The sequence below is a fragment of the Bacillus sp. X1(2014) genome, from assembly GCF_007678255.1.
The window spans coordinates 1-57,671 of sequence record NZ_VEED01000002.1; the positions used below are offsets into that span (position 1 = coordinate 1).

A 57,671-nucleotide genomic window follows, 5' to 3' on the forward strand; every position below is an offset into this window, starting at 1 on the left:
ATCAGGTTGATAGGTCAGAGGTGGAAGCGTGGTAACATGTGGAGCTGACTGATACTAATCGTTCGAGGACTTAACCAAAACGAAAAGCGGAGGCGACTGTTCAACTTCGACAGACTTTGGAGAGCTGGCACTGCAAATCCTGGTTTTGGATTTGGAGGGACAGATCGAAAAGGCCGAGAAGTTAGGAGCCGCAGCTGGACAAGTAAAAAGGCAACCTCGTGTTTACAAACTTCTTCTGCATTATCTAGTTTTGAGGGAATGAATCCTCAATTAAATAGTCTGGCAGCAATGGCGAGAAGGTCACACCCGTTCCCATACCGAACACGGAAGTTAAGCTTCTCAGCGCCGATGGTAGTTGGGACACGCGTCCCTGTGAGAGTAGGACGTTGCCAGGCAAATCAAAGACAACCTTAATTGGTTGTTTTTTTATGCCCATTTTTCAAAGACTTATTGTATTTTTAGATTCGCTGATTGAAAGGACAAATTCGCCGATTGAACCTTAAAATCCGCTGATTGAACGAATAAATTCGCCGATTAACCCTTAAAATTCGCCGATAGAATAACATAATTCACTTACAGGTAGGTGATGTTGCACCAATAAACCATAAAAACTTTAATATTTTATCGATATGATTAAAATTAATCAATAAATGCAAAATAAGAGAGGTTAAATTTCTAAAATGGTGAAAAACGACAGTTACATAAACTGTTGTTTTTTCTTATCGATAAATTAATCCACCTGGAGGAATACAAAGAATGAATTCTAAGCATGAAGCCTTATTTGAACCGTTTACATTTTCAAATGGCGTATCTTTAAAGAACCGAATTGTGATGGCCCCAATGACTAACTTTTCATCCAACCCGGATGGTACTGTTACAGATGCAGAAGTAAATTATTATGCCCGTCGTTCTGGTGGTGTGGGTATGGTCATAACTGCCTGTACTTATGTGACAGCGAATGGAAAAGGATTTCAAGGTGAATTTGGCGGTGACCGAGATGAATTGATCCCGAGTTTACGGAAAATAGCTGCCGGAATAAATGATCAAGGAGCAAAAGCAATTTTACAAATTTTTCACGGCGGACGGCAAGTGCCGCCTGAGTTAGTTCCTAATGGTGACGTTGTCAGTGCAAGCAATATACCTGCAGAAGGTCCAGGTAAACCTGTCCCAAGGGAATTATCTAATGAAGAAGTGGAAGCAATTATTAATGATTTTGGTGAGGCGACTCGTCGTGCGATTGAAGCGGGATATGATGGTGTTGAAATCCATGGTGCAAATGGCTATTTAATTCAACAGTTTTTCTCCCCGCATTCCAACCGCCGCGAAGACAAATGGGGAGGCAGTCTCGAAAAACGACTCAATTTTCCGTTAGCAGTAGTTGATCAAGTGAAAAAGGTGGCAGCTGAACTGACAAAGGAACCATTTATTGTTGGGTATCGGTTTTCACCGGAAGAAGCGGAAACACCTGGGATTACGATGGCAGATACCTTGGTTTTAATTGATGCATTAGCGAAAAAAGATCTTGATTATTTACACGTTTCTCTTCAGGATTTTTGGTCGATGCCAAGACGCGGAGTGGATGACACACGTGCGCGGATCGAAATTATTCAAGAACGGGTAGGTTCCACCGTTCCTGTTATTGGCGTGGGATCAATCTATACAGCTGATGATGCATTAAAAGCAATTACATCAGGTGTTCCGCTAATCGCATTAGGACGTGAACTGATTATCGACCCAGACTGGGTCCAAAAGGTGGCCGAAGGAAGGGAATCGGAAATTGTCACAAAAATCGATAAAAATAAACAACAAGAATTGGTAATTCCAGATCCACTTTGGCAAGCCATCATCCATACCCCTGGATGGTTTCCGGGTGTTTAGTGAGTAACCATTTAAATTTTGCCTGAGTCTCATTCATTTCCCCTAGATCATAGAATTTCAACAAATGTGAAAACAGGTTTTTTCATAATTGATGTCGAATCACTGAATTAGGGAAACACAATTAAATAAAGGGGATATGAATATGTTTGAAGAAGGATACATCGATGTTACAGGGGGAAGAGTTTGGTATCAACTTTTTAATAAAAAGGCAAACGGGACTCCAGTAATTATTTTACACGGTGGACCGGGATCCTCATGTTATTCACTTCAAAGTTTAAAGGCACTGGAAGCGGACCGTCCCGTAATCTTTTACGATCAATTAGGATGTGGGAAATCCGATCGTCCTGCGGATACTTCATTATGGCGAATAGAAAGGTTTGTTGAGGAATTGGCCCAGGTTAGACAAGCCCTTAACTTTGAAGAAGTGCATCTCCTTGGCCATTCCTGGGGGACAACGCTCGCCGCAGCCTATTGTTTAACCGGACCTAGCGGGGTGAAAAGTGTTATTTTTTCAAGTCCATGCTTAAGTGCTCCGCTGTGGGAGCAAGATCAAAGACGCAATCTTGATAAACTGCCAAATGAAACTAAGGAAACAATTATCAGTTGCGAAGTAAATGGAACCACTGACTCTGAGGAATATAAAAAGGCAACAGAAGTTTTTAACAAAAATTTTGTTTGTCGTTTGGACCCGTATCCAGAATGGTTAAAACAGGGCTCTAAAAATAGAAATCCAGAAGTATACAATATCATGTGGGGACCTTCTGAATTTACCGTTCTCGGGAACCTGAAGGAATTTGACTGTACCGCACGCCTCAAGGAAATCACCTGTCCGACACTATATACATGCGGCCGGTTTGATGAGGCGACCCCGGAAACTACAAAGTACTACAGTACTTTAACACCTGGTTCATCGTTCCACGTATATGAGCATAGTGCTCATATGCCGTATGTGGAGGAGCCGGAAGAGTTTTTGAGAGTGTCAGGGGACTTCCTAAGAAAAAGTGATTCCCATAAATCAATATAAGCTTTATTAGATACAACATAGTGCGTTTCAGCTATCTGTTTGAGACGCACTATTCTTAGGATTTATAATTACCAATAAAAACCACAAGACAAATGTAAACGCTTCCATTAAAATAGAGAGTAAGAAGTAGGAAAGGGGACATAATCATGGAACTTTTATTTGAACAATGTAAACATAACCAAGCCGAAGAACCTTGCGATGAGTGTAACCCTAAAAAAGAAGAGGAAGAAAAAGTAGATATTTATGAATATGACTACTATTCAAGACTGTGGTTTTAAAATAAAGAGATCTTGCTTTTGAAGATGATTAAAACTTGGAGACCCAAAATATAAAGAAGAAACGCATTTGCCATAAGTAAAGGCAAATGCGTTTTTTGTTAATTTTTTAAAGAAGCTTCCTTAGTTGACCAGGTCCTCCGCCATGACACTTGTGCCAAAAATAACACTAACAACGCTGCTATCCCAATCCCCATATAAACCATAAATCCTGTTCCATACGTACCAGTAACTTCCTTAAGTGTTCCTAATATATTGGGGACAAAAAATCCACCAACGCCCCCGGCCGCTCCTACAATCCCAGTTATCATCCCGATTTCCTCTTGGAAGCGCTGCGGTACCAATTGAAAGACCGCTCCATTTCCCATTCCCAAGCAGAGCATTCCGATAAACAATAAGATGGTCACAACAGCTAGAGGTGGAAGCTGGCTCACACCAAACATACTGAGTGCAACCCCGATAAATAGAAAGGTAAGAAGGCGGACACCGCCGATTTTGTCAGCGATAAAACCGCCAACTGGACGGAAAAAGCTTCCTGCTGCCACACAAAGTGTAACAAAATCGCCTGCTCTTACTTTTGATAAATCATATTGATCTACGAAAAAGATGCTTAAGAAACTGGACAAACCGACAAATCCCCCGAATGTAACACTGTAAAGCAAACAAAAATACCATGTATCCTTTTGTTTAAATACTTTCAAATATTCAATCATCGGTTTTGGTGCTGGTTGAGAAGGAGCATCCTTTGCCAAAAAGATATACAAGATAAATACAGTCAATAAAGGAATAAGTGCTAATCCCAAGACATTATGCCAGCCCAGTTGTTCTGCAAGACGCGGTCCAAATAAGGTGGCAAACAACGTTCCACTGTTACCGGCACCTGCAATACCCATGGCCAGTCCTTGTAAATGCGGCGGGTACCATCTACTAGCCATTGGAATGGCTGCAGCAAAACTCGCACCTGCCACCCCAAGAAGAATCCCGATCATATACAGTTCAGTTAATGTTTGACCAAATAACCAACCCCATACTAGCGGTATAATGGTGACGAGCATTCCGCTGATGGCCGTTTTTCGTGGACCGATTCTATCTGTTAACACACCAAGGATGATCCGGAAAAATGATCCACTTAAGATTGGAAGTGCAACGATAAAACCCTTCTGCGATGGGGTTAGCCCAAAATCCTTTGTAATATAAACCCCTAGTGCCCCTAAAATAACCCAAATCATGAAACTAACATCAAAGTATAAAAATGAAGCTGCTAACGATGGTGCATGACCGCTTTTTTTTAAATCAGATACCTTCATACTATAGTTCCCCTTTCCTAGAAGACAATTTTTTTGCTAAATCGAACCAGAATTTATTACCATTCAAAACAGTTATCCTTTGAAAACATGACCCTAATTAGTAAAACCACAAATGAAAATAAACCAACACTGTTTTTCATCCCTTTTCCTCCTTCACATGTATTTCTCTTGCTTTGTTAAACAATAGCGCATAGAGAATTGGGATGTCTTCTTTTATGTGAGGTATCCTAACACGAAAACTTACTGTGTTAGAAAATGTTACACAACAAATTTCTTTTCACAAGATTTATGGAATAATAGGTGATATTTATGGTTGCAGTGACCGACATATTTTACTAGCGGAGGTATTTTGAATGAAAAAGCAAAAACTGGTATTGATAGGGAATGGAATGGCAGGTGTACGATGTATAGAAGAAATTTTACAAGAAGCACCAGAACTTTTTGAGATTACTATTTTCGGATCTGAACCGCACTATAACTATAATCGAATTCAATTATCGGCTGTTTTGCAGGGTGGTACTACGTTTGATGCTATTACAATCAATGATCAGAATTGGTATAACGAACAGAACATTGCGCTGTATACAGGTGAAACAGTCATAAAAATTGATTCCCAAAATCAACTCTTACTAACAGATAAAAGTCGAGAAATCTCCTATGACCGACTAATCATAGCAACAGGGTCCATGCCATTTCTGCTCCCTATCCCGGGAAATGATAAAGATGGAGTAATCACGTTTCGGACCATTGAAGATTGCCAGAAAATGATCGATACGGCCAAAAGTTATAAAAACGCAGTCGTTATTGGAGGAGGAGTTTTAGGATTAGAGGCTGCCAAAGGTCTGCTCAATCTTGGTATGGATGTAACGGTGGTTCATAATGGCCGCAATTTAATGGAAAGACAATTGGATGAAGCGGCAGCGAAACTATTGCAAACAGAGTTGGAAAAGCAAGGATTGCGTTTTCTTTTTGAAAAAGAAACAAAAGAGATTTGCGGAAGAAAACGCGTTGAAAGACTTTCCTTTAAGGACGGTACCGAAACTGCTGCTGATTTGGTTGTGATGGCGGTTGGGGTGAGGCCCAATATCCAGTTAGCCAAGGATAGTGGAATTGAGACAAACCGGGGGATTCTCGTCAATGATTATCTAGAATCGAATATTTCCAACATTTTTGCTGTCGGTGAATGCGTGGAACACCGAGGGATGGTCTATGGGTTAGTAAAGCCGCTTTATGACCAAGGGAAGGTGCTGGCTAAACGTATTTGTGGATTCGATTGTAAAGGGTACGAAGGAACTGTTCTTTCTACCCAATTAAAAATATCGGGAGTGGATGTGTTTTCGGTTGGTCAGTTTACCCATGAGGAAAGATTGAAGTCGATTGAAATTTATGATGAGTTAGATGGTGTTTATAAGAAGTTGGTTTTTGAAGAATCTAAATTAGTAGGTGCCGTATTATTTGGAGACACGAGCGATCGTTCAAGATTACTAGAAATAATCTTGAAAAAGAAAGATGTATCAGACATGGAGAAAGTTACTCTTTTTCAAGCATTAAATGGAGATGGCAATTCAGTCGCTGCCATGGCCCATCATGAAATAATTTGCAATTGTAACGGAGTGGCTAAAGGGGCAATTATAGAAGCGGTTCAAAAAAACGGATTAACAACTGTCGAACAAGTGAAGAAATGTACCAAGGCCTCAGGGGCTTGCGGGGGCTGTAAACCAATAGTAACTGATTTACTCCACTACATTAATAGTGATGAATTTAATGAGGTTATGGGACAAAAATCAATGTGCACCTGTACAGCACTAACGGAAGATGAGTTGGTTTACGAGATGCAATGGCAAGGCTTGACAACGGTACAAGAAGTGATGAATGTCCTTGGTTGGGGCAATAAGGAAGGATGTTCTGTCTGTCGGCCAGCCTTAGCCTACTATTTAGGCATGATTTACCCGGAATATGAGAGCCAGCAGGAGAATCTATTTATATCCGAACAAATGATTGCCATCATTCAGAAAGATGGTACGTATACCGTCATCCCTCAGATGTATGGAGGAAAAACATCATCACGACAATTGAGGGCAATTGCCGAGGTTGCTGAGAATTACGGCATTACAGATATGGCTGTCACTAGTGAACAAAGAATTCATTTGATGGGGGTGAAGAAAAAAGATTTGTCTGCTTTGTTGGCAGATTTGAACATGGAAGTATGTTCTACTTACGGAAATATGGTTCAAAATGTAAAAACGAGTATCGGCGAACATATTTGCCGGTGTGACAAACATTCATCGATGGAATTGGCTATCAACCTTGAAAAAAGATTGGAATTTCTCACAACTCCCTATCGTGTAAAAATGGGTGTATCTGCATGTATGCATAACGGCGCAGGTTCAACTACGAAAGATATTGGTGTAATTGGAACGGGGCTTGGCTGGGAAATTTACGTTGGTGGCAGCAGCGGTCGAAATGTCCGTGCAGGTCAATTATTATGCCTTCAAACAAAGAATGAAGATGTAATCGAAATAATTTGTGCGTTTATTCAATATTACCGTGAAACAGCCAATTTTCTCGAACGGTCATGGCAATGGATTGAAAGGGTGGGTTTAGTGCATGTGAGAGAAGTAATTTTTGATCTCGAACTTCGTCAGCAATTATTGCTTCGGTTAGAGAAGGATCGTATGTTCCGCAAAAAGGTCACCGTAAACCCAGTGCCAGGAGCGGAAAATAACAAGCAAGTGTAACAGAACCAAAAAATGAAAAGGGTGATCATCTTGACAGAAGCGTTATTAAAGTATTTTCGTACAAAGGAACAAGAAGTGAAATCAGAAAAAAGATACGACTCCCAATGTCCTTACTGTAGTATGCAATGTAAAATGCAATTGGTTGAACAATCGGTTGTGTCTAGAAAAAAATATATAACCCTCGGAAAAGACAATCCAACTTCAGAAGGGCGCTTATGTGTAAAGGGGATGAATGCCCATCAACATGCTTTTCATAAAGAGCGCTTAAAATATCCAATAGTAAAAGTCAATGGAGAATTTGTCCGAGTGACGTGGGAGGAAGCGTTGAATCATATTAAAGAAAACTTTACGAAGATTCAAGCAGAATCTGGTCAAAATGCCTTAGCGGTGTATGGGAGTGCGTCAATCACGAATGAAGAAGCCTATTTATTGGGGAAATTTGCCCGCGTCGCGTTAAAAACAAAATACATTGATTATAATGGCCGTCTTTGCATGTCTGCGGCTGCTTCGGCTGCGAACCAAACCTTTGGGTTGGACAGAGGCTTCACGAATAGCTTGGCAGAAATCCCATCCACTCGTTGTATCATTTTGGCAGGAACGAATATTGCTGAATGTCAGCCCACCATTATGCCTTATTTTGAACGAGCAAAAGAAAATGGAGCTTATATCATCGCAATCGATCCACGGGAAACAGCCACAACGAAAATAGCAGACTTGCATCTAAAACCCAAACCAGGAACGGATGCTGTATTAGCTAACGGAATATTGAAAGTGATTGTTGAGGAGAATTATGTTGATGAAAAGTTTGTTCAAGAACGTGTAAACGGGTTTGAAGAAGTTAAAAAGTATGCATTATCCCTAAGCTTAGAAGAGATAGAAGAGATCACCGGAGTTCCAATCCCCCTTATTCGTAGGGCGGCAATAAGATTTGGTAAAGAAGAAACAGGAATGATTTTTACAGCGAGAGGGGTGGAACAGCACACGAATGGGTCGATGACTGTCCGTAATTTCCTAAATATTCTGGTTTCAACAGGGAAAATCGGCAAGCCTCATTGTGGCTATGGCGCAATTACGGGACAGGGTAATGGACAGGGCGCGAGAGAACATGGCCAAAAAGCAGACCAGCTTCCTGGCTATCGCTCGATTGAGAATGAAGAACATCGAAACTATGTGGCCGACATTTGGGGGATCGAGCCAGATGATTTACCACGCAAAGGCGTTTCGGCTTATGAAATGATGGAGAAAATCGATGAAGGGGAAATAAAAGGGTTGTTTCTCATGTGTTCCAACCCCACTGTCTCCCATCCGAATGCTCATTTCGTCAAGGAGGCAATGAAAAAATTATCTTTCTTTGTTGCAGTTGATTTGTTTATTTCAGAAACTGCTAGATTAGCAGATGTCATACTCCCGGCCTCTTCCTATCTAGAAGATGAGGGAACGATGACGAATCTAGAGGGGCGGGTAACATTACGGGAAGCAAGCTTCCCGTGTCCAGGGGAAGCGAAGCATGATTGGCAAATCATCTGTGAGCTTGCCCGTGCGCTTGGAAAAGAAGAGTATTTTTCGTTTTCATCTGCAGAAGAAATTTTTACTGAATTAAGGTTAGCAAGCAGTGGGGGGCCTGCCGATTATTTTGGAATAACATATGACCGACTAAGAAAGGAAGGCGGAATATTATGGCCATGCCCATCCCCCGACCATACAGGTACGACGAGAGTGTTCGAAGGATCCTTTGCTCATTCAGATGGAAAGGCAGCGATGGTGGTCGTACCAAACATTCCTGAAATTCCAAAAGAACAACTTTGTAATGAGTTTCCACTCTTTTTAACAACTGGGAGAGTCATGTCACATTACTTAACGGGGGTACAAACTAGAAAAAGTCCATCTTTAGCGGCAAGAAACATCGAACCATTTATGGAAATTCACCCTGTAACCGCAGCGAAATTTCAGATTCCAGATCAATCCTTAGTGAAAATTGAATCAAAAAGAGGAAGTGTTGTGGTGAGAAGCAAATGGTCGGAAACTATTCGGTATGATACTATATTCGTTCCTTTTCACTGGGCAGACTCGCAAAATATTAATCTTCTCGTTTCAAAAGAATTGGACCCTGAATGCAAAATGCCTGGATTTAAAGTCAGCGCTGTTAAGGTAAGCCCGGCAGTTGACTTCCAAGAATAAAAACTTTTATGTTAGAAGACCTTACACGATAAGTTAGTTTTTAAAAAGTCTGTGATATAGTTTAGGAAACTTACAAACGGGAGGAAAGCTGACATGGATAAGAAAAAGTTAGTTCTTGTTGGAAATGGCATGGCTGGAGTGAAAACGATTGAGGAGATTATAAAACTATCAAAGGAATCATTTGAGATTACCATATTCGGAAGCGAACCCCATCCGAATTACAATAGAATCCTACTTTCAAAAGTATTACAAGGGGATACAAAGGTTAAAGACATAACGCTTAATGACTGGGATTGGTACAAAGACAACAACATTCAGTTATTTACAAGTGAAACAGTGATCAAGGTCGATTCGAAGCGGAAAGTCGTTATCACTGACTTAGGGAGAATGGAACCGTATGATGAACTAATTATTGCGTCGGGATCTCTTCCATTTATCCTGCCGATTCCAGGAGCAGAAAAGAAAGGAGTAACAGCTTTTCGGGATATAAAGGACACAGAGGTCATGCTTGAAACTTCAAAGAAGTATAAAAAGGCAGCCGTGATTGGCGGCGGTTTGCTCGGACTCGAAGCGGCAAGAGGTCTGTTAAACCTAGGAATGGATGTTTCGATCATCCATCTCGCCCCCTATTTGATGGAACGCCAATTAGATCCACAAGCAGGGAAATTACTGCAAAGAGAATTAGAAAAACAGGGAATGAAATTTTTATTAGAAAAACAAACCAAAGAGATCTTTGGAGACGAACGCGTTGAAGGTCTAAGGTTTAGTGACGGAACGTTGCTTGATGCAGACTTAGTTGTCATGGCTGTTGGCATCAAGCCAAATACCGAATTAGCCATAAAAAGCGGTGTAGCTGTCAATCGCGGCATTGTCGTCAATGACTATCTGCAAACAAGCATTCCTAATATTTACTCCGTCGGGGAGTGCGCCGAGCACAACGGTTCAGTATACGGTCTAGTGGCCCCTTTATATGAACAAGGAAGAGTATTAGCGAAACATATTTGCGGTTTGGAAACCAAAGGTTATCATGGGTCTGTTTTATCCACACAGTTGAAAGTCTCTGGGGTAGAAGTGTTTTCAGCTGGAGACTTTATGGAAGGCGAAGGGAAGGAAGCCATCAAGGTCTTTGATGGAAATGACAGTATATATAAGAAGGTCGTGATTCAAGACAATAAAATTGTTGGTGCCGTATTATTTGGTGATAGCAGTGATGGAAATCGTCTCTTCTCGATGATTCAAAAGGAAGCGGATGTATCCTCAACTACGAAGGTATCACTTTTACAACCGTTAAATGATGATTTTGGAAGTAGTTTAGTAGCTTCCATGAGTAACGAGGAAATTATTTGTGGCTGTAACGGTGTTTCTAAAGGGGCGATTATCGAGGCAATCCAGAATCAAGGTTGTTCATCCGTTGATGCAATCAAAGCATGTACCAGTGCTTCCCGGTCTTGCGGTGGATGTAAGCCGCTAGTTGCGGAAGTATTGCAGCATACACTTGGTTCAGAGTTCGACGGTTCTATTCAGAAAGAAGCGATTTGCAGCTGTACAGATCTATCGAGAGATGAAGTTGTAGAAGAGATCAAAACAAAAGGGTTAACCCATATCAAAGAAGTGATGAATGTTCTTGGCTGGGGTTCAGAGGAAGGGTGTTCAAAATGCCGCCCAGCTCTGAATTACTACTTGGGGATGGTCCATCCAATTGATTATCAGGATGAAAAAGAATCCCGATTTGTTAATGAACGGATGCATGCGAATATTCAAAAGGATGGCACCTATTCGGTTGTACCACGAATGTATGGCGGTGTAACAAACGCACAAGACTTACGACGAATTGCGGACGTGGTAGAAAAATACGATATACCGTTAGTAAAACTAACCGGCGGACAACGAATCGACTTGCTGGGTGTAAAAAAGGAAGACTTGCCGAATGTATGGACAGATTTGGATATGCCGTCAGGGTCTGCCTATGGGAAATCGCTACGTACGGTGAAAACCTGTGTTGGAGAACAGTTCTGCCGCTTTGGGACCCAGGATTCCATGAGTCTCGGGATCGACCTTGAAAAGAAATTTGAAGGACTACAAACACCTCATAAGGTGAAAATGGCTGTTTCCGCTTGTCCGAGAAGCTGCGCTGAGTCAGGGTTTAAAGATATTGGTTTTATTGGAATTGACGGAGGCTGGGAGCTATATGTCGGTGGAAATGGCGGTACACATGTACGCGGGGGAGACCTATTATACAAAGTAAAAACATCAGAAGAGGCCATGGAGATAACTGGTGCATACCTTCAATATTATCGTGAGACAGCCAACTACTTGGAACGTACTTCAGCATGGATTGAACGTGTTGGGTTATCACAAGTACGATCCGTACTTGATGATAAGGCAAAGCGTCAGGAATTAAATAAACGGCTGGATGATGCCTTATCGGTAATTAAGGATCCTTGGAAAGCAATTACAGAGGATGAAAAAGTAAGAAAAGAATTGTTTGAAAGTGTAGTAATGTCTTAAAACTTACAACTAAAGGAGGAAATCGTCCAATGATAAAGAAAAACGGAGAAGTAGTTTCGATCGGTTCTGTCAGTGATCTACCAGAAAGATTAGGTAAAACCGTTTTTGTCGGGGATAAGGAAGTTGCAGTATTCAAATTATTAAACGGGACCATTCGTGCGATCGAAAATCGCTGTCCACATAAAGGCGGAGTTTTGAGCGAAGGAATGGTAAGCGGTGAATTTGTTTTCTGTCCGATGCACGATTGGAAAATATGTTTGGATAATGGGAAGGTTCAAGAGCCTGATTCAGGCTGTGTAAAAACTTATCAAACCAAAGTAGTCGGAGAAGAAGTGTTTCTCCTCATCGATTAAAAAGGAGAGCCCTATGACTCAAAAATTGGGAAAAGTCTATATTATTGGAGCAGGTCCTGGAGATCCTGAGTTAATTACAGTTAAAGCAATGAAATGCCTCGAGCGGGCTGAAGTCATTCTTTATGATCGACTCGTTAATCCGAAGTTACTAGATTACTGCAAAGCTGACACTGAGTTCATTTATTGCGGAAAAGAGCCAGGGAACCATTGTGTTTCCCAAGACTCCATCCATCAATTATTACTCGAAAAATCCTTGGCTGGTAAAACGGTTGTTCGTTTAAAAGGAGGCGACCCATTTATTTTTGGACGGGGTGGTGAAGAAGCAGAGGTATTAGCGCAAAATGGAATCGACTTTGAAGTAGTTCCAGGAATCACTTCTGGAATTGCTGCACCAGCTTATGCGGGAATACCTGTCACCCACCGCGAGTTGAGCCGATCCTTTGCCATGGTTACAGGTCATTGTTTGAACGGTCAACCCAATAATATTCGTTGGGACCATCTCGCCCACGGTGTTGATACCCTGGCTATTTATATGGGCGTAAAACATCTTCCATTTATCTGTGCCCAATTGCAGGCCTGCGGAAAAGACTCAACTACACCCATTGCTGTCATTGAACAAGGGACAACAGGGAATCAACGAACAATAACCGCGACACTAGAGACGATCGTTGAACTAGTAACAGAAAAACGAATCATCAATCCAGCCATGATTGTGATCGGAGAAGTGGTGAAACTATCAGAAAAACTATCGTGGTTTCCTAAGGAGATTAAACAGGAGATGCTTATATAAAGTAGATTGGAGTTTATAATGAAAATTATAGACTCTTTTTTTGGCTAATAAGTCTGACAAACTAGAAAAGAGTGCAAAATTCTTGATGGTGTTCAAAAATTTCCATTGAATTTAGGTAGATTATTTTTCTGTTTCTCTCCATAATAATATTTATTAATTTTAATAGAGGAATTAATAAAATTATGTCGAATTGCATAAGTAAATATACCTAAATAAGAGGGCTAAACCATGAATAAATCCGGTCAAATTATCCTGGTGCTGATATCGATTCTATTTACCAGCTACCAAAAGATTGTCGATCATCATTCTTTTTTTTCAATCGACTTTTTGCTCTTTATCTTAATTGCCTGGGTCGTGGGGTGGCAATATGACAAGGCGCGCTACTATGAAAAAAAGGCCCGTGCGAGTGAAGAAAGCTATAAGAAGTTGATTGATTCATTGCCTGCACCTGTCTATGTTACACGGAATCATAAATTAATATATGTAAATAAGGCAGCGCTTAGCATGATTGGTGCTGGTAACTTTGAAGATGTGATGGGGAAGTCCATTTTGGATTTTATTGCTCCTGAATATAGAAGTCGGATGCTTGAACGATTTAAACAAATAAAGAAAGAAAAGCAGCCTGTTCACACCATTGATTACAAAGCCAAGCGATTGGATGGGTCCATTTTTTTATTTGAGGTATCTTCTTTATCGATCGTTTTTGGCGGGAAAGAAGCCATCTTGTCCATTGGGAAGGATATAACTGAAAAAAGTGAAGAAACCGAACGCCTCATTCAAAAGTCTGAAAAATTAGCGCTGTTAGGTCAAATGGCAGCTGGTATAGCCCATGAAATCCGAAATCCTCTAACCTCCATCAAAGGTTTTATTCAACTGTTAAAAACCAGCACCCAGAAAGAGGAATATTTTGAGATTGTGTTATCTGAACTCGACCGGATAAATGAAATCGTCGGGGAATTCCTCGTCCTGGCCAAACCGTCATCAGCCGTCTATATGACACAGGATATTAGAATCCTCTTAAAGGATGTTATCACATTAATAAACAACCAATCACTTTTAAATAATATTCAAATCTTTGTAGAATTTAATGATGATTTGCCGTTAATCAGCTGTGAGGAAAATCAATTAAAGCAAGTGTTTTTAAATTTACTTAAAAACGCAATGGAAGCCATGCCTAAAGGTGGATCTATCCGAGTTGTTGTAAAAGAAAAAGAAGAGGGAACAATATCGGTTCAGATTATTGATCAAGGTGTCGGTATTCCACAGGAACGGATTTCTACACTTGGGGAGCCATTTTATACAACCAAGGAAAAAGGAACGGGTCTCGGCTTAATGACCTGCTACAAAATTATCGAAGGTCATAATGGGACACTAAATATCTATAGTAAAATTAATGAAGGAACAACGATTGAAATCATTTTACCAACGATTACCCAGCCGTTATTGAAGATGGAAGTAAGCCATTCTTAGTGAATGGCTTATTCTATTTAGATGAAAAAATGATAAACTATCCTATAGATATAGATTTGGAGAGATTAGGAGGGGGACGGTGAGTTCAATTCAAACGAAGCAGATACATTAGTACGATTATCGTTCTGCTTTCTGTCTTAGTTATGTTTAATAAAGGAATACGAAATTATAATTAATGCCTATCAATCGGTTTCGGAGGAAGTTATGAAAAAGAATATGTATGTATTTTGGGGTCTAGTAATTACAACCCTAATTTCAGCACTCGATGCTAATATTATGCAAACGGCAAGTCCGACCATCGTCAAACAACTTGGCGGGATGGAGTTCTTTGCTTGGATATTTGTTGTTTATATGTTAGCTAGTACGGTTACAGTACCGCTTTACGGTAAATTATCAGATATGTACGGCCGAAAAAAGCTGTTAATGTTTTCAGTGGGATTATTTACGCTTGGTTCAATCCTTTGTGGGATGGCTAATTCCATGATCACACTGATAATATTTAGAGGGATTCAAGGTTTAGGTGCAGGAGGGATGATTCCACTTTCCATGATCATCGTTGGAGATTTGTTTACGATTGAAAGACGTGGAAAAATTCAAGCGGTTTTTAGTGGGATTTGGGCGATTTCATCCATTATTGGACCTATCCTAGGTTCTTTCTTTGTAGAAGCATTAACATGGAGATGGATTTTCTTTATTAATATTCCTATCGGTATTGCCAGCGTGCTATGTTTGCTTCCCTATAAAGAACAGATGGAATTTAAGAAGGCACATATTGACTATAAAGGTTTTTTCTTATTTGGGATTTCGATTACGATATTATTGTTATCTACTAATATTAAAAATTCTCTATGGTTTGTGATTCTAGGAATCATTGGTTTAATCGTCTTTGTTTTAGTAGAGAGAAAAGAAACCCATCCGTTCCTCCCTGTATCATTGTTTAGGAACAAGGGAATTCTCATGACGAATCTTTTTATGCTAGTTTATTGTTTGGCCTTTTTTGGAACATCTAACTTTATTCCATTATACCTTCAAGAAGGAAATCAGATGAGTATTTATAAGAGTGGACTCATTCTGTTAAGTATTGCATTTGGCTGGACATTCGGGAGTACCCCTGCGGGAGGGTGGATCATACGTTTTGGATACAAAAATTTATTTATTATCGGAAGTTTTATCACTACGATTTCCGGCTTAGCATTATACCTATTCATCACAGACCTATCCTATTTTAGTTTGTTTTTTATTTTAACTATTCAAGGTGTTGCTTTTGGTTTAATCTTTGCAGTGGGAACCATTGCTTCCCAAGAATTTGCTGAATCCCATATCAAAGGGATGTCCACTTCGCTCCAAATGTTTTTAAAAAACATCGGAACATCCATTGGTGTAACAGTCATGGGACTGATCATCAATCATGCTGTAAACATCCATATTGGAATGAAAAACCTCTTCCTTTATGCTCTAGTTCTAAGTTTAATTAATATTGTGCTAAGTTTCGCTATTCCATCAAAAACAACCGCTGTTAGTGAGAGTAAATAACCTTGGACTTTATGGTGCCTGACACCAACGAAATGTTGGTGTCAGGCACCTTTATATTATTTAAGAATCTCCCTAAACTCTTTACCTCTTTGGACGTAGTGCTCGCTAGACATCTGGAGCAGGTCCAGGTCCTTTTGGGTGATTTCTCTGACCACTCGACCTGGTGACCCCAATACCAGTGAACGAGGTGGGATTTTTATTCCACCAGATAGAAGCGTATTGGCCCCAATAATACAATCCTCGCCAACCTCAACATCGTCTAGCAGTGTCGATCCCATTCCAATAATGCAGCGATTGCCCACTTTACAGCCATGCAAAATAACATTATGACCAATTGTCACATCATCTGCAATTTCAACCGGAAATCCTTCGAATAAATGAATCGTTGAATTATCCTGAATGCTGCACCGTTCACCGATGATAATCGGGCCGTCATCACCACGTAGTACCGCATTAAACCAAACGGATGAATCCTTTCCAATTCTTACATCACCGATTAAATATGCACCTGGCGCTACAAATACAGAGTCATGAACAGCAGGGGAAATACCTTTGTAAGGGATAATCAAATCAATCTCTCCTTTTAACTATCAGAATTATCTTTCTATTATCTCAATATATCATGAAATACATAGTGAAAAGGGTTTTATTACATTAAATTGGTACCTTTTTCCTATAAAATGAATTTTTTGCATCTTTTTCTTTGTAAAAATGTCCAAAATGCCAAAAAATTTTGCGTATATTAATTAATTATTTATTTTGCGCAAAATTAATTTGCACCAAATACAATGAAAACCCTTTATTTATGCAGAAATACAAGTTGGCACATAACTTGCATATTAATTTGATGTAGCAAACGACAAGGGGGAACAACCATTGAAAACATATTCACATGAACCATTTACTAACTTCGAAGATGAAAAAAATAAACAAGCATTTCAAGATGCACTTGCCTTTGTACAAACACAGCTTGGCAAGGATTATCCAGTAGTCATCGGTGGAGAACAGTTTACAACTGATGAAAAAATTATATCTATTAATCCAGCAAATAAAGAAGAAATCATTGGTCGAGTGTCAATGGCAGACCAGGAACTAGCAGAGAAGGCGATGCATGCCGCATTAACAACATTTGAAACGTGGAAAAAGTGGAGACCAGAACATCGTGCCAATATTTTATTCAAAGCAGCCGCCATTTTGCGCCGCAGAAAACACGAGTTTTCAGCTTATCTTGTGAAGGAAGCTGGAAAGCCATGGAAAGAAGCTGATGCAGATACTGCTGAAGCAATCGACTTTATCGAGTATTACGGCCGTCAAATGCTTAAATTGAAAGAAGGATCACCGGTAAATAGCCGAACTGGGGAATTTAACCAGTATCACTATATCCCACTAGGTGTAGGGATTATTATTTCACCGTTCAACTTCCCATTAGCGATTATGGCAGGAACAACCATTGCAGCAATTGTTTCAGGTAATACCGTTCTTCTTAAGCCAGCCAACTCAACACCAGTAGTCGCAGCAAAATTCGTCGAGTTGATGGAGGAAGCTGGTCTTCCAAAAGGAGTGTTAAACTTTGTGCCAGGAAGCGGTGCGCAAATTGGTGATTACCTGGTTGATCATCCAAAAACACGTTTCGTATCCTTTACAGGTTCACGTGAAGTAGGCTGCCGCATTAATGAACGGGCCGCAAAGGTTCATCCTGGACAAAAATGGATCAAACGTGTGATAGCTGAAATGGGCGGTAAAGACACAGTGGTTGTTGATAACGATGCAGATTTAGATTTAGCCGCTTCAAGCATTGTCTATTCCGCTTTCGGTTTTTCAGGCCAAAAATGTTCGGCCGGTTCTCGTGCAGTTATACATCAGGATGTGTATGATGTCGTGCTTGAGAAAGTTGTGGCATTAACAAGAACACTTACTCTTGGAAATCCTGAAGAGGCAAATACTTATATGGGACCTGTTATTGATGGCAAATCGTTCAAAAAAATCATGAACTATATGGAAGTTGGTAAGCAAGAAGGCCGACTTATGACGGGCGGCGAAGGCGATGATTCTAAAGGGTACTTCATCCAGCCGACAATCTTCGCTGATTTAGATGAAAACGCACGCCTTATGCAAGAAGAAATTTTCGGACCAGTTCTTGGTATTAGTAAAGCTCGTGACTTTGACCATATGATGACCATTGCTAATAATACGGACTATGGTTTAACGGGTGCATTGATTTCGAAAAATCGCGAACATATTGAACGCGCACGCGAAGAATTCCATGTGGGCAATTTATATTTTAACCGCACTTGTACAGGTGCAATTGTCGGATACCAGCCATTTGGCGGTTTCAATATGTCTGGAACAGATTCGAAAGCAGGCGGTCCAGAATACTTACTGCTTCATATGCAAGCTAAAACAACATCTGAAACACTTTAAAAACTACAACATAGATCCCTCGGGTGGGTTCGGGTAACTCTACCTACCCGAGGAAATTATAGGAGGAACAATAATGACAGTCTCAGAAACTACTAAAACGAATCAAATTATTGAACAAACACATAAATTCGGTGCCAATAACTATCATCCACTACCAATCGTTATCGCGAAGGCAGAGGGCGTTTGGGTGGAAAGTCCAGAAGGAAACCGTTACATGGACATGCTAAGTGCGTATTCAGCGGTTAACCAAGGACATCGTCATCCAAAAATCATTCAAGCATTGAAAGACCAAGCAGATAAAGTCACCTTAACTTCACGTGCTTTTCATAATGATCAACTTGGACCTTGGTACGAAAAAATTTGTCAATTAACCAATAAAAATATGGCCCTCCCAATGAATACTGGTGCAGAAGCGGTTGAAACGGCACTTAAAGCAGCCCGTCGCTGGGGTTATGATGTAAAAGGAATTGCTGAAAACCAAGCAGAAATAATCGCCTGTGTAGGAAATTTCCACGGCCGGACGATGGGTGCTGTTTCACTATCATCTGACCCGGAATATAAGCGGGGCTTCGGACCAATGTTACCAGGTATCAATTTAATTCCTTATGGTGATCTTGAAGCATTGAAAGACGCCATCACACCAAACACTGCAGCATTTTTAATCGAGCCTATTCAAGGTGAAGCCGGGATCATCTTGCCACCAGAAGGATTTTTAAAAGCGGCATCTGAATTATGTAAGGAAAACAATGTTTTGTTCATTGCAGATGAAATTCAAGTGGGCTTAGCGCGGACAGGAAAAATGTTTGCCTGCGATTGGGAAGACGTAAATCCTGATATGTTGATCTTAGGTAAAGCATTAGGCGGCGGGGTATTCCCAATTTCCTGTGTCGTGGCAAATTCTGATGTATTAGGTGTATTCAATCCAGGTTCCCACGGGTCAACATTCGGAGGAAATCCATTAGCATGCGCGGTGTCACTTGCCGCTTTGGAAGTGATTGAGGAAGAAAAACTAGCTGAACGCTCGCTAGAAATAGGCAAATACTTCTTTGAAAAATTACAGTCCATTACCAATCCAAAAATTAAATCGGTTAGAGGCAAAGGGTTATTTATCGGGGTTGAACTTTCAGAAGCCGCAAGACCGTATTGTGAGCAATTAAAAGAAGCAGGTTTATTATGTAAAGAAACCCATGACACAGTGATTCGTTTCGCACCACCACTTACCATTACAACGGAAGAAATCGATTGGGCCTTTGAAAAAATCAAAACAGTATTAAGTTAATTTTTTTATGACAGTGTTTGAAGGTCAACTATTGATATTATAACAAGTTGATTGGAGCGGAAGGCACGAAGACTCCTACGGGAGGACGGGGCAGGGGAGACCCCGCAGGAGCGCAGCGACGAGGAGGCTCCCCTGACCGCCCGCGAACCGCTCGTGCCTGGAGCGGAAATCAACAACCAAGTTTAACAGAGCCTATTAATATAAAAACTAATAATCTACTATACGACGGGGTGTCAGGCATGTCAGTGAAACCAATGGTAAATGAAATGGAAAAACAACAACAAGAAGAACAAGAATCCTTAAATCTATTTAATTCAACGCAAACCATCATCCAACAGGCATTAACCAAATTAGGCTATAACAATGAAATGTACGAATTATTAAAGGAACCGATCCGTTTATTAACTGTCCGCATACCAGTAAAAATGGATGATGGTTCTGTCAAAATATTTACAGGCTATCGTTCCCAGCATAATGATGCAGTTGGTCCAACTAAAGGAGGCGTCCGTTTCCATCCGGAAGTGGATGAAGAAGAAGTAAAAGCATTGTCCATTTGGATGAGCCTAAAATGCGGAATTACCAATCTTCCATATGGCGGCGGGAAAGGCGGGATCATCTGTGATCCGCGCAACATGTCTTTTAGAGAGCTTGAAAGCTTAAGCCGCGGCTATGTCCGGGCAATTAGCCAAATCGTTGGCCCATCTAAAGACATTCCTGCACCCGATGTTTATACAAATTCCCAAATCATGGCATGGATGATGGATGAGTATAGCCGCTTACGTGAATTCGATTCACCAGGATTTATTACGGGGAAACCAATCGTCCTCGGCGGATCGCAAGGTCGTGAAACAGCCACTGCACGCGGTGTAACTATTTGTATTGAAGAAGCATTGAAGAAAATTGGTAAGGAACTTCAAGGAGCGCGCGTTGTCATTCAAGGCTTTGGAAATGCCGGAAGTTACTTGGCAAAGTTTATGCATGATTCTGGGGCGAAGGTAGTTGCCGTTTCCGATGTATATGGTGCTATTTACGATCCAAATGGATTGGATATTAATTACTTGCTTGATCGAAGGGATAGCTTCGGTACCTTCTCTAAACTATTTAAAAATACCATTACCAACCAAGAACTACTAGAATTAGATTGTGATATTCTTGTTCCGGCAGCCATTTCAAACCAAATCACTGCCAAAAATGCGGCCAATATTAAAGCTCCTATTGTTGTCGAAGCTGCAAATGGCCCAACAACACTTGAAGCAACAAAAATACTTACTGAACGTGGTGTCATCCTTGTACCAGACATTCTTGCAAGCGCGGGCGGAGTAACTGTCTCTTATTTTGAATGGGTACAAAATAATCAAGGTTATTATTGGACCGAAGAAGAAGTAGATGAAAAGCTTAAAAAAGTAATGGTTGATTCTTTTGAAAATATCTATCAAACAGCTAAAACACATCAGGTAGATATGAGATTAGCAGCATACATGGTTGGCATCAGAAAAGTTGCTGAAGCGTCTCGTTTCAGAGGATGGGTATAAAAGAAAATATAAGCCGAATCTACCAACGTTTGGACGGAGAAATCTTGATCTATTCAATGACTGTAAGAAACTAAAAAGGAGTGAATCAAGTTGTCAGTAACGGAAGAAGCTATTTTCAGTCCATGTTCTGGTACTGTAGAAACTGTTTTTACCGAGGAAAATAATCATGTATATGAGTGGGAGAAATTGTTTTTGATTAGAACCCAGAGCGGTAGAATGGAAGAGATTTCAATCGGGATAAGCGGGCATATCACCTCTTTACCTGTCAAAGAGGGTCAAGAAGTAAACACTCAAACCGTCCTAGCAACTATCAAAGATGATTTGTTAATTACAGGATCTGAATAAAGTAGTTGATATACTTTAAAGAACTCTTTTTGATTACTCGGAAAGAGTTCTTTTGCATTTTTTGATCTTTTTTCATCAATTTTCTTTACATTTGTTTTCCTGTATACTAGAAGAGTTCCACCGTTAGGAGGTCGATTCTTGAATATTAACTTAAAGGATTTTCAGCAATTAACGGATTTTGATAATGTGTTAGTGGTAGATGAACATGGAATTATCATCTTTAATGATCTGGCAGACTTAAATGTCCTTAAAGAAATTGGTCTTAGACCTGAAGAATTCATGGGAAAACATGTTACTTCACTTTATAAGAACCTATCGCATGAAAATAGTACGATCCTGAACGTTTTAAAAAATGGAAAAGCGGTTTGTAATGTAAAACAAGAACTTATCATAAAAAATGGAAATCCTTTTGTTACCATTAATTCAACCTATCCAATTATAAATAATGATAAAATTATCGGCGCGATTGAATTCTCCAAACACTTTTATACGAAAGAAAACATCCAATCTTTGGACAAAATTGCAAGTCATAAGGTCTATCGGCGAAACAATACCATATACACCATAGATGACATTATTTCCGTAAATCCAAAGATGGAGGCTATTAAAAATAAAATTAAGAAGATCTCGAAGACAAACTCCACCGTATTGATCAATGGTAAAACAGGGACTGGAAAAGAAATGGTAGCTCAGTCAATCCATAATTTGAGCGAGCGTTATGGTGGACCTTTTATCTCACTCAACTGTGGTGCAGTTCCTCCTAATCTACTGGAAAGCACCTTGTTCGGAACGGTGAAAGGCAGCTTTACTGGTGCGGTCGCCATGCCAGGACTATTCGAACAGGCAGAAGGAGGTACCTTATTTTTAGATGAAATCAATTCCTTAGATTTTTACCTGCAAGTCAAACTTCTAAAGGCAATTGAGGAAAAAGCCATCAGAAGAATTGGTGGAGATAAAAATATTCGTGTCGATATTCGTGTGATTTCAGCAACCAATGAAGATCCAGATGTTCTTGTCGCTGAGAAACGGTTAAGAGAGGATCTTTTTTATCGCTTAGGAGTGATTCAGATCGATTTGCCTACTTTAACAGAGCGGAAGGAAGATATAGTAAAGCTGCTCGAATACTTTATCGATTTTTATAACAATAATATGAATATTTATATCGAAGGCTGCCAGCCCGAAGTGATTGATTGTTTTAAACGCTACCCTTGGCCCGGGAATATTAGGGAGTTGAAAAATGCGGTGGAAACGGCATACAATAATGCCTCTACCGATCAAATCACAATGGAAGACATACCTAAAAGAATGAGAGAATATGAACAATCCACGTTAAGTGAACGTGAGGATACCGATTTTCATTCATTAAAAGAAGCGGTTGAAAACTTTGAAAAGAAGATGATTTTGAAGGAATTAATTAACACAAGCGGAAAATTAACCGAGGCTGCTAAACGCTTAGGGCTTTCTAAACAATTATTAAAATATAAAATAGACAAGTATCAGTTAGGATAAATAAAATGTAGTGGCTATGGATTGCTTAAAATCTATAGCCGTTTTTTTATTTATATAAGTTCGTAGTAAAAATATTTTTACGAAGATATAAAATATTTTACAAAGATAACCCCCTGATAAAATACTGTTTTCAGTAGATTCGAAATGTATAAAAAATAGATAAGAAACGGAATTAAGAATAGAGTAGGATTTTTGGCATTTACAATAAAAAATTTTTGCACTAACTATTTAAAAATTTAAAATATTTTAAATTTTGGCATAAAACTTGCAATATAAGAAATAGAAGGAGAAACTTCAAATCTTAGTTTAGTAGAAAGGGGGAAGCCAATAATGATTCAATTGCAAAGAATTGTAAAATCCTTTGGTGCCTTAACTGTTTTAAAAGGGGTCGATTTAACGGTTAATGAGAAAGAAGTGGTTGTTATAATTGGGGCGAGTGGTTCTGGAAAAAGTACATTACTTCGCTGCCTGAATTTTTTAGAAGTGCATGACGAAGGGGAGATAAGGATTCAAGGAGAACAAATCATCCCTGACAAAACGAATCTCAATAAAGTTCGTGAAGAGGTTGGGATGGTTTTTCAACACTTTAATTTATTTCCTCATAGAACCGTTCTGGAAAATATTATCGAAGCACCCGTCTATATCAAAAAGAGAAAAGTGGATGATGCAAAGCAGAACGCTCTCGAATTACTAGAAAAAGTAGGATTACGGGATAAAGCTGATGTCTATCCTGATAGTTTGTCTGGCGGTCAGATGCAAAGGGTTGCAATTGCTAGAGCACTAGCCATGAAGCCAAAGATTATGCTCTTTGATGAGCCAACCTCAGCGCTCGACCCTGAGTTAGTTGGCGAGGTGCTGCAGGTTATGAAGCAATTAGCCAATGATGGGATGACGATGGTCGTCGTTACCCATGAGATGGGCTTTGCACGTGAGGTCGCAGACCGAGTAGCGTTCATGCACGACGGACAAATTTTGGAACAGGAACATCCAAACAACTTCTTTGACCACCCACAAAATGAACGAACAAAACAGTTTTTAAATAGCATTTTAAAATAAATCAGGGGGAATAAAAGTGAAAAAGAAAACAATTCTAAGTTTAATGGCAGCAATTTTAATGCTTTCCATTGTTCTTGCTGGGTGTGGTTCAGCGAAGGAAACTAATACTTCCGAAAAGAAACAAGAAGAATTCGTTTATGCCATGAGTGGATTATTTAAGCCGTTCAATTATAAGGAGGACGGGAAACTTACTGGTTTCGATGTCGAAATTGGTGAAGCTTTGGCGAAAAAAATGGATATGAAACCAAAAGCGATTACCTTCCCATTTGAGACCATCATTCAAGGACTTAGAGATAAAAAGTTTGATGCGATCCTTGGAAGTATGACCGTAACTGAAGAACGTTTAAAAGCTGTTGACTTTACTAATCCATATTACAAATCAGGTTCAAGAATTTTTGTTAGCGCTGACAATAATGATATTCAGTCGAAAGAAGATTTAAAAGGGAAGAAAATTGGCGTTACCCCAGCGACTGTATATGAAAAGCTTGCAAAAGAGTTAACGGATCAAGATAAAGTGATGGTCTATTCTCAAGGTGATATGACTGCTCTAATGGATTTGGCAACTGGACGTGTGGATGCCGTAATCTGTGATGATATTTTTGGTAAAGTCGGCGTTACTCAAGGTAATCTAAGAATTAAACCTATAGATGAATTATTACAGGTAGATAATCAAGCCATTGCAACGAACAAAGATGATAAAGAATTAACAAAAAAAATCAACAAAGCATTGGATGAAATTATAGCTGATGGAACCTATGAAAAAATTAGTATTAAATGGTTTGGTTATAATCTAATGGATACAGATAAATAATACAGTTTAAATCATATTTATAATAAATAAATTGTTGACTGGATGGGGATTTGACATGCTAGACATCTTTCTATCAAACTATGGCTCATTATTTGATGCATTACTAGTAACAATGAAAGTAACCGTTAGTTCTCTTATTTTAGGGAGTTTCATCGGTCTTTTATTTGCCTTTTTTAGCCTATCTAATCTTAAAATTCTAAACTTAATTTCACAAGGATATTTGATTATCGTTCGGGGAACGCCGATGATTGTCCAAATCTGTATTCTCTATTTTGGAATCTCTTCAATCCTTACTCTACCGCAATTTTGGGCTGGAGTTATTGCTTTATCGGTTCACAATGGTGCCTATATATCGGAGATCTTTCGCGGAGCCATTCAATCGATCGATAATGGTCAAATGGAAGCAGCACGCTCGCTTGGGATGTCGTACAAATTAGCGATGAGGAGAATTATTCTACCACAAGCCTTTAAACGGGCAATACCATCACTAGGAAATCAATTTATTCTTCTGCTAAAAGAATCCGCACTAGTAGCCTATATCGGTATGACGGATTTATGGGGTGCAACGATGTCCATTGCAGGAGCAAATTACCAACCATTGGAAACATACATGGTTACCGGCTTGTTTTATCTTATCCTTGTTGGCCTATTCACTTATTTATTTAGTAAATTGGAAGCCAAATACAGCACAAACACTAAGAAAAAAGGTAAAGCCACCCGTTCTGTGGTTTCCAAAACGACCAGTGTAATAGAACAATAGAAATTGAAGATAAGAGATTAGTGAAGCTGAATCATTCTAGTTATAATGATAAAAGTGTCCTCATTTTGAGGGCATTTTTTTCGGGAAATGCTCTATTGTTATTGGTTATGGCACATATTTTGTAAAAGTATTTTTACAAAATAAAAAATTTTTTACCATTTCTGAAGCAAATGCTTCTTTTAGAAATGAAATTTCAAGATATGTGTGATAATTAAAGTTAGGTTTTTTGTCGTTAATAGACAGATAATAAAGAAAAAGTAATAAGTTCACAAAATTGTCGATTAGTTTTTAAAAAGTTGGCACATTAATTGCACGTATTAGAAGTAACGTGCAATTATTCATAAATTCTAAATATTGATGCAGGAATGCACGAATGTTTAAATCATAATAATTGTTACCGATTTCAGTCATTAAAGGAGTGCATCGAATGAAAACAAACAAGATTTACCGAGACAGTCTCATTTTTGGTTTTGCCTTTTTCGCCGTGTTTTTTGGGGCTGGGAATTTAATTTTTCCACCTTCCATCGGGTTTGTTTCCGGATCGGATTGGCCAACCGCTCTGGCAGGTTTTGTACTAACTGGAATAATCCTGCCTTTACTCGGACTAATTGCTGTTTTAAATGCTGAAGGGAAATTTGAAGTCTTAACAAACCCCATTAGTCCTTGGTTTTATAAAGTATACAATAGTCTCTGTATGTTATGCATTGCGATGGTGGTGACCGTCCCTCGAACAGCTGCTACCACACATGAAATAGGCGTTCATACATTGTTTCCGCATTTTCCGGCGTTTGGTACGATGATTATCTTTTTTGCCCTTACTTATTATTTTGCAAACGATCGGTCCAATATGATTGATAAAGTAGGAAAAGTGCTGACACCGGCCTTATTAATGATTTTATTATTCATCGTCTTTAAGGGAACATTCGATCCAATTGGCACACCAATCGATACAAAACTTCCAAACTCATTTTCTAACGCATATATAGGTGCCTATCAGACCGGTGACCTTTTTACAGGACTCCTTTGTGCATCCGTATTTATCGGAGCTGTTATTAATAAGGGGTACAATGAGCCGGCTAACGTTAGAAAAGTGGCTATTAACGGAACGATTATCGCAGGGATGGGTCTATTAATTGTATATGGAGGCTTACTTTACATTGGTGCAACTGGTGCTGGTCAATTTCCAAAAGATATTGAGAGCACCGCGCTATTAACTAGTTTAGTGGATCGTTTACTAGGAAATTATGGGACGATTTTCTTGGCTATCGCTGTCGCCCTAGCCTGCCTTACAACCGCGATTGGAATTACGGCATCCATTGCAGATTTCCTAAGTCATCTGACTAAAAATAAAATAAGCTATCGGATTTGGGTTCTAGTCATTTGTATTTCCGGTGTTTTGGTCGGACTTCTTGGTGTTGAAAAAATTATTAACTTTGCACTTCCACTATTCTTAGGACTCTATCCTGTATCAATTGTAATCGTTTTCCTTGGCGTATTCCGTAAATATATCCCGAATGCTGGGGCATATAAGGGGGCAGTCCTACTAACGATTTCCGTGAGTTTATTTGAAATGTTAGGAGCCTATGGATTAAATGTAAAGTTTGCGAATGTTTTCATAACAAAGATCCCTTTAAGCAGCTATGGGTTCGCCTGGATTATTCCAGCAATCATTGGTTTTATCGGCGGTGCGCTGATACATAGGACCATGGCTAGAAAACAGGATACAGAACTCGATTTAAGCGCTTAAAAACTAATGCATTGTTGAACCATAACAACTTGAGAGATTAATAGAAGGGAAGTAGAATATTATGACCAATGTGATAAATCAGTGTACCTATATAAATGGAAAAATTTTCACAGCCAACCAGGAGAAGCCATATGCTGATGCAATGGTAGTACGTGATGGAAAGGTAGCATGGATTGGATGCCAAGCAGATTTAGAAAAAATAGACGGAGATTATATTGATTTGCAAGGACAAAGAGTGCTGCCTGGATTAATAGATGCTCATTTGCACCCATTATACCTAGCGAATGCATCCAAACAAATTGCTTGCACTCCTCCACTAGTAAATTCAATTAAGGATTTAATTAAACAAGTCCGAAGTTTGCGAGGGGCCCAAGGTAAAGATCAGTGGGTCGAAGGCTGGGGATATGATGAAGGAAAATTATTAGAAAGACGATCACCTACAAGGTGGGATTTAGATCAAGCGGCTGTAGATGTACCTGTTATTATTACACGCACTTGCGCTCATATTGTTGTGGTAAACAGCAAAGCACTGGAATTAGCAGGAATTTCTAAAGAAACACCTGACATGCCGGGTGGCCAGATTGATAGGGATAAAGACGGTGAGCCTACAGGGGTTTTACGTGAAAATGCCAAAGACCTTGTCACTCGGATCATGCCGGTCAAAACTCTTGAAGAAAACGCTGAATTACTTGCTGAGTTAAGTGATGTGCTGCTCGCACATGGAATTACTGCGATAACAGATGCAATGGGCAGAACGGAACCAACTGATTATTTAGAAATGTATAAGGATGCAGTCCAAAAAGGACTAAAGCAAAGGACGGTCCTCTACTATATTTGGGAAGATTTAAAGAAGCAATCGATGTTGGAGAAAGAAAAAACGAATCTAGAAAACCAAATCCATATTGGCGGGGTTAAGTTATTCTCGGATGGAAGTGTATCCGGCCAAACCGCATGGGTAAACCCGCCTTTCTTAGGTGATGGTGAGAATTATGGAATCCAAATGACAACCCAGGAAGAATTATTGGCAGCCGCAGAAGCAGCGAAGCAAAATAATGTTCAATTGGTTGTCCATGCCATGGGTGAACAGGCGATTGATTTAATTGTGAACACTTTTTATGGAAAAAAGGGCTGGCTTCAAGATGCCCCTTCCATCAGGATTGAACATGCGGCGATGCCAACACAGCAGGCATTACAACGTGCAGCGGAAACAGGAATTGCTTTTGTTACCCAGCCAATCTTCTTGTTTGCGGAAATTGAAAGCTACCATAATAACCTGGGTGCAGAGCGGACAAAAAAGACCTATCCAGTTAAGTCGATGTTAGCAGCAGGAATCAAAGTTGCTTTTTCATCCGATGCCCCTGCAACCGCATGGGCCGACCCAGTGAATCCATTTGTAGGGATAAAAGCGGCTGTTACACGGCTAGCTTATGACGGTACAGATACAGGGCAAAAGCAAACAGTTGATGTAGAGACAGCCATCAACCTTTACACTCGCGCGGCTCAAGAAATCACCCGCATTCCAAAAGTGGGACAGTTGGCACCAGGATATCATGCAGATTTCATCATACTAGATCAAGATATCTTTGAAGTAGATCAGGAAAAGATAGATGAGATTCAGGTTATCGAGACATTTATGGGTGGTAACTTGGTCTATAAAAATGAAACCTTTGCGATTAGATAACTAAAATATTGGTTTTGCCTGTTTTATCATAATTATGGGATCAAAAACCAGTACTGATTAGCCGACAGTGTGGGACTAACATTTAATAGTCTATCTTGCTGTCGGCTTGCTGATAATAATAGAAGAAAAGTTATCTTAGTATGGAGGCCTAAAATGACAAAAACTATTTTTACAAATGGAGCCATCTACACATTTGACGCCGGACAGCCATTCGTTGAAGCTGTAGTGGTGGAGAATGGGAGAATTCTAGATACTGGCTTACACCAGGAAATGATCTTACAATGGGGCAGAATGGGGGCAAGCATCGTTGATTTACAAGGAAAAATGGTAACGCCTGGATTAATCGACAGCCACTTGCATCTTTCAGGTGTGGCTTTCAACTTTTTAGACCTTGATTTAACAGGGGTTAAATCGAAAAACGAAATGCTTGATAAAATTAGAGACAAGGCAAATACAGTTGCACCCGGTCAGTGGCTTATCGGAATGGGATGGGACGAAAACCTCTTTACAGGAGGGAACATTCCAACAATAGAAGAATTAGACCACGTGTCCCCACACTGTCCCATTTACCTAAAGCGGATCTGTCACCATGCCTTTTTAGTAAATAGCAAGGCTTTGGAAATGAGTCATTATCATCAATCTAACCCGGTACCAGCTGGAGGAACGGTTGTTCTTGATACCAGGACCAAAAAACCAACAGGATTACTGCTCGAATCAGCATCTCAATTAATCACAAAATACATACCAGAGAGAACCTATCAAGAGTTGAAGGATGGTTTGAAGTTAGCAATGCAATTTGCGGTCAAAAAGGGATTAACAAGTGTACATACTAACGATCCTGCTTATTTAGGCGGTCTGGATTCAACCTATAAAATGTATGACGAATTAATTAACCACGAAGGCCAAGGCATACGTTGTAACCTGCTCATTGATTATCCCTATCTTCATCTGTTGAAAGAAAGAGGGATGTTTGCCGGCTTTGGAAATGAGAGATTACAAATCGGGGCGATTAAAATTTTTGCTGATGGAGCATTTGGGAGGAGAACCGCGCTGCTGTCGGAGCCATACAACGATCAACACGGCCAGTTTGGTGACGCCATGTATGATCAAGAAACCCTTTATCAAGTGATGAAAGAGATTCGCACACACTCGATGCCACTGGCTGTTCATACAATTGGCGATAAGGCACTGGAAAATATTCTTGATATCCTTGATCAATTCCCAAGAGTAAAATACCGTGATCGAATCATTCACACGTCATTAGTTCGTGAAGATTTAATTCAGCGCTTGAGAGACCCAAGCCGAATTGCTGATATTCAACCTAGATTTGTGGTTGGGGACTACCCATGGGTGCAAGAAAGAGTCGGAGAGAAGCGCGAGCAATATTTATATGCATGGAAAACATTACTCTCTTCAGGCGTGTTGTGTGCCGGCGGCTCCGATGCACCTGTTGAACCGGTCGATCCATTACTTGGTATACATGCAGCCGTAACCCGTAGGACTCCTGGGGATACTCATGAAGGCTGGAATGCGAAAGAAAAACTCTCCATGCTCGAAGCGGTTAAATTATTCACGGTTGGAGGAGCATACGCCACAAATGAAGAGAATCATAAGGGATCCATTTCAAAAGGGAAGTTCGCCGATTTCACGGTTTATTCTAACAATCTATTTACAATGAATCATCCCGACGAGTTACTCAACACTGAGATTGAAATGACGATTGTAGGTGGCGAAATCAAATATAAAAAATAAGATAATAACAGTGTTAAAAGCGGATTCAACAGATGTAAGCGCTTTATAATTAACAAAATAATTAAAATAGTCAAAAAATATTGACAGGGAATTTTTTCAGTGGTAACCTTATAAAAAATTGAAGAAGAATCAATGATGAGAAAAGTAGAGTAAGCCCTTGTTCTACAGAGAGTCGACAGTTGCTGAAAGTCGATGTCAGGACCTATTCGAAGATCACCTCGGAGATGTGTAGCTGAAACTTTACGTAAGCTAGACCGGAATGTCCGCCGTTACAATGGAACACGTACCCGTGTGGTACGTTGATCGAGAGCCGTAGTGTTGGTTGTTGCTGCGGAAGTAGGGTGGTATCGCGAGTTCACTCGTCCCTATACAATGGGGACGAGTTTTTTGTGTTTAAAAATAGCAGTTGAACTTATTAATTTTACTTTATGGATGCAAAAATTAGGAGGGAAAAGGAAGATGAGTCAACAAGTTGATAAGAAAGTATTTAATGTGGAGGATATTATTATTGCCAGCCATAACATTAAGGATGAAATTGCACCAACTCCCCTGCAATACAATCACTTGTTATCAGAACGATATGGCTGCCATGTCTACTTAAAACGAGAGGATTTACAAAGCGTTCGTTCCTTTAAAATCCGCGGGGCATACAATCGGATTAAAAAACTCAATCAGGATGAGTTAAAGAATGGAATTATCTGTGCAAGTGCAGGTAACCATGCACAGGGGGTTGCTTATTCTTGTCATCTCTTAAATATTCATGGGAAAATCTTTATGCCAAGTACCACACCAAAGCAAAAGGTGAACCAAGTGAAATTTTGGGGCAAGGAAGATGTTGAGATTGTTTTGGTTGGAGATACCTTTGACGACGCCTATGAAAAAGCAATGGAATGCAGTCAAGAAGAAAATCGGACCTTTATCCATCCTTTTGATGATCCCGATGTCATTGCCGGACAAGGTACGGTAGCTGTCGAATTACTCAATGATTGCCCGGAAAAAATTGATTACCTGTTTGCCGCGATTGGCGGAGGAGGGCTGTTGTCGGGAGTCGGTACATACCTAAGACACTATTCTCCACAAACTCTATTAATTGGTGTGGAACCACAGGGTGCTTCAGGCATGAAGGAATCCTTTTTGAAAGGTGAAGTGACCTCATTAAAAGAAATCGATCCATTCGTGGATGGGGCAGCGGTAAAGACGGTGGGTACGCTAACCTATAACATCTGTAAGGAGATTGTTGACGATATTCTCGTCGTTCCAGAAGGCAAGGTATGCACGACACTACTTTCTTTATACAATGAAAATGCCATCGTTGTCGAACCAACTGGAGCCCTATCAGTGGCAGCATTGGATATGTATGCTGAAGAAATTAAAGGAAAGACGGTTGTTTGCATTGTCAGTGGCGGAAACAATGATATTGGCCGTATGCAGGAAATTAAAGAGCGCTCTAAAATCTATGAAGGATTGCAGCATTATTTTATTGTCAATTTCCCGCAGCGTCCTGGTGCCTTACGAGAATTTTTACTAGATGTTCTTGGTCCAAACGATGATATTAGCCATTTTGAATACACGAAAAAGAATAATCGTGAAACAGGACCAGCTTTAGTTGGGATTGAGTTAAAGGATAAAGGAGATTATTCTCCATTAATCGAACGCATTAAAGCAAAAGGATTTTTATATCGTGAAGTCAATAAAGATAGTACTCTGTTTCAAATGTTGGTATAGTTCCATACTATTTGTAGAGGTCGAACTTGACGGTTCGACCTCTTTTGTCGTTAAAATGGGACTAAAATCAACTTCTTACACGATTTTGCTTAATAGACTCTTAACAAATGATGCAATTAAGGTATAATATTATTTGTCAATGATAGAGATTCAAAAGCGGAAAGAGAGTGTTCAGAATGGGACGTAAGTGGAACAATATTAAAGAAAAGAAAGCATCAAAGGATGCAAATACAAGCCGTATTTACGCTAAATTCGGAGTTGAGATTTATGTGGCTGCAAGACGGGGCGAACCTAATCCTGAATCCAATCAGGCATTAAAATTCGTACTCGAGCGTGCTAAAACATATAATGTACCAAGACACATAATTGACCGTGCGATTGAAAAAGCAAAAGGCGGATCAGAGGAAAGCTACTCCGAACTTCGTTATGAAGGATTCGGACCAAATGGATCAATGGTAATCGTTGATGCGCTAACAAATAACGTCAACCGTACCGCATCAGATGTACGTGCTGCATTTGGTAAAAACGGCGGGAACATGGGCGTAAGCGGCTCTGTGGCCTATATGTTCGATGCAACGGCGGTTATCGGTGTGGAAGGCAAAACCGAGGAAGATGTGCTTGAATTATTAATGGAAGCTGATGTCGATGTACGTGACATTATTGAAGAAGAAGATTCAGTCATTGTTTACGCTGAACCAGAACAGTTCCATGCTGTCCAAGAAGCATTTAAAAATGCGGGAATTACTGACTTTACAGTTGCAGAACTAACAATGCTTGCTCAAAATGAAGTGACACTTCCTGAAGACGCACAAGCTAAATTCGAGAAAATGATTGATGTATTAGAAGACTTGGAAGATGTTCAGCAAGTGTACCACAATGTTGATTTAGGTGAATAAACATTAAAGCCGACCTGTAAATTATCAAGATCTAAAGATTAAATACAATATGAAGATGTCACATATTAGTCCTATAAAATATGTGACATCTTTTTTTGTTTTTTTATTTAATTGTCTTAAGAATAATGACGATTGTCCAGACCACTCTTGTCCTATGACAATATAATAAAATGTACTTATCAGATAATTGAGAATAAAACTGGTAAAGCTACATCCTTTACTAAAAAACCTTCAAGGAAGGATGACAAAGCTTATGCGAACTATTGTATTTATTGAAACGAATAAATCTGGATCTAGTAGAGAAGCCATAAAAGCGGCGGAACACCTCGGCTATTTTACGGTGTTATTCACCAATAGACAAAAGTACATTCAGCAAAGAACAGAATTTCCCGAAGTCCATCAAATGATTTTAGTGGAATTATCCAATTACGATGAATTAAAAAAGAACGTCAGGATACTACAAAAACAAGGAAAACAAATAAAAGGCATTTTTAGTTTTGTACATTCCTACGTTCATCTAGCTGCAGTATTAGCAGAAGAATTTTGTACAAGCGTTGTCTCTACAGACTCCATTTTAAAAATGGAAAATAAAGTTTTAACTCGTGAACTTCTCAAAGGTCACCCAAATTCTCCCTATTATGCTCTTTATACACCAGATTACCCCTTAGAGTTATTTATAAGTCAAGCAAAGGACTATTTACCTCTTATTCTAAAGTCTCCCACATCTGCCGGCTCAAAAGATGTTCTTTTAGCTAATAACGAGAGCCAGCTGAAGGTGGCCATACAAGAATTACGAAAGAAAAATGAACAGATTTTATTAGAAGAGTATCTAACAGGTCCTCAATATTTAATTGAAGTTTTAGTACACAATGGAAGAGTTCATATCGTCGCGGTCATCGAACAAGAGATTACTTTTTCACAACGATTTATCGTAACAGGATATTGTTTGCTGCCAAATATCAATCAAAGAATGTACGAAAGTATTCATGAAACTGTAAGTTCCATTTTAAGGACGTTTGAAATGAAAAATGGTGCCTGTCACCTCGAAATGCGCTTAGTAAATGGCATATGGAAATTAATAGAAATTAATCCAAGGATCTCAGGCGGAGCGATGAATCGAATCATTGAAGTAGGATATGGAATTAATCTAGTAGAGGAAACCATTCAATTAATGTTAGGAAAGGAGCCTCGCCTTACTAGAAAACACAGTAAGTATGTATACGCTCATTATTTAACAGTTGAATCTAGAGGAAAATTAATCAAGGTAACAGGGAAAGACCTCGCCTCTCAATTTCCCGGTGTAGAAGAGGTGTTTATCAAACCGAGACAAGGACAGATCGTACGTCCGCCTTTATCAATGGGAGATCGTTGCGGATACATTTTAGCATCTTCTGATAGAAAAATAGAAGCGAAAAGAATGGCCATACGAGCAGCAAACAGGGTGCATTTCTATCTTGACCCAATATAAAGTTTCCGAGTGACAATTTAATAATTGAACAAAAATTCTTAGCTAAAGAAGAATTGGAGAGGTGGTAGAGAAGTGAAATGACGCTAATTGGCATGCTTCATCATCGGAGAGATCCAATTAATGTAAAGAAGGCATATGCTTATGCAGCTGTAGCAAAAGCAGAGGGTGTAAACTTTTTTTACTTTACCCCAGGGAAGGTGAATATCAAACAGCAAAAAATCTTAGGAAAAGCCTATGAAAATGGACGATGGATTGAAAAGGAATTTCCTTTCCCTGATGTTATTTATAATGCAAGTTATCTTGCAAGTGAGAAAACTAAACATATCTTTGATTATTTGTACGATAGGATTCCGTTTACAAGTCATTCGATTGGGGACAAATTATCGGTATATACCAGAATTAAAAGGGCAAATACATTTAACCATTACCTTATTCCTTTTTATGAATTAACTAACGTACAGATTTTTTTTGACATGATCAAACGTTATCAAAAGGTTATTATCAAACCGTTATCTGGCCATCAAGGTGGAGGCATTGTTTTTATTGAAAAGGTAGGATCCAATCATTACAAAATGAATGATGCAGGATTAGAATCATCTATTTATGAAAAACAATTGTTAGACTGGTTAACCGATAAAGTACAAGAACAAGATTACGTAATTCAACAGTTTATTACAAGTCAAACAAAATCTGGTCATGTTTTTGATTTCCGGCTGCATGTACAAAAAAATGGAGAAGGAAAATGGGTGATTACATCTATATACCCTAGGATCGGGCGTTTAGGGACCATAACTTCTAATATGGGGAGTGGTGGTTATAGTACTTATCTAGATATTTTTTTAAAACAAGAGTTTGATGACTCCTGGTATGATATTAAAAGATATCTTGAACAGTTTGCGATCAATTTTTCAAACCATTTTGATACATTATATGACAATGAATTAGATGAATTAGGAATTGACGTCGGAATGGATGCAAATCAAAAACTATGGCTTTTTGAAGTAAACTGGAGACCAGGTCCGCCAAATATATATAGTCTTGAATTAGATGTTGCTAAAAATACGATTTTGTATGCAAAATATTTAGCTAATAAAAATAAACATTAAACAAAAAAGGCAGCTTATCACTCATGAACTTCAACTCCAATTGTAAACAATTGGGTTGTCATTCATTAAAGGAAAGCTGCCTTTTTATGCTAAAATTTTTTATCATTTAACTTCTTAAATAGTCAATAACATCATCAAAGTCTGAGTCATTCCCGCCCGTTTTGAAATAGACAATGTCATTAGGCAGTAAAAAAGAATCAAAAAACCTCTTTATTTCATCGGCATCAGAAAAATGATACACATTATGCGGATTTACTCCTGCCTCGATAGCTGGCTTTTGAAAATCCTTTGCAATAAACCCTTTGGTAATCAGAATATCGACCCCGGAGGCAGCGATTAAATGTCCTGCCTTTTCGTATTCTTCATCTGCATATTTTCCCAGTGCTGCCATTCTTCCCAGAACCGCAATTTTTCTTTGGGACGGCAAAGCGATCTTGCTTAATGTTTCTAAGCCTGTTCTTAAAGAAGCAGGATTTGACTTCCACGTATCATCTACCAACATGATTTGATTTCGTCCTTCCATTACTTGAAAATGGGATCTCATATGTGGATAAGAAGATAATCTTTTTAAAGCATACTGAATATCGACTCCTAATATGGCAGCGGCTGCTACTGAAGCGACTGCATTATATACACTATGCTCACCAAGACCCGGTATATATCCTCTATATTCACTTTGCATATATTCCATCCAAAAAGTCATGCCGGTAGAAGTAAATTGATATTTCTTAATCCTAAAAATAGCATTCTTGTTTTTTCCGAATGTGATAATCTCTCCTTTAAATTTAGATGTATCGATCGAGGAGAGATAGGGGTCGTCCGAATTTAGGATGAGAATTCCCTCATTGTTCATCCCTTCCATTATTTTTGCCTTTTCAGCTAGATAACGATCAAATGACCGAATTTTATCTGTATGATCCACATCTATCATTGTCATGATCCCAATCGTCGGGTAAAAATACTTACAAGACTCCGACATATCCCCTTTTTTAGATACAGCTGTTTCAAACACTGCCACATCCGTATTTTCCTCAATTCCCAATAAATAAGAAAGGTTGTAATAGTCGGCATTTTTGCTGGATATGGTCGCCTGGACAATGTGTGTATCTTCTAATATGTGTTTTAGCATTTCCTTCGTCGTAGACTTTCCACATGTACCTGTAATGGCCACTACAGGAATGTTAAACAGGTGCCTGTAATACGAGGTGAATTTAAAGAAACTATCTTTGAGATTCTTTACCAAAATGATTTGCGTAGAGTGTAAACTTTCCATGTTAGAAAATGGAGTATCTGTGACGATGAATACATTTTTGTATTTCTTTATCCTTTCAACCGGCACCTCTCGATTGTTAAAACGAAAATATAATGTATGACTCATAATTTCAGATCTGTCATCAGTGACCGTCTTAATCCAAATCCCTTTTTGCTTTTCATGAGGCTGAATGTTCATGGCAGTTAAGATGTTTTCCAACAATAATGTCTTCAAAATGTCCCTCCTGAAGTTCCTTTTTTGAAAAAAAGCAGCTTGCCATTAATACAGGTAGTGGCGATTGAAAATTCAAAGGCTGATATATCATATGACAAGTCCCCTAATAACAACTCCGGCAATTAGCGGAATTTGTCATAAACTTAAAAGTTCTAGAATTTGAACTGACTGACCCAGGAACCCACGTAATCTATAATTATAAGAAAAAAAGAGGACCTTTATCCTTATAACGGACAAAGTATCCTCTTCTGTTAATGGAATAGGACTGCTTTATTATGACGCCAGGTCCTCATCGTTTATTACCTGATAATATAAAAATGGTTGTTATAATGAGAAAGGAACCAATCCATTCGGCCGGGCCAAAAGATACTTGAAGCCAAGCAACGGCCAAAAAGGCAGCGGATAATGGCTCAACACAAGCGAGAAGACTGGCTTCGGACGCACGAATGAACTTCAAACTTTCCATAAAGCAAAAAAAGGCAATTAAAGTACCGAAAATAATTACAAAAACCACAGCAATAAATGATGATACACTCCAATGTCCCTGAAACTTCCACGGAGGATGAATCAAGCTAAAGCCAATTCCGCCAATCAACATTCCCCAGCCAACGGTAAGAAGTGATCCCCATTTTTCTAATAATTTGCCAGGATAAAGTGTATAAAATGCGAGAGCAAAAGCGGAGAGGATTCCCCATGTAAAGGCAGAGCCTGAAATGGATAGGGAATGAATACTTCCTTTTGTAACAAGTAGAAATGTTCCGAACAGGGCTAATCCTATCGCGATTACTTCATTTTTCGCAGGTAATTTCTTTGACCGAAAAGTTAAATAACAGACAATAATAACTGGTGCCAGGTACTGTAATACCGTTGCAGTTGCTGCATTCCCATATTCGATAGCGGCAAAGTATGTATACTGCACACCAAACATTCCAAGTATCCCAAAAATAACTAGGTGTAAGATATCCTGTTTATTTTTCCATATGCTCCAAATATTTTGCTTTTTGACTATTTGTGCAAAAAATAACAAGCCCAGGCCTGAAAAAATGAGCCGGTTAACCACTAACCAATTGGTACTAAAACCTTGTGTGTGAAATAAGTATTGAGCTACTGTTCCTGAAACACCCCAAAGTGTTGCTGCAATAAGGACTAAAAAGATACCTTTTATCCTTGGCCTTGGGGAGGAAACTGCTGCCACTTGCGAATTCATTCGACCCCTCCATTGTGTGAAAATACTAAAGTATTAATCTTTTGACAATGATTATATCATGTATTTGTAAATTAGTTTTAATTAATAGGTGTTTCGTCAAGGTTCAGCAGGAATGTAAAAAATAATCGTTCCCAGTACATGGGAATAAAGGAGTCGACAGGAACAATTAGAAGTTAATTGTGCCCCTGACCTCAGAAATAAGGAGTCGACGGGAAAAAATAGGAGTTAATTGTGCCCCTGACCTCAGAAATAAGGAGCCCAAGGGAACAATTAGATGTTTAATAGGTACCACACAAGTCATCTGTTCGCTTTATTCCTTTAAAGTATGATATTATTCATAATATTACCAACCGAGAAAGGATGAATAAGATGTCATTGGAAAGTGTAAAAGCCCATTTTAAACAATGGAATCGTGAAAATGATGTAATGGAATTTGAAACTTCCAGCGCAACAGTTGAGCAAGCCGCTGAGACAATTGGAGTCGCCCCAGCTCGAATTGCTAAAACCTTATCATTTAGGGGAAGTGAGGATAAAGCTATTTTGATCGTTGCGGCAGGGGATGCAAAAATCGATAATAAGAAGTTCCGGCAGCAATTCGGTATCAAAGCACGAATGCTCTCCCCGGATGAAGTACTCGAACAAACAGGACATGCCATTGGTGGTGTATGCCCGTTTGGGTTGAATAATGAACTTGATGTGTACTTGGATGTCTCCATGCAGCGCTTCGAAACACTCTACCCAGCTTGTGGAAGTACCAACTCTGCAATTGAATTAACGAAAGAAGAGTTATTTACCTATTCTTTTGCAAAAGACTGGATTGATGTATGTAAAGGTTGGGAAGAAGAGGAACTGCCATCACAAGAAAGTCAACAAATCGAGGTTTAGATTAAAGGATCATCCTAGATGCAATTGAGTAATGAGGAAGAATTCTCACAACAGTAACCATAAAAGTCTTATGATGCCCGTTAAGCACAAAAAATCAGACTAACGGTAACCATTGAAGTCTTATGATGCCCGTTAAGCACAAAAAATCAGACTAACGGTAACCATGAGAGTCCTATGATGCCAGTTAATCCAAAAATATCCCGCCCAAGGGAATCAATATAGAACTATATACTTACCAATAAGAAAATCAAAAAAAAAAGACCGAGCAAATTGCCCGGTCTTCTTAAATTAAGGCTGTTTTCGGAATAATTGTTGTTTTTGGAACCGATTTAATCATATAAATCTACAGAAGGATTTTTATTCGGACAAGATTGCTTTTGAAGCTACGAAAGCTGTCCGAAAACGACCGATGTTCGGACATGATTGCCTTTGAAATCACGAAAGCTGGCCGAAGACGACCGATGTTCGGACACGATTGCCTTTGAAGTTACGAAAACTGTCCGAATGGGCCACAAATCGAACGCAGCAACAAAGTTTACGATAAGAGCCTAAATTAAAAAACACTTTCCCCATTATCATAATTAAATAGCCATTCAATTCCAAACTTATCTTTTAGAGAACCATAGCATTTGCTCCAGAAGGTTTCTTGAAGCTCCATGACTACCGTACCGCCTTCTTTCAGTTGGTTAAAATAAGTGTTAATCTTATCCAAGTCTTTATTAACAATAGCTAGACTTATGTTATTACCTGCTGCAAACGGCATACCAGGGAAAACATCAGAAAACATTACGTTGCTTCCATCAATATTAAGCCTTGTATGCATGACCAAGCCTTTTGCTTCTTCTGGAAGGGCATAGTCTGGGTGCTGCGGCGCTTCCCCAAACGTCATAATTTTCGGCTTTTCTAAGCCAAATACCTCCGCGTAAAATTCTGCTGCCTCTCGACAGTTCCCGTTAAAATTAAGATATACATCAACAGACATGTGTGATAACCCCTTTTGTGTAAAATTTAAACTTCGGTAATTGTACCATTTCCTGGGCCAATTTCAAATTCCCCCCAACACCAACCTCCGTACCTGACTCTGATAAATAATTTAGTCTCCGAGCGAATACAATTTACAATCATCCGATTTTGAATTTACAGAAAGAGGGTAACGTGTGATGAAATTCAAAATACACCGTTGTAATTGCCGAAAACTATGGTCTGTTCAAACGCGAAAAATAAAGTTTACCGCATTTTCCCTTCTCCTAGATGGAAGTTGGGGCACAGAATTGAAACCCCATCGGAAATATAACCCCAAAGGATTTGTAACGACAAACGGTAAACAAGATTTAACTGTTAATCCAACAGCTGAAGAAGTAGAGAAATTTGAAAAAGTGGCAAAACTGATTTATGACAAAAAGAATGTTAAATTTAACGTGCACCAAGGCAAATCTTTATTCTTCGCCGAAGATGGCACATGTTATTTACTAAAAAAATTGTAACTAACTACTAAACTATCAATAATTAAAATGCTTCTGAACAAATTCTCCAATTTCATCAATCGCCTGTTGACCTTCTGGTATCGCAAACGTTTGAAAAACATGCCACATGTCGTCCCATACTTTAAAGGTTACTTCCACACCCGCTTCACGTGCACGATCGACTAATCGGGCTGAATCACTTAAGAGGATTTCATCGTTACCTACATGAATCAACATCGATGGAAGACCAGACAAATCCGCATAAATGGGTGATACAAGTGGATGACTGAGATCCAAATCCCTGGTATATAAAGTTGGTATCGCTCGGGTTGCATCTGGTGATAACCATGGATCAACGTCGGCTCTAGTTTCCATTGATTCACCGGTACCTTTCAAATCTGTCCACGGAGACAATAGTACTGCCAAAACTGGCAAGGCCTCATCCTCACCTTTTAATGAAAGGAGGGTAGCAAGCGTTAGACCGCCGCCAGCCGAATCGCCGCCGATAATAATATTATCAGGTGCAATACCGGAGGAAATCAACCAGCGATATACTTTGACAGCATCCTCAATCGCAGCTGGAAATGGGTTTTCTGGTGCAAGTCGATATTCAGGAACTAAAACCCGTGCGGCTGTTGACCGTGATAGTTTCGAAGCCAGGTATCGATGAGTGTTGCAGCTTCCCATTATGTATGCTCCACCATGAAGATAAAGAAACACTCGATCTTTGACAGCATTAGGTGCGATGACCCATTCTGCCGGGATGTCCTCAATCTTTGTTTTCTCTACAATGATATCCGGTGCCACAGTGGTTAAGGAGGATAGTGATTCTAATCCCTGCCTAGCTATTTCAATGTCCGTTCCTGCTGTTTGGGTTGCTTTTGCCGTCATTAAATATTGTCTAACTAGTAAACTTTCTTGACTTGCCATGACGAATTTCCCCTTTCGAACTAAAATGTAAGCGAGTACATATAGGTATTTCTCTATGATTCTTTAATTCCCTCCATAATTTTACAACAATTTTATGAACGAAAACCCCTGCACCAAAAATGCAGGGGCCTTAGAACGTTATCGAGGCGTGATTGGCTTTACAGTAATAGCAGGGGAGCTAGTCGAAATAATACATCCTTCTAAATGATCGGGATTTAATATGCCTAAATTAACAGCGGCTTTGATTTTAACATCGTCCGGTTTTTTCACGACTTGGATGAGCTCATTCAACTGTAATTCTTCTAATCTTTTAATGGTTTCAGCTTCATCATATTTTTCAGTTTTGCGAATTTGCCTTTGGAGTTTATAGCCACTAATGGTAATTTCACCTTTGTGTTCAGTACCGACTAGATTATTAAAGTAATTTTGAAAAGCATCCTTTAATGAATTCATTTCCATCTCTATTTCTTTTTTCTGCTTATTCAACTCGTAATACTTCACCAACATTTCACCCGTAATTAAATTCCCCATTTGTACCCTCCTCTAGCTGCGAACATATATTCCTATTTTATGATTTACCTCTTCAAAAAAGAACCTGAAAACTGGTTGAAGCAAAAAAGATTTGCTTTCTTGTTTAGTTAATGGCAAGCTATATAAAGAGTAAAAACTTCATTGGAAAGAATTAAATAGGTGATTAACATGATTGAGGTAAAAACATCCAAGCTTAGTGATGGGGAATTAAATAGAGGGGTATTTGCGACGCAGGATATTGCAAAAGGGGAGCTGATTCATGAAGCGCCCGTTATTCCTTATCCAAATGAGGAGCATGTTCATATTGAAAAAACGCTCCTTGCTGATTATGCGTTTGAATATGGAATCAACCACACCGCACTTCTCTTAGGGTATGGAATGCTATTTAACCATTCGTATGAGCCTAATGCTACATATGAAATTAATTTTCCAAACCACACGTTCGATTTTTACGCATACAAAGATATCAAAGCAGGGGAAGAAATCCTGATCAACTATAATGGGGAAGAGGATAATAATGACCCGCTTTGGTTCAATAAAGATGAATCTGAAAATGAAGAAAAGGATAGATTATAGCAGCTTGCTGCTAAATCTATCCTTTTTTCTTTGCTAAATATATCAGTCAGTTAACCTAAATAATACTGGAATAATCATAGGACTTTAGAAATAAGATGTCTTTGGGCATGTTTATTTTTACCTAAGTGATTGCCAGTATGCCGCTATTATTACCAAGAAGGGCAATCCCCTAGGAAACAAAAAAAGGGGTGAAAGCTTGAAAAGGATTATCGGTTTGGGTTTATTCATTTTAATGATTAGTTTATTGAGTGCTTGTAGTGATGATGAATCCTCAAAAGAACCCGCAAGCAAACCTGCTAGTGAAACATCTAGCGAAACAACTAGTGAACCTGCTACAGCATCTGCAGGAGATGACATTTTTCAAAAAAGCTGCATCACATGCCATAGTTCCGGCGACATTACAGGTGGTCAAGTAAAACTAGATTCAGCGAAGATCCATGCCGATTTTCAAAAGAAAGAAGAGCTTTTAGGTTTTGTCCAAAAGAATATGCCTAAGTCTGCACCAGGTTCATTATCGAAGGAACAATATGATGCTGTGGTAAATTATCTATGGGATCAAAAGCAATAGTGCCTAAATCGTAAATAAACGTGATAGTCCGGGGCTCTTCCGGACTATTTTGTTTTGATTCGATGAATCAGACGCTTTCGGGCCACTAAAATTTCAATTATTCGAAATATCTGTTATTATTAAGTTCAGAAAATGGACATTCACTTACTAGCAATGTTGCAAAATTGGATGGAACGATGGATATTTATAGTATTGCCTGATGGCTAGAGAAATCCCTTTTGCAATATTAGTGGCCATTGTGTAAATAAGATGAAGGTTTGTGGATAGTAGAGAACATTCTAATGTTGGATCATTTTCCAACACAACCCCCATAATACTGCAGTCTCCAATCGGGGGAAGTCTTTTTCCTAAACCGGCCCCAGGCAGGATAGACCGGTCACGAACCACGATGGAATTAACGATACTTTCTGATCCTAGAACACTATCGATGGCAATAACAAAACTATTCTGGGGCAGGGTAATCTGTGATACCTTTGGGACAAGTGTTAGTGAATCTAAGGGTGTCTGAAGATTTCCGACTACTGTTAAATGTTGGGGATAAAGATTATGAAGCAAGGTACCAACAAATGGACCTAGACTGTCACCATTTATTACATTTGAACCTATTCCAATCACGAAAATACGTTCTGTTCCTTCTGGAATGATAGAATGTAAGCTGTCGCGAATAAATAATGGTGCTAGCTTATGATTAAAAGGAATGATTTTTTCATACAAATCCAGCCTAACGTTCAAAGCGTTCATCTTTATTTCCCCCAAGCCTCAATATGCAAATTAGTAAACTAACAAATTTCGTAGTTGTCTGATAATATTTAAATATTCTGCATTTATTAAAATTATCCTTCCATATTATTTTTAAAATCAAGGAGGAATTTACGTATGATTTTTCAAAGAGCAACGATAAATGAACTGGGGTCGTTAACGGAGTTGTTTGATCTATATCGGGTCTTTTATGAGCAAAAGTCTGATTTGGAGGGTGCGCAAGAGTTTTTAAAAGCTAGATTAGTGAACGAAGAATCGATTGTTTTTTTGGCGGTTGAAGGGAGCAATCCTGTTGGTTTTGTTCAGTTGTATCCAACCTTTTCGTCTGTAAGTATGAAGCGGTCATGGGTACTAAATGATTTGTATGTGAAGGAACAATACCGTGGAAAGGGTGCTGGAGAACAATTAATACATAAGGCGATTCAGTTTGCAAAGGAAACAGGAGCAAAAGGCATTCTGCTGGAGACAGGTAAGGAAAATCACAATGCGCAGCGACTTTATGAAAAAGTAGGATTTGAAAAAGAGTCCAATTATTTTTATTATTATTCCATTTAAAAAAGGATGCTTGCGGCAGCATCCTTTTCGTGTGTGGTCATCCTATTGGAGACGAGAAATTGTCTCTTTATCACATATCACAAAAAGCTGAGCATCTTCAGGAATCCGACTATCTAGCTTTTGGTTTATATGAAGGTCACCCCGGTCTGCTACAAGGGTTGCACCTTTATTAAGAAGGTCTACAAAGGCATCTCGATAGGTATTCCATTCAGGTCGTGTAGGAATTTCATACATGGATTCCCCATATTGAATGCTCATTAATTCTGAATACATATGAGTGACACCATGGGAAAATAAAGATCTTACCGCAGCGTGTGAGATCATTTCTTGAGTAGGAATAAACTCATCGACATTTACATGCTCAAATAACCGGATATGCTTTTGATTAATCACCTCGGCAGTGACATGAATAGATTTATGTAAATTTTTTTCAATAGTAGTAATGGCCGTTGCTATTAATAATGTTTTTCCGTCCACAAGTACGGGATCTGTAGTTGCATAATTCTCCTGAGTGATTTGGTCGGCAAAAATAATCACTCCTGTGGCCTTCGGTAAATTCGCATTAAGGAGGGTTTCTTCATCAGTAGCATCACCGCGAACATAATATAGCCGCTTCTCCATCAATGGAGCCTTTTCTAAATCATCAATAATAACAATTTCTATTTTTTTATCAGATTTTAATATTTCTTCAATGGCTAATTTAGATTTTGCACTCCAACCAATCAAGATAATATGATTTTTACCAGTATATTTCATTTTGCCGCCAACTTTCATTTTATCAATTAGATAGATCGAATTGATGACTTTTCCAATTAATACACTGACAAGTCCGATTCCAGTGATATACAGGAAGATGGTATACACTTTACCAGCATGGGTAACGGGGGCATAGTCTCCAAATCCTACAGTTGCCAGTGTGGTCAAAACCCAATAAATAGCGGTAATATATGTTTTAAATGTTTTCGGTTCAATTATAAAAATTCCTAAGGCTGCCATTAGTATATACAAAAGGACAAATGGAATAAAAATTTTATCCCGAACCTTTATTAAATGATAAAGCATTTTTTTCATTTTCATCCCCATATACATCCAACCTTATCTATATCAAGTAAATATGATTTATATTTCCCCATTTTTGTAAGTTCATGAAATGACACCAGATTTTTTGACTATTTTTTTCCATAAAAAAAGGAAAGTGGCCGAACCACTTTCTTAAAGAAGGAAAACTTTTATGGGTTAGTACATCATATGTAGAAGCATGGACGTGCATGTAGTAAACCTGTCCATATTGAAAAAATATTTTTAATAAAGAGTGCCTATTTTTATTAAAAGGATTAACAAATTTTTTGAATAAGCCCGATTGAGTTATTTTTGGGTGAGTTAACTAAGGAAGAAACTTCGTACGTTTCCATTAGGCTTTCATCGAATGGGACGAGTAGTTTGTTTAAATCTTTGGGATTAGACACGGATGGGTCCAGCCAGATTTTCTCATCGTCTGGCTTCAAAATAACAGGCATCCGATCATGAATATCTTTCATAAGATCATTGGGTCCAGTGGTGATGACAGAACAAGTATAGAGTGTTTTTCCTTCGGGCGATTTCCAAGCTTCCCAAATACCAGCCATCGCAAACAAATCATCAGACTTTAGTTTAATCCGCATCGGTGTTTTGCTTTTGTCCTCATGCCGCTTCCATTCATAAAAGCTGTCAGCAAGGACTAGACAGCGCTTTTTTTTGAAGGCGTTTTTAAAGCTGGGCTTTTCAGCTAATGTTTCTGCTCTGGCGTTTATCATTTTATGGCCAATGGCAGGATCTTTTGCCCAAGGCGGAACCAAGCCCCATTTTAAAAATCCCATCCGATTAGACTTCCCATCATTTATGACAGCAAGGACGGCTTGGGATGGAGCAATGTTAAAACTGGGCTCATAATTTTCTTGTTCAATAAAGGCTTGAATATCGAAACGATCAATGATTTCTTCGAACGTTGCTGTTAATGTGAATCGGCCGCACATACAAGGTTCACCTCACAATTTGGTTGCTTATATTGTAGCAAACATCATTGGATGAAGGAATAAAAAGGAGACCTCCAAGTTTTATTGGCGGTCTCCTTATTAAAATTAATGGGATCTACGTGCAAAATCGACAAAGCGAAACTTATCGGGACGATGCCTTGATTCGGTGTATTGAAAGAGGGTAGCATCATCTAAATAAACGTAGTTTTTAATAACGACAATATTATGAAAACCTTCAAGGTCTAATAGGGCTCGATCTTCTAGTGAAGGTTCCTCCACGACAATTTCCTTTTTGGCAAAGCTAATTGTCAGGTTCAATTCATTTTCGATGTATTGATAAATTGAATCAGCACAAATTTCCTCTGTTAGCGAAGGAACGTATTTTTTTGCTAAGAAGTCTTTATCCAAGATAATTTTCTCGCCGCCCATTTCCCTTGTCCGAATGACTTTCCACACAAGGTCTTTACTGCCGAGTTGAAGCTGCTGTCTGACTAAGCCATCGGGCTTTATTAATTCCATTTCATTCACAATCGTTTTCGGTTTACTGCCCATTTTATTGGCAAGTTCTTTAAAGCTTACTAGCCCCGAAACAGGAAAATCAAATTTGCTAATGTCGATTACAATCGAACCTTTACCTCTAACTTTTTGGATATAGCCATTTTGTGAAAGCAAATTTAACGCCTTCCGTATTGTTTCCCTGGATGTTTCGAATTGGTCTTTTAATTCGTTTTCAGAGGGGAGAAGTGTTTGGGGCGGGATTTCGCCGCTTTTAATTTGCTCGACAATGATGTTATAGATTGTTAGATACTTGTTCGTCATAATGACAACTCCGTTCATCTTTTCAGGTAATACACAATCGACTCATATGGCCGTAATAAGATTTCCTGGCTTAAAGAAGTCGAATCCTCATAATTAGAGAGTAACATCTCACTATCATCCACTTCAAGATGTAAATGAGCTGGGAGGATGAAGGAATGCTCTTTGCCATAAAAATTATTGATGACAAGTAATTGTTCCATATCACTTGTTCTTAAATAAGCAAATACAGAATCATCCTGATTGGAAATCGGCTGATATTCTCCATCCGTGATTACATCATATTCTTTTCGCAATTGAATCAGTTTTTGATAATGGAAAAAGATAGAGTTTGAATCTTTGAGTGCCTTTTCCGCATTGATTTCCTGATAATTACGCGCTGTTTGGATCCATGGAGTTCCATTTGTGAACCCTGCATGCTCAGCTGCATTCCACTGGACAGGTGTTCTTGAATTATCACGGGATTTTTGTTTTAGGATTTCAATAATCCCATGCTCATCCATGCCTTCGTTTTTCTTGATGTTAAAAATGTTTAAAGATTCAACATCCCGGTATTCATCAATCGAGTTAAAGTTTGGATTGGTCATCCCAAATTCTTCGCCTTGATAAATATAAGGAGTTCCTTGGAGCATATGAAGGGCAGTTGCCAGCATTTTCGCCGACTCTTTAAGATAATTTTGATCATCTCCAAAACGGGAAACAACCCGTGGTTGGTCATGATTACACCAGAAGAGGGCGTTCCAGCCGCCACCTTGATTCATTCCCACTTGCCAGTCAGATAAAATTTGTTTTAAAGAATGAAAGTCAAAGTCGGCCCTCGTCCATTTATCACCATTTGGATAGTCGACCTTCAAATGATGGAAGCTAAAGGTCATGTTTAACTCTTCTTGTGTAGGGTTGGTGTATTTAATGCAATTATCGATCGATGTTGACGACATTTCACCGACCGTCATAATGTCATATTTGGAAAAAACCTGTTCGTTCATCTCATGTAAAAATTGATGTATTTTTGGTCCATCCGTATAGAATTTACGGCCATCACTGTCATCCTGAGGGAAGCTTTGGTCTTTGGAAATTAAATTGATTACATCGAGACGGAAACCATCGACACCCTTTTTTAACCAAAAGTGCATCATTTCGTATAGGGCATTGCGAACTTTTTCATTTTCCCAGTTAAGGTCTGCTTGGGTAACATCGAATAAATGAAGGTAATACTGTTCGGTGTTCTCATCATATTCCCATGCCGAACCACCAAATTTTGATTCCCAGTTCGTTGGCGCATGGCCGTTCTTGCCATCTTTCCAGATGTAAAAGTCACGATAGGGGTTATCCTTCGAGCTTCGTGCTTGTTTAAACCACTCATGCTCTGTTGATGTGTGATTGATGACGATATCCATAATGATTTTTAAGCCGCGTTTGTGGGCTTCTGCTAATAAGCAGTCAAAGTCTTCCATCGTTCCATATTCTTCATGAATCGAGTAGTAATCGCTGATATCATAGCCATTATCCCGTTGTGGAGATTTATAGATAGGGGTAAGCCAAAGGACTTCCACACCTAATTGTTTTAGATAGTCTAATTTTTCAATGATGCCTTGAATATCGCCGGTACCATTTCCGGTCGTATCATTAAAGCTTTTCGGATAAATTTGATAAACGACTGCTTTTTTCCACCAGTCTGTTGTCATTTTCCAACACCTGCCTATAAGTATTCTAATGAGGAAAAGGAGGGAGTATGTCTCCCTCCCAACTATGTGATTTTGCTGTTATTTTTTAAAAGAAAATTTATTCATGCGTGTTTTCGCAAATACCATCGTTAGGATGAATGGAACGACAATTGCTACTACCATGGCAATTGCAAACATTGCCATATGCTGCGCCTGGATGGAAAGGAATCCTGGAATACCACCGACACCGATTGAGTTGGCCATAACGTGACTGGCAACGGAGACAACACCTGCAATCATGGAACCAATCATTGCTGCAAGGAATGGGAAGCCATACTTTAAGTTAATACCGAACATTGCCGGCTCTGTTACTCCTAAGTAACAAGAGATAGCTGCTGGAATCGAAACTTGTTTTTCTTCTTCATCTTTACGATTAATAAAGATCATCGCAAGAACTGCAGAACCTTGAGCAATATTAGATAGAGCAATCATTGGCCATAAGTTTGTACCGCCAAGTTCACTCATTAATTGTAAGTCAATCGCATTTGTCATATGGTGTAAACCTGTGATAACAAGTGGGGCATAAGCAAATCCAAAGATTGCTGCAAAAATCCAGCCAAATGCTGAGGTTAAGCTAGAATACACAACATGAGAAATTCCAGAACCGATGCTCCAGCCAAGAGGGCCTAATACTGTATGAGCAATTAAAACTGTTGGGATTAACGCTAAGAATGGAACGACAATCATTGAAATTGAATTTGGTACAATTTTACGTAATCGAGTTTCTAAGAATGCAAGTACTAATCCGGCTAAAATGGCAGGGATTACTTGTGCTTGATATCCAATCATTTTAATTTTCGCAAATCCGAAATCCCAGAAAGGAATTTCTTTCGCATCCGCTACACCGTAAGCATTAAGCAATTGCGGAGATACCAGTGTAATACCAAGGACGATCCCAAGGATTTGTGAACCACCCATTTTTTTCGTAACCGACCAGGTAATGCCGACTGGAAGGAAGTGGAAGACTGCTTCACCAATCAACCATAGGAAAGCATGAACACCCGCCCAGAACTGAGAAACCTCGATAATTGATTTTGTTCCACCATCTAGTAATTTGATATCCCCGATGATGTTTCTAAAGCCAAGGATTAAACCACCTACAACTAGGGCTGGGATTAAAGGTGTGAAGATCTCAGCAAGGTGGGCCATCATGCGTTGCAGCCAATTCATATTTTGTTGTGCTGCTACTTTTGCTTCTTCTTTAGAAGTGCCATCCACACCAGCAATTTTGACAAATTCATTATAAAAGCTAGATACTTCGTTCCCAATGATGACTTGGAATTGTCCAGCTTGGGTAAATGTACCTTTTACAAGTTTAATGGATTCGATTTCTTTAACATCGGCTTTGCTTGGATCGTTTAAAACAAAGCGCATTCTTGTCACACAATGAGTGACCGCAGCAATGTTCTCCTTACCGCCAATGTGCTTTAATAGATCTTTTGATGGATCTTTGTAGTTCGACATTTTTCTTTCCCCCTGTTTAAATGGGTAAAACCCCATTTTCTATCTTCTATTTTTTCTCACTCTCTATACAAGTTGTGGGTGCGTTTTCAGTAAAACATCGTATCTTGTATATACAAGTTGTGATTACGTTTTCATTCTAACTTGTATATACATGTATGTCAACTATGAATTAAATTGTTTTACCAAATACAAATAATGGGAATAAATCGTGAAATTCATGTTTTTATCATAAAAGGGAATTTCTTGATTTTACCTGTGCCTTTTGTATCACTTTTTCACTTTAAAGCAATAATGATTGATAGAATTTTTAGAAAATGGTAATATAAAGATGTTTAAATTCTTCTGAGTTTAGACCTCCTAATTAGGGACTTGGCATAGACCACCAAGTTCTCATTTAAACCTTTGAATTCATTCAAAGGTTCTTTTTTTTATTAGGCTGTTTTCGGAATAATTGTTGTTTTTGAAACCAAAAATCTACAGAAGGAATTATAATTCGGACATGATTACCTTTGAAATCACGAATGGCGTCCGAAGATGACCGATGTTCGGACATGATTACCGTTGAAATTACGAAAGATGTCCGAAGACAACCGATGTTCGGACATGATTGCAGCTGAAATCACGAAAGATGTCCGAAGATGACCGATGTTCGGACATGATTGCTTTTGAAATCACGAAAGATGTCCGAAGACGACGATGTTCGGACATGATTGCTTTTGAAATCACGAAAGATGTCCGAAGACGAATCGATGTTCGGACACGATTGCCGTTGAAATCACGAAAGATGTCCGAAGATGACCGATGTTCGGACATGATTACCTTTGAAATTACGAAAGATGTCCGAAGACAACCGATGTTCGGACATGATTGCCGCTGAAATCACGAAAGATGTCCGAAGACGACCGATGTTCGGACATGATTGCTTTTGAATTCACGAAAGATGTCCTAATCGGCCACGAATCGAACACAGCAACTAAGTTACGATAAGAGCCTTTAATAAAAATCATGATTCCTGGGTACTTTGGTAGTATATGAAAGGCGTAGGAGGCAAACAGCCATTGGAATTTAATACAATTAGTAAATGGGATGCACAGTTATGGAATAACCAGATAAGCCCTATTTACCACAAAGCATTCGATGGAAAGGGAGCAAAGCCGGAGAAAATCATACGCAATATGTTTTGCAAACAACTTTGTTACTTACATATCGGAATAGTGGAGAATCAGATAGTGGCCATGGCAGTAACCGGTAAACTGGAAGGGACCGATGCTTTAATCATTGATTATCTTGCTGTCGATTCAAAGTGGCAGCATCGCGGGTTTGGCATGCAAATGATGCGGTATATTCAAGATTGGGCACTGACCAAAGGAAATGCGAAAAGTATGGTGATTGAAGTAGAATCTGAAGAGACATCCGAAACACTAGCCAGAAACCAATTCTGGAAAAAGTGCGGCTTCATAATGACAGAATACATACACCATTACATCTGGGTCCCCGAATCCTATCGTGCTATGTATTTAATATTGGTGCCTGACACCAATATACCTAAACACGGTGAGGAACTGTTTAAGTATATTGAAAGGTTCCATAAGGCATCGTATCAAGGGGCATAATCCGGAAGGGTAAAATAATTTTTTTGTTAGGCAGGTCTTTTTGCGGACTGTGTAGTAAATAATACTGAGGTTTTCATTGAAAGGGGAGTATCTATGAAGGGGCAAGCGACACCTTATTTAATGTTTGATGGGAAGGCAAAGGAAGCATTACATTATTACAGAGAAGTATTCGGCGGGGAGATATCTAATCTTCAAAGTTATGGCGAGGCGGATTATCCTACGCCTCCAGAGGCACATGATCGTATTATTCATGCCCAATTTAAATGTGGTGATTTATTCTTAATGGTTTCGGACGCATTTCCCGGTAATTCCGTAGTGGTTGGAAATAATATTTCCTTAACGCTTGAATTTGAAAGTGAAGAAGAAATCCAAAAAATTTATGATGCTTTGAGTCAAAACGGTCAAGTATTCATGGAATTGCAGGATACTTTTTGGGGAGCAAAATACGCGAAGGTCAAAGATGCCTATGGTGTAATTTGGGATTTAAATCATACAAAATCTTAATAAAATAAAGAGAGAGGAGGCTGGATTTCTTCGCCTCCTCTCTTTACATATAAAGACCCGCTAAGAAAATTCCCAGTGATTTTTTGTACATATCAGCAAACATGGACAAGGGAAGAGGATTAATTCCACGCCCGAGCTCAATTGTAAAGCCTGTTCGCTGCCAGTCTTGTATAAACCAGTCCTTGTAACCTGCGTAACTGGCAATCGTTTTCACCGGTTCATACCCACTGACGCGGCTAAATTCTTGGACGATCACCTCAGACTCAGCAGGCTCAAGATTTTCAAATCCCCAGTAGATGACCTCACCTTGTGTATGGAAGGCCAGCACTCGTGCAAAATCCCGCTCTTTTGTCAAATTTGCCATCGCAATGGCTTCGGGCTCTAACAATGGTTTTTCGCCCACATAGTCTCGTGGTCCAGGCTCATTTGGGTTCCGCGCTTTCTCTAATTCCCATCTAGCCGGGAATTGGTCATTAAGATCAACACCTCGAATATTTGCTTTCCATTCTGTAAAGTCGGTACTTCCTTTATTAAATTCAACCACTCTTGTTTGCCATTCTTCCTGATCAGGTGGTCCGTTTAAAACGAGGTCAACTCCATCTGGATTTACCATAGGGACGATGGATAAAGTACTTTGTTGGTATAGGGGAAACACATTTAATCCTCGGATCGGTTGATGATTTGTTAAGGATAATAGGTAATCATTTAAAAAAGTCATAATCGCCATGGAAGTAATCCATTCATTGGCATGAAAGGAACCATTATAATGAACCTTTTTTTCACCTGTTCCAACCATGATCTCTGGAATGTCTCTTCCGAGAACGGTATTTCCGATGTTTGAAACTTGTATAAATGGATATATCTCTTTTAATCTGTTGATATCTTTTAGCAGATTGCTGTAATCATATTTTTGGCCACTTTGCACGATTCTCCAGTTAATCCTGGTTGGAACCTTTATGGTTTGGCCAGGACTGAGGTTTGAGGCGTCTAATTCAGGGTTAGTCAACTCCATTGCTTTAAGAGGGAGGTTCATCTGTTGAGCAATGCTCCATAAGGAATCTCCTTGTTGAATCTGATATTCTTTTGCAACAAAACCAGGAATCCATACCTGCTGGCCGACAGAAAGATTATTGGGATCTATCTTTGGGTTGGAATCATTAATGAGCTGTAAATCAACCTGAAACATCTGGCTGTAATGCCATAATGAATCTCCTTGTCTAACAACAATCTCCATTTATGCCCACCTGCTTTAAAAAAATTGTTTAATTATATCTATGCTTTAGGGAATAAAATATTAGTTAGAATTAAAGTGCCCAGGCGAACATTTAATCTAAAAATCTTTCCTTCCATTCAGGCAATGGAAGCATACAGCTATCTTTTTTTCCAAACCATTTGTATCGATTGTTTGCCACAATATCATAAAGAAAGTCCCTTGAAAAAGGAGGGAGGAACCGAAGGATCGTTAATAAGGGCCATGCACTACCTAGCTTACTACAAACCCGGAGTGCTGCACTTGATTTGACATAGACTTTGTCGTTTTCTAGGAGGACGAAACTCTTTAAATCATTGTTCAAGCCATGCTTTTTTAAAATTGACTTGCCCGTCTCGCTTTGGAGAGAAGCAAACTTGAATAAGCCAATGGAATCTCTTTTTATTATAAATTGCACACTGTTGTTGCAAAGATTACAAACTCCATCAAATAAAATGATCTGTTCCAAAGTTTCACCACCTTTTTTCTTTGTATATGGTTTTCCTTATTTTAGCATATTTCTTAAACGGGTCGCTCCTTTAGGTATTTTGGTTTTTTTTACTATTAAAAATATTCTTGCAAAACGGGAAATCCATCCTATATATTGGAAAAGAGACCAAAATTATCTAATCATCTTCATTTGTACAGAGATAGAAGGGGGTGGAGGTATGGACTTTAATGATGGTTTTGAAATCTTTGATATTATGTTTATCATTATCCCTATTTTTATTGTTCTTGTGGCTGGCTTCATTTTGTTTACGTTTATTAAAGGGATTAAAATGTGGAGTCATAATAATAAACAACCACGCTTGACAGTGGTTGCGGTTGTTGTCTCGAAAAGATTACAAGTGAGTGGAGGCGGGGGTGATCATTCTTCCAGTACATTGTACTATGCCACATTTCAAGTTGAAAGTGGTGACCGGATGGAATTCACTGTGGGCGGTCGGGAATATGGCCTGCTGGCAGAAGGCCATTTCGGCGAGCTACATTTCCAAGGCACAAGATACCATGGATTTACACGAAACCAAGCAGGGGTATAGGAAGCTTAAGGTAACCAAAAAAAGAACAAACAAGAGAAACCAAAAACCAATGGTTTCTCCATTTTTTAGAGGCAGTGTCCATTGGATACGGACAAATATCCACAGTGTCCACAACTGGTGACTGACACCAAATAACGACACCATTTAAAGACATAAAAGGAATTTGATTTCCAGGCAAATTTTCTTTAGAAATTAGGATAGTATGTTTTTTTCTACGATTTTTATGGTATTATGGAATGTGTTCGACATTTTCAAGCTAGTATTCTAGGAAAATACAAATTGTTTATAGGAGGGAACTTACATGAATAATATAATAAAAAAAGCTCCCTACTTACTTTTCTTGCTGGTCATTCCCGCTTTGGCCAAGATATATGAATTATTAAATTCCCGTTCACATAGATCTATCGATATTAGTACTTCTATTGACCATGCAATTCCGTTTTTGTCAGTGTTTATCATTCCTTATATCATCTGGTATGCATACATCTTAGGCTATCTTGTATATTTTTGTTTTAAGGACACAAAAGTATACCTGAAGACGTTAATATTAATTGTTGTGGGAGAGTTAATTTGTTTTGTTATATATTTCTTTTTCCAAACAACAGTTCCAAGACCAACCATTGTAGGGGATAATTTCTTTAATAATCTTGTTCAATGGATATATGCACATGATCGTCCTTTTAATTGTTTCCCAAGTATCCATGTGCTTACAACATTTACTATCATGCTTGCTTCACTTCATATAAAAAATAAACATGTTATTCATCATTTATGTATCCATATTGTTGGGACGTTAATTATCATTTCAACGTTGTTTGTTAAGCAGCATGTCATTTTCGATATGATTGGATCCATGTTCCTTGTTACATTCCTGTATGGGATTGCATTCGAATTATTGTCATTTAACCATAAACCAGAAACAGCCTTCGCGAAAGAAAAATAGTTTATCAATTTCATATGGAATATATTCCTAATAAAAAGAGTGTCTCTTGACACTCTGTTTTTTTTGAAAAAAAGCTTGTTCACTAATCATCCATTCGAACACTATTGGTACGAAATTAAGTCATATGGATAGTTTTTATATGTTGAAGATTAATAAAGACCGGATCTTCTTTTGCACCAATTAATTCCACGAAATTGTCCTTAATCCCTTTTATCTTTCCAATAACATTTTCATTCTCCCCGATATTAAAGACGATCAATTCCCCAGTCAACTTTTCAATTTGAACTTCAAATGATCTGGCAAAGGTGATATTACTTGGATTCACAGGCAGATTTGCGTTGCTTAAGCCGTATGGACGCTGATTGTTTGTGTATGGAATTAACCACTTTAAATGATTAAGGGAGATAAACATGGTTTTGTAGATTGGCGAGTAGAATACAAAATAATTATTCATAATACTAATGATATAACCATGTAGTGCCTGGTTACTTGTAACATAAATTTCTGTAAAGATCCCTTTGGCAGCTGTTAATGTTTTTCTCAATGAGATTTCTTCGTTATTATTATAAATAGGTGTGGAACCTTCATTAATTGAAATTTCATCAAATGCATCAATTTCATCCTGCCTTAAATATCTCCAGTTTTGGCAATGGATAGCAGGGACGTACAGATAGTCATATCCGTTAAAGATGACCCATAAATCGCTGCCTACATCAATAAGTAATCCTTTAATTAATTTCTTGCCTGAAATCTCAAGTTTTATATATTTTCCGATATTATCTTTCAACTTCATTTACTCACATCCTTTCTTTTGTATTCCCATTACAAATAGAGGAGGGCTGAAAAGTCGATTTCACCTAAACAAGAGATATTTTGATAAAAACTGCCCAGCTCATATTTGTATGGTGTTTTGGGGATATTTACAGGGGAAATTCGGGGAAAAGACAAATACCGCTAATCATTTTAAAATAAGCAATTCAATATATTAGAATCTGGCTGTTCGATTGTTTCGGTTCGGCCATCCTGCAAAAGGGAAAGCTCTTTGGTTGTCACTAGGTAATGGATCCCCAGCAAAACGCACTACCTTCTGCTCTTGCTCTTTTTGTTTCCATAAATTTTGAGCATTGTTTGTAGACGTAGCTTCTACCGTTTTTGTATTTTCTGTTTTCTTCGTTGCTTCGTTTGCTGTAGTGACAGTTGATGT

General features: G+C 38.9%; 53 protein-coding genes, 1 rRNA gene and 1 other annotated feature (1 of these 55 running past the window's edge). Of the genes, 37 read left to right on the forward strand and 17 right to left on the reverse strand.

From position 1 onward, the window contains the following. The first annotated feature begins 278 nt into the window (after positions 1 to 278). From rrf to FS608_RS31090, 4 genes are all read left to right on the forward strand, one after another. A 5S ribosomal RNA gene (gene rrf / locus FS608_RS03935) occupies positions 279 to 395 on the forward strand. Positions 396 to 756: 361 nt separating this feature from the next. After that, positions 757 to 1,878, forward strand: coding sequence for an NADH-dependent flavin oxidoreductase (locus FS608_RS03940; protein ID WP_144547982.1), 1,122 nt, complete (start codon positions 757 to 759; stop codon positions 1,876 to 1,878). 142 nt (positions 1,879 to 2,020) lie between these two features. Next, entirely contained in the window at positions 2,021 to 2,902 is an 882-nt protein-coding gene (locus FS608_RS03945) for a proline iminopeptidase-family hydrolase (protein WP_186328592.1), read from the forward strand. Between the two features lie 146 nt (positions 2,903 to 3,048). Then, complete coding sequence (locus FS608_RS31090; protein WP_260871568.1) at positions 3,049 to 3,180, forward strand: hypothetical protein; 132 nt, start codon at positions 3,049 to 3,051, stop codon at positions 3,178 to 3,180. Positions 3,181 to 3,278: 98 nt separating this feature from the next. Here FS608_RS31090 and FS608_RS03950 read toward each other — a convergent pair whose 3' ends face one another. Continuing rightward, the gene (locus tag FS608_RS03950) at positions 3,279 to 4,484 is read right to left on the reverse strand and encodes a nitrate/nitrite transporter (RefSeq protein ID WP_144547984.1); all 1,206 of its coding nucleotides are present in this window, start codon (positions 4,482 to 4,484) and stop codon (positions 3,279 to 3,281) included. 353 nt (positions 4,485 to 4,837) lie between these two features. On the opposite strand from FS608_RS03950, the gene nirB (FS608_RS03955) reads away from it, so the two are divergent. From nirB (FS608_RS03955) to FS608_RS03985, 7 genes are all read left to right on the forward strand, one after another. After that, positions 4,838 to 7,222, forward strand: coding sequence for a nitrite reductase large subunit NirB (gene nirB / locus FS608_RS03955; protein ID WP_144547985.1), 2,385 nt, complete (start codon positions 4,838 to 4,840; stop codon positions 7,220 to 7,222). Between the two features lie 30 nt (positions 7,223 to 7,252). Then, on the forward strand, positions 7,253 to 9,400 hold the full coding sequence (nasC, locus tag FS608_RS03960) for an assimilatory nitrate reductase catalytic subunit NasC (RefSeq protein ID WP_144547986.1): 2,148 nt from the start codon (positions 7,253 to 7,255) through the stop codon (positions 9,398 to 9,400). Between the two features lie 93 nt (positions 9,401 to 9,493). Further along, a complete protein-coding gene (gene nirB / locus FS608_RS03965; protein WP_144547987.1) occupies positions 9,494 to 11,908 on the forward strand; it encodes a nitrite reductase large subunit NirB in 2,415 nt (804 codons plus the stop codon). Between the two features lie 29 nt (positions 11,909 to 11,937). Next, on the forward strand, positions 11,938 to 12,261 hold the full coding sequence (nirD, locus tag FS608_RS03970; RefSeq protein ID WP_144547988.1) for a nitrite reductase small subunit NirD: 324 nt from the start codon (positions 11,938 to 11,940) through the stop codon (positions 12,259 to 12,261). A gap of 25 nt (positions 12,262 to 12,286) precedes the next feature. Next, positions 12,287 to 13,051, forward strand: a complete 765-nt coding sequence (cobA, locus tag FS608_RS03975; protein ID WP_144548596.1) for a uroporphyrinogen-III C-methyltransferase — start codon at positions 12,287 to 12,289, stop codon at positions 13,049 to 13,051. A gap of 228 nt (positions 13,052 to 13,279) precedes the next feature. Then, complete coding sequence (locus FS608_RS03980) at positions 13,280 to 14,521, forward strand: ATP-binding protein (RefSeq protein WP_144547989.1); 1,242 nt, start codon at positions 13,280 to 13,282, stop codon at positions 14,519 to 14,521. A gap of 204 nt (positions 14,522 to 14,725) precedes the next feature. Beyond that, the gene (locus FS608_RS03985) at positions 14,726 to 16,054 is read left to right on the forward strand and encodes an MDR family MFS transporter (protein ID WP_144547990.1); all 1,329 of its coding nucleotides are present in this window, start codon (positions 14,726 to 14,728) and stop codon (positions 16,052 to 16,054) included. Between the two features lie 56 nt (positions 16,055 to 16,110). Here FS608_RS03985 and FS608_RS03990 read toward each other — a convergent pair whose 3' ends face one another. Next, a complete protein-coding gene (locus tag FS608_RS03990) occupies positions 16,111 to 16,623 on the reverse strand; it encodes a gamma carbonic anhydrase family protein (RefSeq protein WP_144547991.1) in 513 nt (170 codons plus the stop codon). Between the two features lie 307 nt (positions 16,624 to 16,930). On the opposite strand from FS608_RS03990, the gene pruA reads away from it, so the two are divergent. From pruA to FS608_RS04065, 15 genes are all read left to right on the forward strand, one after another. Further along, the gene (gene pruA / locus FS608_RS03995; RefSeq protein WP_144547992.1) at positions 16,931 to 18,475 is read left to right on the forward strand and encodes an L-glutamate gamma-semialdehyde dehydrogenase; all 1,545 of its coding nucleotides are present in this window, start codon (positions 16,931 to 16,933) and stop codon (positions 18,473 to 18,475) included. Positions 18,476 to 18,548: 73 nt separating this feature from the next. After that, the gene (locus FS608_RS04000) at positions 18,549 to 19,754 is read left to right on the forward strand and encodes an ornithine--oxo-acid transaminase (protein ID WP_144547993.1); all 1,206 of its coding nucleotides are present in this window, start codon (positions 18,549 to 18,551) and stop codon (positions 19,752 to 19,754) included. A 266-nt stretch (positions 19,755 to 20,020) separates the two neighbouring features. After that, positions 20,021 to 21,286 carry a Glu/Leu/Phe/Val family dehydrogenase gene (locus FS608_RS04005; protein WP_186328645.1) on the forward strand — a complete coding sequence of 422 codons (1,266 nt, stop codon included), beginning with the start codon at positions 20,021 to 20,023 and terminating at the stop codon, positions 21,284 to 21,286. 90 nt (positions 21,287 to 21,376) lie between these two features. Next, positions 21,377 to 21,631, forward strand: a complete 255-nt coding sequence (locus tag FS608_RS04010) for a biotin/lipoyl attachment domain-containing protein (RefSeq protein ID WP_144547994.1) — start codon at positions 21,377 to 21,379, stop codon at positions 21,629 to 21,631. Between the two features lie 138 nt (positions 21,632 to 21,769). Further along, positions 21,770 to 23,140 (forward strand): sigma-54 interaction domain-containing protein, encoded by a 1,371-nt coding sequence (locus FS608_RS04015; protein WP_144547995.1) that lies wholly within the window; start codon positions 21,770 to 21,772, stop codon positions 23,138 to 23,140. 330 nt (positions 23,141 to 23,470) lie between these two features. Then, positions 23,471 to 24,196, forward strand: a complete 726-nt coding sequence (locus FS608_RS04020; protein WP_144547996.1) for an amino acid ABC transporter ATP-binding protein — start codon at positions 23,471 to 23,473, stop codon at positions 24,194 to 24,196. A gap of 43 nt (positions 24,197 to 24,239) precedes the next feature. Continuing rightward, positions 24,240 to 25,007 (forward strand): transporter substrate-binding domain-containing protein, encoded by a 768-nt coding sequence (locus FS608_RS04025; protein WP_144548598.1) that lies wholly within the window; start codon positions 24,240 to 24,242, stop codon positions 25,005 to 25,007. 55 nt (positions 25,008 to 25,062) lie between these two features. Next, entirely contained in the window at positions 25,063 to 25,767 is a 705-nt protein-coding gene (locus FS608_RS04030) for an amino acid ABC transporter permease (protein ID WP_144547997.1), read from the forward strand. 427 nt (positions 25,768 to 26,194) lie between these two features. Then, entirely contained in the window at positions 26,195 to 27,514 is a 1,320-nt protein-coding gene (brnQ, locus tag FS608_RS04035) for a branched-chain amino acid transport system II carrier protein (protein WP_144547998.1), read from the forward strand. Between the two features lie 61 nt (positions 27,515 to 27,575). After that, the gene (locus FS608_RS04040; RefSeq protein WP_144547999.1) at positions 27,576 to 29,195 is read left to right on the forward strand and encodes an amidohydrolase; all 1,620 of its coding nucleotides are present in this window, start codon (positions 27,576 to 27,578) and stop codon (positions 29,193 to 29,195) included. 153 nt (positions 29,196 to 29,348) lie between these two features. Beyond that, the gene (locus tag FS608_RS04045) at positions 29,349 to 30,947 is read left to right on the forward strand and encodes an amidohydrolase (protein ID WP_144548000.1); all 1,599 of its coding nucleotides are present in this window, start codon (positions 29,349 to 29,351) and stop codon (positions 30,945 to 30,947) included. A 123-nt stretch (positions 30,948 to 31,070) separates the two neighbouring features. Then, positions 31,071 to 31,317, forward strand: a binding site (T-box leader). Positions 31,318 to 31,406: 89 nt separating this feature from the next. Beyond that, positions 31,407 to 32,672 (forward strand): threonine ammonia-lyase IlvA, encoded by a 1,266-nt coding sequence (gene ilvA, locus FS608_RS04050; RefSeq protein ID WP_144548001.1) that lies wholly within the window; start codon positions 31,407 to 31,409, stop codon positions 32,670 to 32,672. Between the two features lie 176 nt (positions 32,673 to 32,848). Then, positions 32,849 to 33,568: a YebC/PmpR family DNA-binding transcriptional regulator gene (locus tag FS608_RS04055; protein WP_144548002.1), complete on the forward strand. Its 720-nt coding sequence runs from the start codon at positions 32,849 to 32,851 to the stop codon at positions 33,566 to 33,568. Between the two features lie 253 nt (positions 33,569 to 33,821). After that, on the forward strand, positions 33,822 to 35,036 hold the full coding sequence (locus FS608_RS04060; protein ID WP_144548003.1) for an ATP-grasp domain-containing protein: 1,215 nt from the start codon (positions 33,822 to 33,824) through the stop codon (positions 35,034 to 35,036). Between the two features lie 77 nt (positions 35,037 to 35,113). Next, on the forward strand, positions 35,114 to 36,142 hold the full coding sequence (locus FS608_RS04065; RefSeq protein WP_144548004.1) for a YheC/YheD family endospore coat-associated protein: 1,029 nt from the start codon (positions 35,114 to 35,116) through the stop codon (positions 36,140 to 36,142). A 106-nt stretch (positions 36,143 to 36,248) separates the two neighbouring features. Here the strand turns inward: FS608_RS04065 and FS608_RS04070 are convergent, their stop codons facing one another. Then, positions 36,249 to 37,628, reverse strand: a complete 1,380-nt coding sequence (locus FS608_RS04070) for a Mur ligase family protein (RefSeq protein ID WP_144548005.1) — start codon at positions 37,626 to 37,628, stop codon at positions 36,249 to 36,251. 289 nt (positions 37,629 to 37,917) lie between these two features. Beyond that, the gene (locus FS608_RS04075) at positions 37,918 to 38,835 is read right to left on the reverse strand and encodes a DMT family transporter (RefSeq protein ID WP_144548006.1); all 918 of its coding nucleotides are present in this window, start codon (positions 38,833 to 38,835) and stop codon (positions 37,918 to 37,920) included. A 369-nt stretch (positions 38,836 to 39,204) separates the two neighbouring features. On the opposite strand from FS608_RS04075, the gene FS608_RS04080 reads away from it, so the two are divergent. Further along, positions 39,205 to 39,720 (forward strand): YbaK/EbsC family protein, encoded by a 516-nt coding sequence (locus tag FS608_RS04080; RefSeq protein ID WP_144548007.1) that lies wholly within the window; start codon positions 39,205 to 39,207, stop codon positions 39,718 to 39,720. A 429-nt stretch (positions 39,721 to 40,149) separates the two neighbouring features. Then, complete coding sequence (locus FS608_RS31095; protein ID WP_260871569.1) at positions 40,150 to 40,272, forward strand: hypothetical protein; 123 nt, start codon at positions 40,150 to 40,152, stop codon at positions 40,270 to 40,272. Between the two features lies 1 nt (position 40,273). Here FS608_RS31095 and FS608_RS04085 read toward each other — a convergent pair whose 3' ends face one another. Continuing rightward, positions 40,274 to 40,702: a VOC family protein gene (locus FS608_RS04085; protein WP_144548008.1), complete on the reverse strand. Its 429-nt coding sequence runs from the start codon at positions 40,700 to 40,702 to the stop codon at positions 40,274 to 40,276. 178 nt (positions 40,703 to 40,880) lie between these two features. Between FS608_RS04085 and FS608_RS04090 the strand changes: the two genes are divergently transcribed. Continuing rightward, positions 40,881 to 41,204 (forward strand): hypothetical protein, encoded by a 324-nt coding sequence (locus FS608_RS04090; RefSeq protein WP_144548009.1) that lies wholly within the window; start codon positions 40,881 to 40,883, stop codon positions 41,202 to 41,204. Between the two features lie 15 nt (positions 41,205 to 41,219). Here FS608_RS04090 and FS608_RS04095 read toward each other — a convergent pair whose 3' ends face one another. Together FS608_RS04095 and FS608_RS04100 are read right to left on the reverse strand one after the other, a co-directional pair. Continuing rightward, on the reverse strand, positions 41,220 to 42,113 hold the full coding sequence (locus tag FS608_RS04095; protein ID WP_144548010.1) for an alpha/beta hydrolase: 894 nt from the start codon (positions 42,111 to 42,113) through the stop codon (positions 41,220 to 41,222). 138 nt (positions 42,114 to 42,251) lie between these two features. After that, on the reverse strand, positions 42,252 to 42,644 hold the full coding sequence (locus FS608_RS04100) for a hypothetical protein (protein ID WP_144548011.1): 393 nt from the start codon (positions 42,642 to 42,644) through the stop codon (positions 42,252 to 42,254). Positions 42,645 to 42,812: 168 nt separating this feature from the next. Here FS608_RS04100 and FS608_RS04105 point away from each other — a divergent pair, with 168 nt between their 5' ends. Then, positions 42,813 to 43,220: an SET domain-containing protein gene (locus tag FS608_RS04105; protein ID WP_144548012.1), complete on the forward strand. Its 408-nt coding sequence runs from the start codon at positions 42,813 to 42,815 to the stop codon at positions 43,218 to 43,220. A 196-nt stretch (positions 43,221 to 43,416) separates the two neighbouring features. Next, positions 43,417 to 43,788 (forward strand): c-type cytochrome, encoded by a 372-nt coding sequence (locus FS608_RS04110; protein WP_144548013.1) that lies wholly within the window; start codon positions 43,417 to 43,419, stop codon positions 43,786 to 43,788. Between the two features lie 147 nt (positions 43,789 to 43,935). On the opposite strand, the gene yyaC is transcribed toward FS608_RS04110, so the two are convergent. After that, on the reverse strand, positions 43,936 to 44,529 hold the full coding sequence (gene yyaC, locus FS608_RS04115) for a spore protease YyaC (protein WP_144548014.1): 594 nt from the start codon (positions 44,527 to 44,529) through the stop codon (positions 43,936 to 43,938). A 135-nt stretch (positions 44,530 to 44,664) separates the two neighbouring features. Between yyaC and FS608_RS04120 the strand changes: the two genes are divergently transcribed. Next, complete coding sequence (locus FS608_RS04120; RefSeq protein WP_144548015.1) at positions 44,665 to 45,102, forward strand: GNAT family N-acetyltransferase; 438 nt, start codon at positions 44,665 to 44,667, stop codon at positions 45,100 to 45,102. A 42-nt stretch (positions 45,103 to 45,144) separates the two neighbouring features. On the opposite strand, the gene FS608_RS04125 is transcribed toward FS608_RS04120, so the two are convergent. The 5 genes from FS608_RS04125 to treP all read right to left on the reverse strand — a co-directional run bounded on the left by FS608_RS04125 (position 45,145) and on the right by treP (position 51,118). Further along, positions 45,145 to 46,173, reverse strand: a complete 1,029-nt coding sequence (locus tag FS608_RS04125; RefSeq protein ID WP_186328593.1) for an ion channel — start codon at positions 46,171 to 46,173, stop codon at positions 45,145 to 45,147. Between the two features lie 263 nt (positions 46,174 to 46,436). Continuing rightward, the gene (locus tag FS608_RS04130) at positions 46,437 to 47,114 is read right to left on the reverse strand and encodes an SOS response-associated peptidase (RefSeq protein WP_144548017.1); all 678 of its coding nucleotides are present in this window, start codon (positions 47,112 to 47,114) and stop codon (positions 46,437 to 46,439) included. Positions 47,115 to 47,219: 105 nt separating this feature from the next. Continuing rightward, positions 47,220 to 47,933: a trehalose operon repressor gene (gene treR, locus FS608_RS04135; protein WP_144548018.1), complete on the reverse strand. Its 714-nt coding sequence runs from the start codon at positions 47,931 to 47,933 to the stop codon at positions 47,220 to 47,222. Positions 47,934 to 47,947: 14 nt separating this feature from the next. After that, a complete protein-coding gene (treC, locus tag FS608_RS04140) occupies positions 47,948 to 49,615 on the reverse strand; it encodes an alpha,alpha-phosphotrehalase (protein WP_144548019.1) in 1,668 nt (555 codons plus the stop codon). Positions 49,616 to 49,693: 78 nt separating this feature from the next. Next, on the reverse strand, positions 49,694 to 51,118 hold the full coding sequence (gene treP / locus FS608_RS04145) for a PTS system trehalose-specific EIIBC component (RefSeq protein ID WP_144548020.1): 1,425 nt from the start codon (positions 51,116 to 51,118) through the stop codon (positions 49,694 to 49,696). A gap of 607 nt (positions 51,119 to 51,725) precedes the next feature. On the opposite strand from treP, the gene FS608_RS04150 reads away from it, so the two are divergent. The 3 genes from FS608_RS04150 (at position 51,726) to FS608_RS04160 (ending at position 53,235) form a co-directional block, all read left to right on the forward strand. Further along, positions 51,726 to 51,995, forward strand: coding sequence for a hypothetical protein (locus FS608_RS04150; RefSeq protein ID WP_144548021.1), 270 nt, complete (start codon positions 51,726 to 51,728; stop codon positions 51,993 to 51,995). Between the two features lie 181 nt (positions 51,996 to 52,176). After that, on the forward strand, positions 52,177 to 52,731 hold the full coding sequence (locus FS608_RS04155; protein WP_186328595.1) for a GNAT family N-acetyltransferase: 555 nt from the start codon (positions 52,177 to 52,179) through the stop codon (positions 52,729 to 52,731). Positions 52,732 to 52,824: 93 nt separating this feature from the next. Beyond that, positions 52,825 to 53,235 (forward strand): VOC family protein, encoded by a 411-nt coding sequence (locus FS608_RS04160; protein WP_144548023.1) that lies wholly within the window; start codon positions 52,825 to 52,827, stop codon positions 53,233 to 53,235. A gap of 43 nt (positions 53,236 to 53,278) precedes the next feature. Here the strand turns inward: FS608_RS04160 and FS608_RS04165 are convergent, their stop codons facing one another. Both FS608_RS04165 and FS608_RS04170 read right to left on the reverse strand, forming a co-directional pair. Beyond that, entirely contained in the window at positions 53,279 to 54,469 is a 1,191-nt protein-coding gene (locus FS608_RS04165) for a M14 family metallopeptidase (RefSeq protein ID WP_144548024.1), read from the reverse strand. 91 nt (positions 54,470 to 54,560) lie between these two features. Then, positions 54,561 to 54,953 carry a thiol-disulfide oxidoreductase DCC family protein gene (locus FS608_RS04170; RefSeq protein WP_144548025.1) on the reverse strand — a complete coding sequence of 131 codons (393 nt, stop codon included), beginning with the start codon at positions 54,951 to 54,953 and terminating at the stop codon, positions 54,561 to 54,563. Positions 54,954 to 55,152: 199 nt separating this feature from the next. Here FS608_RS04170 and FS608_RS04175 point away from each other — a divergent pair, with 199 nt between their 5' ends. Both FS608_RS04175 and FS608_RS04180 read left to right on the forward strand, forming a co-directional pair. Then, complete coding sequence (locus tag FS608_RS04175; protein ID WP_144548026.1) at positions 55,153 to 55,524, forward strand: DUF2500 domain-containing protein; 372 nt, start codon at positions 55,153 to 55,155, stop codon at positions 55,522 to 55,524. A gap of 301 nt (positions 55,525 to 55,825) precedes the next feature. Beyond that, complete coding sequence (locus tag FS608_RS04180) at positions 55,826 to 56,467, forward strand: phosphatase PAP2 family protein (protein ID WP_144548027.1); 642 nt, start codon at positions 55,826 to 55,828, stop codon at positions 56,465 to 56,467. A gap of 115 nt (positions 56,468 to 56,582) precedes the next feature. Here the strand turns inward: FS608_RS04180 and FS608_RS04185 are convergent, their stop codons facing one another. Both FS608_RS04185 and FS608_RS30690 read right to left on the reverse strand, forming a co-directional pair. Continuing rightward, entirely contained in the window at positions 56,583 to 57,260 is a 678-nt protein-coding gene (locus FS608_RS04185; RefSeq protein ID WP_144548028.1) for a DUF2642 domain-containing protein, read from the reverse strand. A 192-nt stretch (positions 57,261 to 57,452) separates the two neighbouring features. Beyond that, a protein-coding gene (locus FS608_RS30690) for a hypothetical protein (RefSeq protein ID WP_144548029.1) crosses the window boundary here: on the reverse strand, positions 57,453 to 57,671 show its end. The gene runs 357 nt beyond the window's last position; the window shows 219 of its 576 coding nt (coding positions 358–576); its start codon lies beyond the right edge, outside the window — the gene reads right to left on this strand; it ends in the stop codon at positions 57,453 to 57,455.

Bases quoted from the DNA above. Each gene is read 5' to 3' on its own strand.
- FS608_RS03940 (WP_144547982.1), top strand. From the start codon at position 757: ATGAATTCTAAGCATGAAGCCTTATTTGAACCGTTTACATTTTCAAAT.
- FS608_RS03945 (WP_186328592.1), top strand. From the start codon at position 2,021: ATGTTTGAAGAAGGATACATCGATGTTACAGGGGGAAGAGTTTGGTAT.
- FS608_RS31090 (WP_260871568.1), top strand. From the start codon at position 3,049: ATGGAACTTTTATTTGAACAATGTAAACATAACCAAGCCGAAGAACCT.
- FS608_RS03950 (WP_144547984.1), bottom strand. From the start codon at position 4,484: ATGAAGGTATCTGATTTAAAAAAAAGCGGTCATGCACCATCGTTAGCA.
- nirB (WP_144547985.1), top strand. From the start codon at position 4,838: ATGAAAAAGCAAAAACTGGTATTGATAGGGAATGGAATGGCAGGTGTA.
- nirB (WP_144547987.1), top strand. From the start codon at position 9,494: ATGGATAAGAAAAAGTTAGTTCTTGTTGGAAATGGCATGGCTGGAGTG.
- nirD (WP_144547988.1), top strand. From the start codon at position 11,938: ATGATAAAGAAAAACGGAGAAGTAGTTTCGATCGGTTCTGTCAGTGAT.
- FS608_RS03980 (WP_144547989.1), top strand. From the start codon at position 13,280: ATGAATAAATCCGGTCAAATTATCCTGGTGCTGATATCGATTCTATTT.
- FS608_RS03985 (WP_144547990.1), top strand. From the start codon at position 14,726: ATGAAAAAGAATATGTATGTATTTTGGGGTCTAGTAATTACAACCCTA.
- FS608_RS04000 (WP_144547993.1), top strand. From the start codon at position 18,549: ATGACAGTCTCAGAAACTACTAAAACGAATCAAATTATTGAACAAACA.
- FS608_RS04005 (WP_186328645.1), top strand. From the start codon at position 20,021: ATGGAAAAACAACAACAAGAAGAACAAGAATCCTTAAATCTATTTAAT.
- FS608_RS04020 (WP_144547996.1), top strand. From the start codon at position 23,471: ATGATTCAATTGCAAAGAATTGTAAAATCCTTTGGTGCCTTAACTGTT.
- FS608_RS04025 (WP_144548598.1), top strand. From the start codon at position 24,240: ATGGCAGCAATTTTAATGCTTTCCATTGTTCTTGCTGGGTGTGGTTCA.
- FS608_RS04030 (WP_144547997.1), top strand. From the start codon at position 25,063: ATGCTAGACATCTTTCTATCAAACTATGGCTCATTATTTGATGCATTA.
- brnQ (WP_144547998.1), top strand. From the start codon at position 26,195: ATGAAAACAAACAAGATTTACCGAGACAGTCTCATTTTTGGTTTTGCC.
- FS608_RS04040 (WP_144547999.1), top strand. From the start codon at position 27,576: ATGACCAATGTGATAAATCAGTGTACCTATATAAATGGAAAAATTTTC.
- FS608_RS04045 (WP_144548000.1), top strand. From the start codon at position 29,349: ATGACAAAAACTATTTTTACAAATGGAGCCATCTACACATTTGACGCC.
- ilvA (WP_144548001.1), top strand. From the start codon at position 31,407: ATGAGTCAACAAGTTGATAAGAAAGTATTTAATGTGGAGGATATTATT.
- FS608_RS04055 (WP_144548002.1), top strand. From the start codon at position 32,849: ATGGGACGTAAGTGGAACAATATTAAAGAAAAGAAAGCATCAAAGGAT.
- FS608_RS04060 (WP_144548003.1), top strand. From the start codon at position 33,822: ATGCGAACTATTGTATTTATTGAAACGAATAAATCTGGATCTAGTAGA.
- FS608_RS04065 (WP_144548004.1), top strand. From the start codon at position 35,114: ATGACGCTAATTGGCATGCTTCATCATCGGAGAGATCCAATTAATGTA.
- FS608_RS04075 (WP_144548006.1), bottom strand. From the start codon at position 38,835: ATGAATTCGCAAGTGGCAGCAGTTTCCTCCCCAAGGCCAAGGATAAAA.
- FS608_RS04080 (WP_144548007.1), top strand. From the start codon at position 39,205: ATGTCATTGGAAAGTGTAAAAGCCCATTTTAAACAATGGAATCGTGAA.
- FS608_RS04085 (WP_144548008.1), bottom strand. From the start codon at position 40,702: ATGTCTGTTGATGTATATCTTAATTTTAACGGGAACTGTCGAGAGGCA.
- FS608_RS04090 (WP_144548009.1), top strand. From the start codon at position 40,881: ATGAAATTCAAAATACACCGTTGTAATTGCCGAAAACTATGGTCTGTT.
- FS608_RS04095 (WP_144548010.1), bottom strand. From the start codon at position 42,113: ATGGCAAGTCAAGAAAGTTTACTAGTTAGACAATATTTAATGACGGCA.
- FS608_RS04100 (WP_144548011.1), bottom strand. From the start codon at position 42,644: ATGGGGAATTTAATTACGGGTGAAATGTTGGTGAAGTATTACGAGTTG.
- FS608_RS04105 (WP_144548012.1), top strand. From the start codon at position 42,813: ATGATTGAGGTAAAAACATCCAAGCTTAGTGATGGGGAATTAAATAGA.
- yyaC (WP_144548014.1), bottom strand. From the start codon at position 44,529: ATGAACGCTTTGAACGTTAGGCTGGATTTGTATGAAAAAATCATTCCT.
- FS608_RS04120 (WP_144548015.1), top strand. From the start codon at position 44,665: ATGATTTTTCAAAGAGCAACGATAAATGAACTGGGGTCGTTAACGGAG.
- FS608_RS04125 (WP_186328593.1), bottom strand. From the start codon at position 46,173: ATGAAAAAAATGCTTTATCATTTAATAAAGGTTCGGGATAAAATTTTT.
- FS608_RS04130 (WP_144548017.1), bottom strand. From the start codon at position 47,114: ATGTGCGGCCGATTCACATTAACAGCAACGTTCGAAGAAATCATTGAT.
- treR (WP_144548018.1), bottom strand. From the start codon at position 47,933: ATGACGAACAAGTATCTAACAATCTATAACATCATTGTCGAGCAAATT.
- treC (WP_144548019.1), bottom strand. From the start codon at position 49,615: ATGACAACAGACTGGTGGAAAAAAGCAGTCGTTTATCAAATTTATCCG.
- treP (WP_144548020.1), bottom strand. From the start codon at position 51,118: ATGTCGAACTACAAAGATCCATCAAAAGATCTATTAAAGCACATTGGC.
- FS608_RS04160 (WP_144548023.1), top strand. From the start codon at position 52,825: ATGAAGGGGCAAGCGACACCTTATTTAATGTTTGATGGGAAGGCAAAG.
- FS608_RS04165 (WP_144548024.1), bottom strand. From the start codon at position 54,469: ATGGAGATTGTTGTTAGACAAGGAGATTCATTATGGCATTACAGCCAG.
- FS608_RS04175 (WP_144548026.1), top strand. From the start codon at position 55,153: ATGGACTTTAATGATGGTTTTGAAATCTTTGATATTATGTTTATCATT.
- FS608_RS04180 (WP_144548027.1), top strand. From the start codon at position 55,826: ATGAATAATATAATAAAAAAAGCTCCCTACTTACTTTTCTTGCTGGTC.
- FS608_RS04185 (WP_144548028.1), bottom strand. From the start codon at position 57,260: ATGAAGTTGAAAGATAATATCGGAAAATATATAAAACTTGAGATTTCA.